Genomic DNA, 47,248 nt, shown 5'->3' with positions numbered 1-47,248 from the left:
GGCCTCTAAAAGCCATCCTCTGCCCTGAACGCGGGGCTCGCCTGATCCGGACTGTCAGCACGTGCACCACGGATCGCGGGTGCGCCCGGTGATGCGACGTCACCCTCCGCCACGCATGAGCCCACGAGTCGTCCCCAACCGAGGCAGGAACCATGTCCATACCCGCGATGCCTGAATCGACGCAGCCGGCCGCCCAGCAAACGCCCCTGTCCGACGACCCGGTGGTGATCGTGGGGATGGCCTGCCACCTGCCGGGAGACGTGCACTCACCTGAAGATCTGTGGGAACTGGTGCTCGCAGAGCGCGACGTCATCGGCCCGGTGCCGACCGATCGGAACTGGGACCTGGACAAGATCTATGATCCCGAGGGCCGTGCCGGCACGCTGTATCTGCGTGAAGGAGGGTTCCTACCTGACGCTGCGATGTTCGACGCGGACTTCTTCGGAATCGGGCCGCGTAACGCCGCTGGCACCCACCCGCAACAACGACTGCTGCTTCAGACCGCGTGGGAGGCTTTGGAGCGGTCGAGAATCGATCCGACTTCGCTGAAGTCATCGGTGACCGGAGTGTTCGTGGGGGCTTTCCACCAGGACTACGGGCTGCGCGTCGGGGAATGGGAGCCCAGTGCCGAGGGTCTGGATGAACCGCCCAGTTTGACCGGTGGGCTCACGTCGGGGATCAGTGGTCGCTTTTCCTTCTTCCTCGACCTGAAGGGCCCGTCCATCACTGTCGACACAGCCTGTTCCTCCTCGCTGACGGCAGTACACCTGACGGCGGAATCGCTGAGGGCCGGAGAGTGCTCATTGGCACTCGCGGGCGGTGTCACGGTATTGGCAGAACCCGGATATCTCGTCGACTTCTGTCGTCATGGCGGACTGGCGCACGATGGTCGTACCAAGGCGTTCTCCGCGGACGCCGACGGGTTCGGCCCCGGCGAAGGCGTCGGCGTGCTCGTCATGGCTCGCGCCTCGCATGCCCGGCGACTCGGAGCGCCGGTGCTGGCGATACTTCGCGGATCGGCGGTGAACCAGGACGGCACCAGCAACGTCTTCTCGGCACCGCATGGGCCCGCACAAGAGTCCGTGATTCGCCAGACGCTCGCCTCGTGCGGGCTGGCCAGCAGCGATGTCGATCTGATCGAAGCGCACGGGACCGGCACCAGGGTCGGCGATCCGACCGAGGCGACGGCATTGCTCAACACCTATGGCCAGGGCCGCTCAGCCGACCGTCCGATCTACCTGGGATCGGTGAAATCCAATATCGGGCATGCCCTGGCGGCGGCGGGCGTCGCCGGGATCATCAAGAGCGTTATGGCGGTCCGGCACGGTGTGATGCCTCGGTCCCTGCACCTGGATCAGCCGTCCACTGCGGTGGACTGGTCATCAGGGCATCTGCGGCTGTTGACCGAGCGCAGACCCTGGCCAACCGTGAACCGGCCGAGGCGGGCGGGCGTCCTGTCCTACGGGGTCACCGGCTCGAACGCACACGCGATCATCGAACAGGTGCCCGATAGCGCTGACGGAGGCGAGCACCGACCTGGAGGTGAACACAGCTTGCCCTGGGTGCTGTCGGGCCGCACCCCTCAGGCGCTGAAGGGCCAAGCGGAGCGTCTGCTGGATCGGCTGCGTGAGAACCCCGACGCCCACCCCTCGGATGTCGGGCTGTCGCTGGCGACCACGCGGGCCCGGTTCGTCCACCGCGGTATCACGATGGGCAAGGACTCGAACACGCTCATCGGCGGACTGCGGGCGATCGCCAACGGAGACCCGGCCCCGCAGGCGGTCAGTGCCCAGGCGCTGAGTTCGCCCAAGACGGTGTTCGTCTTCCCCGGACAGGGCTCCCAGTGGCCGCAAATGGCAGTCGGCCTCCTCAAGGACTCGCCGGCCTTCGCGGCCCGTGCCAGAGAGTGCGCCGACGCACTCGACCCGCACACCGGATGGTCGCTGCTGGAAGTGCTGAAAGGCGAGCCCGGCGCCCCGAGTCTGGACCGCGACGAAATAGTTCAACCCGTACTGTTCGCGATGCTGGTCTGCCTGGCAGGCCTGTGGCGCGATCACGGAGTGATCCCGGACGCGGTCGTCGGCCACTCCCAAGGCGAGATCGCGGCGGCCTGCGTAGCCGGGGCACTGTCACTGAACGATGCCGCAAGGCTTATCGCCCTGCGCGCCAAAGCGCTTCCCTCACTGGCAGGGCGTGGCGGAATGCTGGCCCTGGCCCTGCCCGCCCGTGCAGTGCCGAGGCGGATCGAGCCCTGGGGTCAGCGGTTGTCCCTCGCGGTCATCAACGGGCCCACCAGCACCGTCGTCTCCGGCGACACAGCGGCGCTGGAGGAATTGGCGGCCGGCTGCGAACGCGACGGGGTATGGGCACGGTCGATCGCGGTCGACTACGCATCCCACTCCTCGCACGTGGAGGACGTCCGCGAACAGTTCGTTCACGACCTGGCCTTTCTCACCGCGCAGCCCGCGACGATTCCGTTCTACTCCACCGTGACCGCCGCGCTCGCCGCAGGCCCTGACGGAGAGGACACCCCGCTCGACGCCGACTACTGGTATCGCAACCTGCGGCAAACCGTCCGCTTTGAGGACACCGTCCGGCTTCTCCTCGCTGATGGGCACCAGACGTTCATCGAGATCAGCCCACATCCAGTCCTGCGAACCGGTACGCAGGAGACGATCGAGGACACCGGCGCCCACGCAGCCGTCCTGGCCACCCTGCGTCGCGACGAGGGCGGCCACGACGGCATGTTGACCGCTCTGGCAGCCGCGCACGTCCATGGCGTCGAGGTCGACTGGACACCACTGTTCACCGGCGCTCGCCAGATCGACCTTCCGACCTACGCCTTCCAACGTGATCGGTACTGGATCAACGCGCGTGCAGGGGGAACCACCGACCTCGCATCTGCCGGTCTCGCCGACGGCGAGCATCCGATCCTCACCTCCCAGATCGAGGTCGCGGCCTCCGACAGCCTCCTGCTGACCGGTCGGCTCTCGCATCGGACCCATTCTTGGATAGCCGACCACACCGTCAAGGGAACGGTCCTGCTGCCGGGCACCGCGTTCCTGGACATGGCCCTGCACGCGGCCGCACGCCTGGACTGCGACCAGGTCGAGGAACTCATCCTTGAAATGCCCCTTGCCCTGTCCGCCAAGAGGGAGGTCACCGTTCAGGTCTCGGTCGGCGAGCCCGACCATCATGGCCGCCGTGACCTGGCGATCCACTCGCGTACCGACGAAGCAGACTGGGTGCGCAACGCAACTGGCACAGTGTCCCTCAGTACCGATGAGGTTGCCGACGACGCTGGACTCAGCCATTGGCCACCGGTTGGCGCGAAGGCCGTCGAGGTCTCCGGCCTGTACTCGACGGCCGCCGCCCTGGGATATGCCTACGGTTCCAGCTTCAGGAACGTGCGGGCGGCCTGGCGCTGCGGCTCCGACATCTTCGCCGAGATCACCCTCGACGCCGATGCCGCCCGTGATGCGAGAGATTTCGGTATCCACCCCGCGCTGTTCGACTCCGCCCTCCACCCCTGGCTCATCGTGGATGACGAAGAGCCCGATGACGCGGACGCAACAACCCAGCAGATGCGGCTGCCCTTCGCGTGGAGAGGTGTGAAGCTGCACGCCACCGGAGCAACCAACCTTCGCGTGCGGCTGGCCCTGAACGGTACCCGCAGCATGGCCGTCCACCTCGCCGATCACAGCGGTGCTCCGGTCCTTGAAGCGGCGGAGCTCGCCCTGCGCCCGATCTCCTCCGAACGGCTGCGGCGCGCTACTCGGACGGTAGGGACCGAGGCATTGTGGCGCCTGGATTGGAAAATCGGATCTCCTGTCGTCGCGCCCCCTGTCGGCGGCCACGGAACGTGGGCGCTCATCGATACCGATGACGCAGTGCACCGTGCCTTGACCGCCGCGGGCCTATCGACTCGCACCTACCCCGATCTGACCGTCCTCGCCGCACAGGTCGTGGCCGGAACGCCCCTGCCCTCGACCGTTGTGATCAGTTACGCAGCCGAAGCCCCTACAGCCCTCAAGTTGTCCCAGGTGAGCTCGAGCGTCGTCCGCCATGCGCTGCACCGCGCACTGGAAGTGGTGCAGCAATGGCTGGGAGAGCAGGCCTTCGCATCCTCCAAGCTGGTGGTGCTCACCCGCGAAGCGGTGGCATTGCGGGCAGGCCAGGACGTACACGACCCAGTCCACGCACCGGTGTGGGGACTGATCAGGACGGCGCAGACCGAGAACCCCGGGCAGTTCGTCCTCATCGACACCGACGGCAGCGACGCCTCCTGTGCAGCCCTGCCTCAGGCGATCGCCAGCGGAGAACCCGAGCAGGCCCTTCGCAACGGTCAGTCCCACCTGCCCCGTTTCGCTCCGATCACCAGCAGCGAAGCTTTGAGAATTCCTGTCGACACGCACGCCTGGCGGTTGGACACCGGTGTCTCCGGTTCCCTGGAAGATCTGACGCTGCTGGCCTCACCCGAATCAGAGGCGCCACTACAACGCGGTCAGGTCCGTGTCGCCATCCACCGCGCGGGGATGAACTTCCGCGACGTGCTCAAGGCACTGAACATGGTCGGACTGCCCAGCGACGCCATACCGGGCATCGACGGCGCGGGCGTGGTGACCGAGGTCGGTGAGGGTGTCGCCGCCTTTTCACGCGGCGACCGCGTCGCGGGCCTGTCGCTCGACCACACCACCTTCGCCACATCGGCGACGATCGACGCGCGGCTGCTGGTCACCGTCCCTGATCGGTGGAGCCTCACCGATGCCGCCGCATTCCCGACCGCCTTCGGAACCGCCTACCTCGGTCTGGTCGATCTCGCCGACCTCCAGCCCGGTCAACGGATCCTGATCCATGCCGGAACGGGAGGCGTCGGCATCGCGGCGATCCAGCTCGCCGCCTACCTGGGCGCCGAAGTCTTCGCCACTGCCAGCACTACAAAATGGCAGACACTCCGCAACCTCGGCCTCGATGACGCTCACATCGCCAATTCCCGCACCCTGGACTTCGAGAAGGCCTTCCGTGCGGTCGTGGGTGACAACGGCATCGATGTGGTGCTGAATTGCCTGGCAGGAGAATTCGTCGACGCCTCCTTGCGCTTGTTGAAACCCGGTGGCCGATTCCTGGAAATGGGCAAAACCGACATTCGCCAGCCCGACACGGTGGCATCCGACCATCAGGTCCACTACCGGGCCTTTGACTTCCGCGACACCAGCCCAGGCCGGGTCCACGAAATCTTCACCACCCTGCTCGAACTCTTCGAACAGGACGCCCTGGTGCCATTGCCGACCACGGTCTGGGACATCCGCCGCGCACCCGAGGCGTTCCGCCACTTCCGCGACGCCAGACATATCGGCAAGAACATCCTGTCAATCCCGCAGCAGGCTGACCTGGAAGGCACCTTCCTGATCACCGGCGGCACCGGAACACTCGGTGCCGCACTGGCCCGGCACCTGGTCTCCACCGGTCAAGCCCGCCACCTGCTGCTGACCAGCCGCCACGGCCTCGACGCCCCAGGAGCCGAGGAACTCCACCGAGACCTGACCGACCTAGGCGCCACCGTCACCATCGCCGCCAATGACATCACAGACCGCAGAACTCTGGCGGAACTGCTGGCGCGGATCCCCGCCCACCACCCATTGACCGCGGTCATCCACACCGCCGGTGTCCTGGACGACGCCATCATCACCGCGCTCACCCCCCGCCAACTCGACCATACGATGCGTCCCAAAGTCGACGGCGCAGTCAACCTGCACGACCTGACCCTCGGCATGCCGCTGGCCCGTTTCGTGCTCTACTCCTCGATGGCCGGCCAGATCGGCGGAGCAGGCCAAGCCGGCTACGCCGCAGGCAACGTCTTCCTCGACGCGCTGGCCCACCACCGCCGGGCCGAAGGGCTGCCGGCTCAGTCGATCGCTTGGGGCCTGTGGGAAGAGGCCAGCTTGATGACTGGGCATCTCAGTGACACTGACATGATTCGCCTGAGCCGGTTCGGCCGCCGTCTGAGCACACCCGATGGCATGGCCCTGTTCGACACCGCCGAGGCATTCGACGACGCGCTCATCGCCGCTGCCCCTCTGCCCCCCACGGCGCTTCAGGAGACGGCGGCGTCCGGGCCCTTGCCGGTGCTGTTCCGCAACCTGGTACGCTGTGCGGTCCGACGTACCGCAGCCTCCGGGCAAAGCGCTGTCATCGCTCCGCCTGCGCTCGATTTGGCCGGTCTCAGCGTGGGCCAGCGCCGCCGTCTTCTGCTCGATGTGGTCTGCGGCCATGCAGCGGCCGTGCTGGGCTACTCCTCGCCCGATCTCGTCGATCCCCACCGGCCCTTCCGCGAGGCAGGATTCGATTCGCTGTCCTCCGTGGAGCTCCGCAACAAGATCAATCTCGATGTCGGGGTGCGCCTGGCCACCACCACGACCTACGACCACCCGACCCCGGCGGCCCTGGCGGCTGAGATCAGCAGGATCCTCGGCGAACCCGATGAAGGGGAAGAACCCGAGGCCCCACCGGCCGCAGGCGGCCGACAGTGAAGACCTCAGCCCCGAAAAGGGAGTGAAATGGCCGTACTTGTCACTGGAGCCACCGGCTCCCTCGGCGGCTGGCTCTGCGCCGAACTGCTCAGATCCACCCAGGCCACGGTCCGCTGCCTCGTTCGGGCAGGCAGCCAAGAGGACGCTGATCAGCGGCTGGCTGCACGCATGCAGATCTTCTCTCCACCGTCTGGGCGGCTGATCGCCCTGCTCGCCGACATCCGGAGGCCAGATCTCGGTCTGCGCCCCGCGGAACGCGATCGGCTCGCCGAGGACAGCGACCGGATCATCCACTGCGCGGCTCACGTCAACCTGGCCGCCGACTACGACCAACTTGTCCACACAAACGTCGGCGGCACCCAGAACATGATCGACTTCGCTCAGCGCAGGGTGGCGCTTACCGGAGAACCGGCCGACCTGCACTACATCTCAACCACGGCCGTATTCCTCAACCATCACGCCGCCGGCCTTTCCCACGCTGACGAGTCCTCCGTCCCCACCCTGGCGACCGCCGGTTCTCTCGGCTATCCCCGTAGCAAGGTCCTCGCCGAGACCATGCTCCGCCAGGCCGCCGATCGCGGCATCATCCGGCTGACCATCCATCGGCCTGGCCTCGTCACCGCCGATCACGCGACCGGCCGAACTTCGGCAACCTCCGACCTGCTCGTCCCGGTCCTGCGCGCCTGCGTCGCCTTGGGGGCGATACCGACCAGTGCCGCCGAAGCCAGCGGTGTCGACTGCATCGACAGCGTTGCGCGAGGAATCATCCATCTCGCGCTGGTGGCCGACTCCGTCGACCGGGTCTTCCATCACATCCAACCCGCGCCCTTCAAGATCATGGACGCCTTGCAGGCCCTGAGCAGGGCCGGATACCGGCTGAAGCCGACGCCTAACGACCAGTGGTGGGGTCAAGTCCAAGGCAACCTCGACAACCCTGCTGTGCGGCCGATCGGCATAATGAGCGAGATTGCTCGTTACCTCCTATACGCAGATGTCGACCACCCACCTCCCAGTTACCGTGCCGACTTCACCACAGCGGCATTAACAGCTGTGGGCATTGCCAGGCCATCTCTCGACGCGCCTTTTCTCGACCGCTTGATAAAAGGCCTTCAAGAAGCCCGTGTTCTACCATCTCTGGCTCGACACGCCGCTTCGGCTCGAACACATGGCGCGACCGGATAGGAGGAACTGGATTTGTCTCGCTCATTCGTCCATCGATCAAGTGTCGCCGCCCTCTTTCCTGGACAGGGAAGCCACGGCCCCGCCATGGGAGTGAGCTGGCGGAACCACGAGGCGTGGAGTTTGGTCGAACAAGCCGAAGCGATCTCAGGACATCAATTGCAGCAACTTCTCCTGGATCCGCAGCTATACCCCCGTCAGCCACCGCAGACCCACCTCGCCGTCGTCACATGCTCCCTCATGGCCTGGTCTGCCCTGACCTCGCACCTCAGTCCCGCCGTGGTCGCCGGCCATTCCCTCGGCCTTATCTCGGCGCTGCATGCGGCCGGTGCGTTACCTGCATCGGAGGCACTGCGTATCGTCTGCCTACGTGCAGAAATCACCCGGAAGGCGATACGTTCGACGGCTGGCGGCATGGCCGCTCTCCTGGCTCCGCTCGATGTTGCCCATGCTAGCTGCGCCGGTGAGCAATGCTGGGTCGCTAATGATAATAGCCCTGTACAGAGTGTCCTTTCCGGCAGCGCTTCGGGACTGCAGGCCGCGATACAAAGAGCGTGGCGACTCGACGCATGGGACGTTATCCCTCTCGATATCGAAGGTCCTTACCATACTCCGCTCATGCGGCAAGCGGCCGCTGAATTCGCAGAACAGCTAAAAGAGGTCGATTTTCGTCCAACGCATTTACCGGTAATGCACAATGCGCACCTTTATCCTGCGGGGGAAGACGCCCCTTGGGGACATTTGCTCGCCGATGACCTGCAGTGCCCTGTTCTCTGGAGAGAAAACCAGCTACACCTCGCGTCAAACGGAATCGACACTGTCATGGAGGTAGGATATGGCGACATTCTCATCGGCCTGGCTCGACGGACCTTGCCCAGAGTGACTCTGATTAGCGCTGATTCTCCCGAGATCACACGAATTTCGTAGGAAATTGCCTGGTTAAGGGCTGTCCGTATCGGACTCGTCGCCGCAACCCGTGGTCATTCCGGTGGCGATCGAGGCGTAAGACCGCCGAGTCCCAGTACCTGCTTCCGAGCTGGGGTGGGCAAGGGGCTTTGGTGCAGGTATGGGGAACTCCTGGTAGATCGGACGGTGTTTATGCGCCGTTCCACCAGGAGTTCCGTTGCTATCGTGCCCGATCCCCGCAGGTGGTGTCACACGGTTCAGCTGTGTTGTCGCATCCGGATCAGCAGTGAACGTGGGAACCACCCCGGCGGTCGCCGACCCGCACCGCAGCCGGTGGTGTGGTGGGAAGGCTCGTCGTCAGCCGATGCCGCCGGGGTGGGACGGAGGACCTGTAGTAGTCCCCGTTCTTCCTCATGGTCGCGTGGGAACGGGTGCGGGGTACCAAAGGCGCACGCACCGGCGGGGGCGACGGGATCGCTCCGCGGTCTGTCGGCTTCGGCGCCGGGAAACTGCTGTCGCGCTTACGAGCGCAACTCAAGGCCGAGTGGTTCGTTCCCCAGCGAATGCGGGAGAAAACAATTCCGAAGACGTCGGGCAAAATCGGGCGTCTCGGGATCCCGATGACCGCCGACCGGGTCGTGCAGGCCGTGCTGAAGTTTGTGCTCGAGCCGATCTTCGAGGCGGACTTCCAGCCATGTTCCCATGGTTTCCGTCCGAGGCGTCGGGGTCCAGGACGCGATCGCCGAGGTCCATTACCTCGCCTGGCCGACTCGGAACTACGAGTGGATGTTCGAGGCCGATGCTGCGGCTGGTACCGGTAGCGGCGGTGCTGACCGGGCACCTACCCAGCGGCGGGTTCCAGGGTGGGCGTGGTGGCAGTTCGCCGGGGTGAGAGCTCGTCATGTCGTGGCGCACGATCCGCATCCGCATTCTTGTGGATATAGTTCGTTCGGGCGCAGAATCGCGCACCAGTGTTCGATGACCTGGCGTGATACTCCAGTTCGGTCAACAGTTCCAGCGCCGTCGCCGGGTCACCACCGACCAGCCGGACGGAAGCCTGGAAACGACCCGGTGTTCATCACCCGGCCAGGTGGTGTCCGCCGCCGGAGGAGCGGTCCGGCCGCGGACACCGGAAACTCGTCGTCATGTTGCTGAATGCCCTTCCCGTGCCAGCCCCGGTACCGGCACGGCGCTGGATCGTGCTCGCGATCGCCGGCTTCGCCGTCGCCGCGCTGATCTACGTACTGGCCGTGTGGACGATCACGGGCCAGTCGCTGGAGAACGCGGCGCTGCGGGGGGCCGACCAGGTGGACCGGAGCGAGTCCGACAACGCCTGGCGGGCACTGGGACAGATCACCGTCTACTCGTTGGCCGTGGCCTCCGTTGTGGTGGCGCTGGTCGGCGTCCTGCGCAGGCGGTGGGACTTGGCGGTCGCCGCGGTCGGTGTCATCGTCGGCGGGCAACTCGTCGTGCAGGTGCTCAAGCGGTTCGTGCTCGTCCGGCCACACCTCGTGGAGGTCACCGGGGACTATGCGGGCAACAGCCTGCCCAGCGGACACACCACGATCGCGATGACGGTGCTGTTCGCCGCGCTGATCGTCACACCGTACCGGTGGCGCGGCGTGGTGCTCTTCTTCCTGCTGCCATGGGCCGTCGGCATCGGGCAGTACACGCTCACGGCGAAGTGGCACCGGCTCAGCGACACGCTCGCGGCGGAAGCGATCGCCATGGCGATGGCAGCGCTGGCGTCTTGGTGGCTGGCCCGCCGAGGAACGCTGCACCGGTACACCGGACAGCGAAAGGTCGGTCGTACCGTCCTCGTGGTGTTCTGGACACTCTCCGGCGTACTTGCCCTGGCGCTGGGTGCGATCCTCTGGGGCGCACCACTGCTTCGCGAGGAGCCTGTTGCGACCACCGGGGAGTACGACTGGGTGATCTACCTGGGGGCCACGTCGTTCGCGTCAGCCGGGTCGGTCATCACGGCGTTGGTGTTCCTCGTGCACTGGCGACGGGTCGACACCATTCCCGCGGCCTCGGACCTCATCACCGAGTCGCACGCACTGGCAGCCTCGTAGAGCTAGGTAGATCGTGGATCTTTTTCCAGCGTTTGCGAGTGGTCTGTTCGTGCACGCCGCGTGGGCGAGGCAGGTTGACGGTGGCCCAGCATCCGGCGTGCGCGCGGACATCGAGCAGAACCTTGTCGCAGAGATTCCGCCACAGGTGCCATTGGTCACTGACCTGCACCGCGTCGGGCAGGGCGCGACGGACAGCCTCGGCGTAGGTGGCTGAGCCGTCGCGGCAGGTGCCGCTCGAAAAACACCTTGGGCTCCCAGGTGTGGTTAGGCGTGAGCTGGAGAAATGGTGCTGTGGCCGGCTGGACGTCGTTCGGCGGGCGAAGGCCGGGGCCGGTGTCGTGTCCGGGGTTAGTTGTCGGTGTTCGTAGGTATTTGCCAGGCGGTGAGGCGACTTCGCGTCGAGTCGAAGTCGGCAGGTCCGGGCCGCACGGCGGTGCCGACGAACGGCCCGGCGTTTGTGTGTAGTCGGCCGTTTGGTCCTGTCATGCTGCGTCTGAATGGAGTCACCATTGGCGCCTGGTGTGTGCTCGCGCTCACACGGGGTGCCGAGTACTACCCGGAAGGAGAACGATGATGATCAAGTCACTACGCACCGCCGCGGCCGTGCTGACGACGGCCGTCTCCGCCCTCGCGCTAACTGCGCTGGGCCCGACCGGGACGGCATCGGCCGTGGTGCAGGACGTCACCTGTACCCCGCCCAGCAGCAACACGGCCACCTACAACCCGCCGCTGACCATGACCCCGCGAGACGGCACCCTCACTGGCACGGCGCAGTATGGGCCGTGCGTGTCGGTGAGCAACCCGGCCATCACTTCCGGCTCTTCAGGCGGCACCACCACCGTATCGGGGCGGACCTGTCTCGACTTGCTGCAGAGTGGGACCTCCGCCTTCACCATCACGTGGAACACCGGTCAGACCTCGACCATCTCCGCTAACCGCACCTCTACCATCGCGGGGGGCCTGCTGGTGGTCACCAATACCGGCACGGTCACCTCAGGGGTGTTCGCCGGCAGCACCGTCGTGCGAGTGATCACCAGTCCGGCCACTGACATAACGCTGTGCACCCTCGGACTGGGTACGGTCTCCAGTGTCTACTCCCTCATCACCCTGAAGATCATCTCGCTCTGAACCGCCGTCACCACGGCCGTCTCGTCATCGATCCCGAGGCCGGTCGGCGAGGACGAGATCGCGCAATCCGGTGAAGCCGCACCCGCCACGTAGGTCCGGACACTCCAGGTCAGCCACCGCTCAGACCTGCGTGACGGGAAGCGGTTCAGGGGCCCGCCCCATCGCCTTCGCGCAGAACGGACACGGGCTGGCCGCCGGGGTCTTGGCCATCGTCCCCGCCGGGTGGCTCCCGCTGCCGAATCCGCCAGGTAGGTTCGAACGACTCGGCCGCCGGGAGGTGCGCTCCGCCGACGTCGAGCGTGGAGTGCGACCAGGGTCGTCGCCGTCGAGCAGCAGCCAGGCTCGGACGCCGTGGGCGAAGCCGGGTGGCAGCGCGGCGCTGCGCCGCTCGATCCAGGCGTGCATCGGGTCGCCGCGATCGTCGTGGAGCAGGTCGAGGTCAGCCAGGGCCTCGACCAGGGGCTTGGCCGAGCACGACGGTGAAGACAGCTGCTGGACCCGCGAGTGGGCGATCGACGCGTCCGTGGGCTGCTGGTGCAACAGCTTGCGCAGCCGCGATCGCGGCGTCGCTCCAGCGGCGGGGCTCGCCGTAAGCACGGGCTCGGCGGCCTGATCAACGAGTGCGAACCTGCGGCAGTGTGATGCACAGGTCAGGCCTGTTGGGCCATGTTTTGGTACTTACAGGCAGCCAGCGCGACGGTGTCACCGCCGCAGTGGAGGCCTGCACCGAGATCTTGTTCCGCAGCAAGGAGGTGGACGTCCTGCAACCGGGACGAGGAATACCTGATGTGGTTCATCGCCGGTCTCATCGCGCCTCCTGCGAGTGTCGCCGCTACAACAGGTCGAAGGCTGGGCGGGAGTCAGGAGACAGCCGATTGAGCCCGGACAGCCGAGTTATGATGGCCCGCATGGAGTTGCGGTCGGCGACAGACCAGGCGAACCGTGTCGCGGGGCATTTCGGAACCTGATCCGGCTCGAACGCGATCGGATGCCCGGCCGCACCCAAGAGATCGATCTCGGTGGCCGAGTTGCCGATGGCGATCGTACTGTGCAAACCGGACGGCGCCGACCGGGCGGCGGGAGCTTCAGCGCTGGCAAATTTCCATGGGAAGGTTCATCGGAATTGCTGTTGTCCCCGCGGTGGTCCTTATCGCGTGTTGGGTGCTGTGCCTGAGTTTCCATGTGGAAGCGAGTGTCCCAAGGATGATAGCGGCTTCGATCAGGGCGAATTCGTCTCCGATGCATTTCCGGTTGCCTGCGCCGAAAGGCAGGTAGGTCGCATCGCGGGAACTTTGGGCAGAGTTGCGATCCCAGCGCGAGGGGATGAACCGGTCGGGTTCGGGATAAGTGGTGGAGTCGTGGTGTAGGGCGTGCATGTTGATCCACACCTGTGCGCCGGAAGGAATCGTGAAGCCGGCCAGTCGGGTGCCGATGGCAGCCTTCCGGGTGATGACCAGCAAAGTCGGGTGCAGCCGCAGCGTCTCGCGTATGACCGAAGTCAGCACCGGCAGCTGCGGCAGGTCCTCGTGGCGCACCACATTCGAGGGCACCAGAGCGTCAAGTTCAGCGTGCAGTTCGGCTTCGACGTGGGGGTTGGCCGCGAGCAGGTGGAACGCCCAGGAGAGGGTCGCGGCGGTCGTTTCGGTTCCGCCGACGATGAGCGTAACGATCTCGTCGTGGATTTGCTTGTCGGTCATCCTGTGCTGGGTCTGCTCGTCACGGGCTGCCAGCAGACTCGAGAGAATGTCACGCTGGTCCGTCCCAGAAGCACGGTAGGCGGCGATGACGCTGGTTGTCGCGGCCTTCAGCCGTTTCGTGGCGGATGAGATCCTGTTGTTGCGGGAGGTGGGGACCGCGCCGGGAATCGGTATGAGGCTGGTGATCCGGTGCTGCACGTCCTTGATCAGGGTGGGCAGGCACTGTCGGAACTCGTCAATCACGTGATCGCCAAGCCCGGTGGCGAACAGAGTGCGTCCGAGAATCTCAATGGCCATGTCGTACATTTGTTCATACACCCGTACCCGGTCACCAGGGCGCCATTCGCTGGCCTTGGCTTGCACCACGTCCCGCATCACCACGGAATACCTGGCCAGTCGTGCGCGATGAAACGCCGGCTGGAGCATTCTGCGCTGCACGAGATGAGCGGCGCCGCCGGGGGCGGTAGCCAGACCATGGCCGAAGTAGCGGGCGGCGATCTCGAACTGGGCACCCTTTACGTAGCTGCGCGCATCACCGACCAGGACCTGATGGGCAAGCTCGGGGCTGTTCACCACGTACACCGTGCGCCAGCCCACCCGGATCCTGACCATGTCGCCGGCCTCGGGTAACCGCCGCAGCAACGAGCCGGCATCATCGCGCAACTGCGCCAGATGACCAGAAACAAGGTGGCCGCCACCCAGCCTCGGCGATGAAGTCACAGCTGTCATCAAACTCCCGCCCTTCGCCCTCCATCGTTCTCCGAGAGCACGACAAAGTGACCGGAGTGTCGAGTTTTGATAATACATACATTCTCATCGCTCATATTTTGGGCTGCGCGTGACAGGTCGGCCGGTCCCAGCGAGATAAACACGGCTACCTCCGACCGCATCGCCATGTCAAGTGAACCTATTGGCACGGCTCCAGAGAAGTCATGTCATCGAGTAGTTTGTTGAATCTGTTGTACGGTTACCGGTTTCAGATCGACCACATCCCGACGTGGGAGGGCTCGTTGGGATCGAACCTGATGATCTGGCCTCGGATTGTCGGGGGGCGGTTGCGGGTATTGCCGCGCGGCGTTCAACGTTTTCAACACACCCACTCTTTTCGACGTCTTGCCACTGTCGGCCGTCAGAGCTTTGCTGGAGTGGTTCACTCGTGGGCTTCGTAGCTGTGCGGGCCCTGTTTTCGGGCGCCAGGATCGGCGTGAGAGCGAGTGACGCACTGTGGCCACGCTGCTGGTGTCGAACGGACAGGGGCGTCGTGGCAGGTCGAACAGGCGGGGTCGGCTGCGCTCACCCCGCGCGTCGAGCAGAGGACCAGGCAACGGCTCTGGAACGGGGCAGGGTCGCACAGTCGTGGCTTAGGGGAGCGACATGACTACGGCAATGAAAAATGGTCTGGCCGGACAATGCGAGAGAGTTCTCGTGAAGGCGCTGGGATCACCATTGCCGATCGGTTTGCGGATGTGGGACGGAAGCCACGCGGGGCCGTCCGACGCACCGATCCTGTCAGTGCGCTCGAACCGCGCCCTGCGACATCTGTTGTGGTGCCCCGGCGAGCTCGGCTTGGCCAGGGCGTACGTCATGGGAGAAATAGACGTCGACGGCGACTTCCGGCAAGCGCTGGGACAGTGCCGAAGGTTCGTTCGCTCACTTCGCGCGGCTGGCCGGGTGTCGTTGCCCCGGTTGTCGATGCTCGGTGCTCTGGCGCTGCGGCTCGGCGCGGTCGGGAGCCCGCCACCGGTTCCGGCCGAGGAAGCCAGGCTCACTGGACGGTTGCACTCGAGAAGACGTGACGGCGACGCGATCGCGCACCACTACGATCTCGGCAACGAGTTCTACCAGGCGATCCTGGATCCTTCCATGGCGTACTCGTGCGCCTGCTGGTCCTCGGGTACCCACCGGCTGGCCGACGCCCAGCGGGAGAAGCTCGACCTGGTCTGCCGGAAACTCGCCCTGGGCCCCGGGAAGCGGCTGCTGGACATCGGCTGCGGGTGGGGATCGCTCGTGCTGCACGCCGCCAGGAACTACGGGGTGCGGGCGACGGGTGTCACGATCTCAGCCCAGCAACACCAGTTCGTCCAGTCCCGGATCCGCGCGGACGTGATCGGTGACGCGGTGGATGTCCGGCTGCAGGACTACCGCGATGCGACTGGCGGGCCGTTCGACGCGGTCGCATCGATCGAAATGGGCGAGCACGTGGGCGAAGTGAACTACGCGCGCTACGCCGAGACGTTGCGAACATCGGTACGGCCGGGTGGTCGCGTGCTGATCCAGCAGATGTCTCGCGGTTCGGTGGCGCCTGGCGGGGGAGCGTTCATCAAGGCCTACATCGCTCCCGACATGTTCATGTGCCCGTTGCACCGCACGCTCGGCTACCTCGAGGATGCCGGTCTGGAGATCAGGGAAGTGGTGTCGCTGCGGGAACAGTACGTGCGCACGATCGACGCGTGGTCAACGCAGTTGGACGAGGTCTGGGACGACATCGTCCGCCGGCACGGCGTGCGCCAGGCCCGGATCTGGCGGCTCTATCTCGCCGGCAGCGCGCTGGCGTTCGAGGAGAACCGCATGAGTGTCCACCAGATCCTGGCGGTGCGACCGACCAGTGACGGACTCAGTGGGATGCCGATCGGTGACGGAGCGGCCGACCGATGAGGGAACGTGTGATCGTGATCGGCGCCGGGGTGTCCGGCCTGACAGCGGCATACCTCTTGCAGCGCAAGTACGACGTCGCGCTGTTCGACACGTTGCCCAGGTTGGGTGGGCACGCTCATACCCACGACATCGCAACATCAGATGCCACAACAGTACGGGTGGATACCGGTTTCATCGTCCACAACGAGAGAACCTATCCGCATTTGCTCAAGTTGTTCCGGGAACTGGGCGTTCGAACGCAGGACGCCGAGATGTCGATGAGCGTGCGGTGCCAGGGCTGCGGCCTCGAATACGCGGGCGGCAGACAACTCGCGGGTCTCTTCCCGTGCGTCGGCCAGGTGCTTCGGGCGAGGTATCTGCGGACGTTGATGGAAGTCGTCCGGTTCCACCGGTATGCCAAGAACCTGTTGTCCACAGGGGATGACGAGACCACTCTCGGTGCGTTCCTCGAAAGGGGCGGCTACTCCCGATACTTCGTGGACCACTTCGCTTTGCCGCTGGTCTCCGCGGTGTGGTCGGCGGACGAGCGGATCGGTCTGGACTACCCGGCCGGGTACCTGTTCAGGTTCCTGTACAACCATGGACTGCTCAGCATCACAGGTTCATCGCAGTGGAAGACCGTGGTCGGCGGCTCGCGCACCTATGTGGAGCGTATCGCCGACCGAGTTCCCACGGTGCACACCGCCACGCCCGTTCGCCTTGTGCGAAGGCACTTCGACGGTGTGGAGATCATCGACGCAGCCGGCGTCGTGCACACCGCCGACCGCGTCGTCATCGCCACCCATGCGGATGAAGCAGTCGCCCTGCTGGCCGACACGACCGTAGCCGAGAAGCAGGTGCTAGGCGCGTTCGACTACTCGGACAACAACACTTGGCTGCACACAGATCCGTCGTTGCTGCCGCGTGCCCGCGGCGCCAGAGCCTCGTGGAATTACCTCAAGCCCGCCTGTCGCAGCAACGGACGCGTGCTCGTCAGCTATCACATGAACCGGCTGATGCAGCTGAGCGAGCCACTCGACTACGTGGTCACGCTGAACGGGGACGGTCTGGTCGACCCGGCGACGGTGATCGGGAAGATGACTTACCGGCATCCGATCTACACACCGGAATCCGTTGCATCCCAGCGCAAGCTTGCCGGGTTGACCAGCTCGCAGGTCGCCTATGCGGGTGCCTACCACGGTTGGGGCTTCCACGAGGACGGATGTGCTTCCGGAGTCCGCGCTGCTGAGGCTTTCGGGGTGACGTGGTCATGACCGTTCCCGCGCTTTACGACGGCAGCGTGGTGCACGTGCGACGAGAACACCTGGCACGCGTCTTCCAGCACAGGTTGTACATGTGGTTGGTCGATCTGGACGAGTTGCCGTCGCTGCCGTGGTGGGTACGTCCATTCTCGGGATTCCGTGCCAGTGACCACACGGGACTTCCGGACCGCTCGATCCGGCAGAACATCGACGCGTGGCTGCTGACCCGAGGTGTCCGGCTGGACGGCGGACGGATTCTGATGTTGTCGTCGGCACGAGTGCTCGGCCATGTGTTCAACCCGCTGAGCATCTTCTGGTGCCACCGGGCGGATGGAGCACTCGAATGTGCGGTCGCCGAGGTGCACAACACGTATGGCGGGCGGCATCTCTACCTGGTGCGCCTGGATGATCTGGCGCGAGGTCGCGCAAAAAAGGAGTTCTACGTCTCTCCGTTCCTCCGGCTGGGCGGCGACTACCACATGCGGCTGCCCTTACCGGGCGAACGTCTGTCGTTGACCGTCTCATTGCACCAGCACGGGCGCACGACCTTCACGGCCGTGCTCACGGGCCGCCGCGTGCCCGCCGATCCGGGAACCGTGGCGCGGATGGGGTTAACACGCCCGCTCATTCCGCAGCGAGTGAGCCTCCTGATCCGATGGCACGGACTGGCGTTGTGGCTTCGAGGCTTACCCATCACGCCACGGCACAGAAGGAGGTCGTCATGACCACGTACCCGGCGGACAGCAGGGAGAGCTTGGCGCATCCCACGCGTTTGCCCGTTCGGGCGTGGATCGCGGAGCGCCTGTTCCGCTCGATGGCCGGCCCACTCGCGATCCGAGTGGTCTTTCCAGGGGGCGGCTGGATCGGCCGGGGCGGCCCGGATTCACCGGTGATGAGGATCGTCCGTCCGGCGGATCTCTTCCGCCGGATTGCCGCGCACGGGTCGATCGGGTTCGGTGAGGCGTACATGGCCGGTGACTGGACGACCACGGACCTGGTCGCCGTGCTGGCGGTCTTCACAGCGAGGCTGCGAAGGTCTGTCAATCCTCCGGCGCGTGCCCTTCGCCGGTGGATCGGTCCACACCGGCCACGCGGCGAGAGCAACACCGTCGCCGGTGCGAGGTCCAACATCCACCGGCACTACGACTTGTCCAACGAACTCTTCGAGGCCTTCCTGGACGAGTCGATGACCTACTCGTCCGCGTGGTTCGGACCGGACGACGATCTGCACGCCGCTCAGCTGCGGAAGATCGACGGCATCCTCGACTACGCCTGCGTGCGGCCGGGGAGCACTGTCCTGGAGATCGGAACCGGTTGGGGCTCGCTGGCGATCCGGGCCGCCGAGCGTGGGGCCCGTGTCACGACCATGACGATCTCGCAGGAACAGCACCTGCTGGCCCGGCAACGTGTCCGCGACGCCGGTGCCGCGGACAGCGTGCGACTGCTCTTGCAGGACTACCGGTCCGCGACCGGGTGCTATGACGCGGTCGTGTCGGTCGAGATGGTCGAGGCCGTCGGCGCCGAGTACTGGCCCGAGTACTTCCAGGCGCTCCATCGGCTGGTGCGGCCCGGCGGGCGGGTCGCTCTTCAGGCGATCACCATGCCGCACGACCGAATGCTGATCATGAAGGACACCTACACGTGGATCCAGAAGTACATCTTCCCCGGCGGGCAACTGCTGTCCCTGCGGGAGATCCACCGTCAGGCGACCCTGGCCGGACTGCGCGTCACCGCGGGCCGGAGCCTGGGCGGTGACTACGCGCGCACGTTGCGGGAATGGCGCCATCGGTTCACCGCCCAGGCAGACCGGGTCTCCGCCCTCGGCTTCGACGAGGCCTTCCGGCTGACCTGGGATTTCTACCTCGCTTACTCCGAAGGAGGTTTCCGGGTCGGTTATCTCGACGTCTGGCAGCTCCAACTGGAGCGACACCAGCGACTGACGCCGTATCGGCCCGATATGGCCGTTGGGGAGCGATCATGAAGATCTGTGTTGTCGGATCAGGCATTTCCGGACTCGCCGCCGCGCACTACCTGACGGACCACCCCGGTCATTCGGTGACGGTTCTCGAGGCCGCCAGCCAGTTCGGCGGACGGGCGAACGTCACACCGGACGGCGAGCACGGTCCCCGGATCTTCCTCGCGGACTACCATTATCTGCTCGGACTCTTGCGGGAGATCCCCGCCGGTGGGCGATCGGTACGGGACGCCCTGCGCAAGTGCCGCCGGTTCGCCGGCCGCAGCGACGGGACATGGGTGGAGATCGACCACATCCACGCATTCCTGGCGCGGACCCGCGGGCTTTCGGCACGGGACAGGTTCTCGATCGCCAAATCCGACTGGCACGCAAAGCTCGTCGCCAGGCGGAATGCCCAGTCGAGCAACATCTTCGGCTTGATCTGGAACCGGTCCGACGCGTCCCCGTACCGCGCGATGGCCAGTTCCCGGCGGGAGACGCGGTCCTACGCGCTGCCCGGATCGACCGAGGAGTTCCTGCTCGACCCGTGGATCGCGTTCCTGCGGTCCCGCGGTGTGCAACTGCGCAGCGGATGCCGTGTCAAGCTGGTCCGCCCACGGATAGACGACGTTCAGATCGTGACGAACTCGGGACAGGAACAGTTCGACGCGGTCATCTTCACCGGATTCGTGCACGACGCCTACGACCTCCTCGACCGATCGGGGATCGCGCGCCCGCTGGACTGCCGCAGACACACACATCGCAAGGCGTTCACCATCGATCTCGACCCGCGAGAAAAGGTGCTGGCGAGCGGTGACGTGCAGATCTACGCGGGGGCCGGGATCACCACCGTCGTCCAGCCGGACGAGAACCGGTGTGTGACGTTGGCCGCGATCCCGCGCTCCACGGGCAACGAGTTCGTCCTCGAGCACGTGCGCGGTCAGCTCGAACTGGCGCACGAACCGCGCCGGGTGCGTACGAGGACGAACTGGTTGCCTGGAGAAGCGGTCTTCACCGGCGAGTACGTCGATCCGCTCAGGATCGAGCAACCGCTCCAGCACCGGGTGTACTTCGCGGGCAGCTACACCGACAACAGCTACCCACTGGACTCCGCGGAGGGTGCTTGCCGGTCCGCGTACTACGCCGTGGCACGGCTGGCGAAAGACCATGACGGCGTCACTCTGCGTTCAGGCCTCGGGCTTCCGTCCGCAGTCCAAGTCCGCCGTGCGTCACCGTCGCCGCGGGCTCATCCGAACGCGCCGGCCCACACCCGGCTGGACAGCGCTCTGCGTGCGATGGTGAGCCAGGCCGCGGTCAGGCTGGTGCCGCTGGTGTCCGATGTCGTCTTCGAGGAGATGAGTGGTTGCTCCTGGCCACTGGCCCAGGCGGCGGTCTACGTGGCCAACCACCGGTCGGTCTTCGACGTTCTCGCGGGCGTCCTGGCGTTTCGCCACTTGCGGGTGTCACCACGCCTTGTCGTCGCGCGGAAGTACTTCGACAAGGGTGTGTCCGCCAAGATCTTGTACGCGATCGGCGCGTTGCCGGCGTTGCGCGGATCGGACGCCACCGTGAACGCCGGAATCGCGGCGATCCGTGCCGGAGACTCCGTCGCGATCATGCCGGAGGGCAGGATCACCGCTGTCGACGACGTTCCCGGGGCAGGGTACGGGCGTGGGGCGGCGATGATGGCCATCGAAACGGGTGCGCCCATCGTGCCCATCGGGTCCAGCGGCACGCACCTGGTGTGGAAGAACTCGCGGCCGTGGCCACTCGTCAACCGCGACCGCCCACGGGTGACCATCGTCATCGGGCGGCCGATCGACCCGACTGGCCTGTCCTGTCAGGAGCTGACAGACCGGATCCGCCAGGCCGTCTGTGAACTCGAAGTCCATGCGGAGCGCGGTGTTCCAGCCGGACCGCACGTGGCCACCGCATGATCACCACACAGCTTCGATCTCGAACCGCACGGCGGCCGCACCATCGACGGCGTCACTGCCCGCATCGCCCAACGCGTCCTCGCCCTGACCTCGCGATCTGGCACAACCGCGCCACCGACCAGCCCGTCACCCGATCCCTGACCGCCTACGACCACTGATCAGTCAGGACTTGCTCGTCTAGGGGGCCGCCTACTCGTGGCCCCCAGGGGAGCACGTCGACCAAGGTTGCGGCGATCGAGTCGAAGACCGGGTCTTCCAACGGTTTGGTGGCAGGGTACCGCGCGGTACATCATCAGCATGGCCGCCACCGGTATTGGCGACGGAAGCGCGGCGCTGAGACCGCTCGTCCACCCCGTGCCAGCCGACCCACCTTTCGGACTGCGAATTCCGGCTCAACGTGCTGCAGCCGGTGACCACGCTGCCGCACACCGCCAAGCCGATGCTGATCCGCACGAGCACGGCCGGTCGTGCCTTCACCGCCCAACAGGTGTTGCTCGAGCCTGCCGAGGGCGAGGGCGTGGCCGCGTACGTGCCGGTCGCCGTGCGCGGTGATCGGCTGGGCGTGCTGATGGTGACCCTGCCCGAGGCTCCCGGCGAGAGCGCCAGGCAGGCGCTGACGGACCTGGCCACGGTGCTGGGCTATGAACTGGTGGTGGTAGAACGCGACACCGACCTCTACCTGCAGGCACGGCGCCGCGAACGGCTCACCCTGGCGGCCGAGATGCAGTGGCAACTGCTGCCGAGGCGTGGCTGCGCGCGCGAGGAGTCATCCTTGGGCGGCCAGCTCGAACCCGCCTACACCATCGGCGGCGACAACTTCGACTGGAGCGCCTCCACAGATCACCTGACCATCACCGTTTCCAACGGCATGGGCAGCGGTATCCGGGCGGCGTTGCTGACCAACCTCGCCATCAGCGCACGGCGCAACGCCCGACGCGCGGGTCTCGGCTTGGTCGATCAGGCGTGCCTGGCCGACCAGGCCCTCTACGCCGAGTACGGCGGCGCGGAGCACGTGGCGACCCTGCTGCTGCGCTTTGAACTGTCCACCGGGCGGGTGGCAGTCGTCGATGCCGGGTCACCGCACCTGCTGCGCTTGCGAGATGACCGGGTGGACCTCATCCCGTTCGAGGCCCAGCTGCCCCTGGGCATGTTCGACAGGACCGACTACCACGAGCAGGACTTCCACGTGGAGGCCGGAGACCGCTTGGGCGTGGTCAGCGACGGCGTGCGCACCGCACTCTCGCCCGGCGGCGTCGAGTACGGCGCGACGAACCTGGACCGGATCATCCGAGACTCGCGTAACCTGCCTGCCCCCGAGGCCGCCAGGGCGATCAGCACCGAGCTGCTCGACTACCACGAGGGCACCGATCTGATCGACGACGCGGTCGTGGTCTGCCTCGACTGGACAGGCACCCGCCACTGATGTGGCGACCGATGCTGTGTCCTGCCACAAAGGCGGCGGACGGACGACTACCAGGTGAGCGGCCCTCCAGCGCGACGGTTATGGCTGATCGCGACCGCGCCGATCGGCGCTTTGGTGGCCAAGTTGACCGAGACCGTCACGGGTCACGCACTGGCTTGCCTGTACGCCGCCGACCGACACCACCACGTCGAGACGGAAATCCTGCCCGCCCTCGACGACGGTCGGCTCGTCATCTCCGATCGCTACCTCGCATCCGGGTTGGTCGTCCAGCGCTTCGACGCGGTCGACCCGATATTCCTTCGGAACCTCAACGAAAAGGTCCACCGACCGGAACTTGCTGTGATCCTCGACGCCGACCCCGACGTGATCGCCGAACGGCTGCACGACCGCGGACCGCACAACCGGTTCCAGCACGCACCCGGCAGTAGTCACATCGAGGTCGAGTTCTATCGCCACGCCGCAGATGCGATGACATCGGCGGGTTTCGACGTGGTGCGCGTGGACTGCAGCAGTCGATCAGCGGCGCAGTCTGCCGCCTTCATCGCCAGGCGACTCATGCCGTTGTCGAGGCCGAGCAGGGCGGCGAGTTGATGAACGAGCCTGTCACCGAGCAGCAGGCGTTGCACCTCTACCCGGAACTGGGTGTGCTCCTCGCCGTGCGACAAGCCGGATGGATCTTCCGGGAACTTCGCCAAGACGGAGAAACGGTGGGGATAGCGGGAAGCTTCAGCCGACGGCAGTACTCGGACGCGATCTTCATCTTCGACCGTCACAACGTCGCTGCGGCCCGTGTGCTCGACGACTCCTACGGCGGCGGGTGCGTCTGGTCGCGGGAAAGCGCCGATCTGGAGGAAGTCGTCACCGACCTACTCGGTTTGCCGGAACCCGGCCTGCGTGGGGCACCTACGTTGATCAAGCACTCAAGCCCGCTGTGGACGCCGTGAAGCGACGTCATGGCCGTCGACGTGGTGGGACCACTCGATCGTGAAGGTCGAGGCTTGGGAGGGTGGTTCGGTGAGCACATCGCGGGAGCGGGTCCAGTCGCCGGACGCTGATTTCGTCGAGTCGCTGTGTTCGGCGATGGTCGAACACATGACAGAGCAGGGTTGGCTTCGGTCGGACGAGGTGGCGACGGCGTTGCTGCGGGTCCCTCGCGAGAAGTTCGCGCCGGGCTCGCCGCTGGAGACCGTGTACGCCGCGGAAGCGGTCGTGATCACCAGACGGGACGAGCACGGGGCACCGATGAGCTCGGTGTCGGCGCCCCGTATCCAGGCCATGATGCTCCAGCAGGCAGACCTGCGACCTGGCATGACGGTGTTGGAGATCGGCTCCGGCGGCTACAACGCCGCCTTGATCGCCGAACTCGTCGGCGCGGGCGGGGAGGTGACCACGGTCGACATCGACGCCGAGGTGGTCGATCGAGCCCGCGAGTGCTTGACCGCGGCTGGGTACGAACAGGTCCGGGTGGTGATTGCCGACGCCGAGCACGGTGTGCCCGAGTTCGCGCCCTACGACCGGATCATCGTCACCGCGGGTGCGTGGGACATCCCGCCCGCGTGGATTGACCAGCTCGCCGAGGACGGGGTGATCGTGGTGCCGCTGCGGATGCGCGGTTTGGCTCCACCGGCTCATCGACCACATAGTCCACGACGAACTCGGCCGCGAGCGCGGAGTCGTTGCGGGTACTGGCATAGCGACCACACATGGGTCCAGTCTCACGGTCCCTGGCCGACTTCACGACCCACGAGCCGACGCGTGGCGGCAGAAGCCCGACTGATGGTCGGGAAACGATGAAGCAGCGGTGTAGGACTACTTATCGAAAAAGTCCTCTCGGACTTGCATGAAGCCGTAGTGATGCGCCATCTCGACCAGCGCTGATCGAGCCTGACTCCGTCGGGATGCGGGGTCCAACCTCGAAGTGGAGGGCAGCGAGACGAATAGTTCACAGGGCTCGCCGCGGCGACCGCTAGGGCCGAAGGAATCTAGGTTGAGGACATCATCCAATAGCAGTGGCGGTCCCGGCAGTGACAGCGGGTCCGGCTGGTTGTGCCGCTCGTTGATGCTGACCAACAACTCGACCTTGGGCACATCGCTCCATAAGTGTCGCGTCGCAGGGTCCTGCGCGGCCAGCCGGGGCAGAAGTTCAGTCGCCGTCTCCCAAGCAGCCAGGAAGAACTCGAACAAATCGTCCACCGACCACCGAAGGTCTGACGTCGGATCAACTCCCAGAGCGCTGCTCCAGACGTCGAAGTTCTCGATCCGCACTTCAGCGCAGGTGACGACCGCGGAAGATGTCGCGGATGGCAAGGCCATCATCACCTCCGCGGCCAGCGCACGCCGGCCGTCCGGCGCACTGATCTCACTGGAGTAGCTGAATCCGTCTTTCGTGGTGTCGTGAGGGCCCGCCTCCCAGACAGCCGCGGGCAGTTCCCGGCCGCGCCGTAGCGACAAGGTCGTGGTGAAACTCGCCAAGTGGCTCAACGGCAACTGCTGGCAGACCATGTCCAAACGGTCTGGGGTGATCTTCATGTCGCTGATATCTGCCCAGGGCAAAATCGCCAGCACTCGCGCCCGCAGCAACGGCACTGTCCTGGGCGTCCAATTTCGGGTCCACGCGGACATTATTGTGTTGGCAACCGGGTCCGGTTCCCATCGCCAGTGCTGACCTTGCTGATCGGTGTCGCGGAGCAGTCGACCGCGGCCCCAACGACCTCCCGCCAAGGCCACAACCGTGGCATTCCGATCGACCGGACGGGTCTTGGTTGGGTCCTCAGCGGGAAAGCCCAGTGCACCCAGTGGCTCCCCGTCCGGCGAACCGCTGCCCTGTTCAAGCAACGCCTGCCAGATCTCCTCGGCAACCAAGACCGGTCTCTGATTCGACTGGCCACCCAGGACCCAGCCCAACGACTGACCTGGCGCCTCGAAGTGCTGCGCAACCCCCGGGCCGACCGAGGAGACATCGGAGACAGGATTGCCCAGCGTCACATCCTCCTCGGCGAGGACTTCTTGTGCGTGCTGGAAAGCGCCGATCCAGCCGGGCTCGCCACCGCCGATGATGTATTTCGGCTCTCCGTTGCGCTGCGGCGCTTGGGCGCCGGAACTTGCCCAACCCATCCTGGCATAGCGCTGGATGTCGTGCGGATGTAGCCAGACTGTGGCGTCCCCAGTCCGGATTGGGAACCCGACAGCGGTCTTGCTGACCTCGACGGTTCCGGTTGGCGCCGGCACGGCGAACGGTTGGCTGGCTTCAGGTTGGGCGGGGATGTCGATGACCAGCACACCCATCCCCGTCTCGCGCTCGATCCAGTCGACCGAGACCTGGCGCAAAGCGGGAATCACCCGTGTCGCGATGATCTGGCGGTACTTGTCGAGGTTGATCAGTTTCCGGGGCACCAACTTGAGGGCGTCGACGATCTCTTCGCCGTGTTCCTTCCGGGTGGAGAACCCCACCAGGATCAGTCCTCCGTCTGGAGTGTTCGCGAAGGCGGCCACGTCCTTCGCAAGTTCTTCCGGCCCCTTGGGCTGGTCCAGCGGGTAGACGCCCCGCTTGACGTCAAGCCAGATGCTCTCCCGTACGCCCAGTAGTGCGCTGAGATCACCATCGAGCAGGGCTTGTCGTGCACGTTCGAGGCCAGAAGTCGCCATGCTCGCATTATCCCCGGTCGTAGTCGGGTGTCCTCCCCGCGTAGAGCATCCGCTGTGTGGGCGTCAGCGCCTACACCGACGTCTTGGTGTGGACAGCGCAGTCACACGTGAAGGATTGGCATTTGGACTGGCACGCATGGCGCGACATGCCAGAAGCGCGGGTTCGCCCGACACGATCGAGTGGCACGGCAACACGCAATGTCGCTCGGGAACCTGCCTCACGATGGTGCGAGGCCTCGCAGTGTCGATCGTTCGCCGGGATTCCCGGATCGCAACACGACGACGCCAACGCCGATCTCACGCGCATGCTCGTGCGCACCGGTGTCGCGCTCGTCCCGTGATTCGCGGTGATGATCAATCGTCGTACAGCAGCACACCACACGTCGGCGTCGATCTGGTGCACGCGGTCGAGTCGACGAGCTGCACCTGATCACGGCCTGCAGTTACGGCAGGGTAGGGCACGCGGTCAACGATCTGTTCCACTTTCAGCCGGTGTGCTGCCCAGGCGGCGGTGACTCAGATTGTCGGTCATGACGGAGAGCAACGACACGTCGGAACCGGCCGAGTCGCCGACGGCACTGGACGCCGTGACTGGCGGGGTACCCAGGTTCCAACCGGCGCTGATCGATCGGGTCACGGGCTAGGTGGGCTGGCGGAAGCTGGCCGCGGAAATCGACATCAGCGACTCGACGCTGCGCGGGTGGCTGCACGAGCAGCGGCTGATCAGCGAGAGGACCCTGCGGACCCTGCTTGAGGCGAAGGGACTGGCAGAGGAGGAGATCCAACGGTGGACTCAACTACGGGAGCTGGCCTGTCCGCAACTGGGCCTCGCCACCCCGGCCGACGCCGACGACACGGTCCCCGGCGCGGAGAACGCCTCCCAGCACGACTGGCCGCAGGAAAGCAGCCATTCGTCTCACACTCCCGCAGAGTGCGGCTCCGGCCGCGACACTGATCGCGGTGGGCCTGGGGACGGGCTGGTTGATCAGGGTCCTTTTCGGCAGCGGCGCGACCTCGGGCACGACCATCTCCGGCACGCCCACCTCGGGTGCGGCCGCTGGCCGGCCCACAAGCGCAAGCGCGATACGGGCAGCATCAACACGCCGCCCAGTGGAGCACTGCGAGTCGCAGAGACCGGAGGTCCGCTCGGTTGGCGCGACCGCAGCCACCGCTCCTCGGCCGACGTGACCTTGCATTGCAGCTCAGTGACCAAATGATCAGCCCGGCAGCGCTCTCGGGTGGCCTCGCGATCACCCAAGATCACCTCGACCGTACCGACCTGGTCGTGCTGGTCGGCCACGACGGCCTCGTTGAATGGTCCTCCCACCGCGACCACGACGCGCCAACGCGCCCGACGCCTGAACAGCACTTACACGATCACTTGGCAGGCTTCTCGCATACCCAGGTAGCTCTTGCCATGCCGACAGAACCGGAAGCGGTGCCGCTTCGGCGCCAATGGAGGCCGTGACACGCTCCTTAACGACAGGCCCAGCTGCGGCAAAGCTCCTGCGCATACACCAGCGGCAAACCCTGTGACCAGTCGTCCACCGGCTCGCGCTCGGGCCACCGCGCCCGTCGCAACCGTGCACGCAGATCCGCGATCTCGGCTTCGGTGATGCTGACCTCGAATGGCTCGGCGGACATGGCAAGGCTCCTTACTGGTCAAGGCGTCCTGGCCTTCTGGCTTGGTTGAAAGCGGGGGAGGTGGGCCGCAGCCACGTCCGTGCCCGCTCGCCGGTTCGGGCTCTCCGACCGGAGTCGCATCGCCGCTGGGCACGCGCGGGTCTCCTTCTGGCACAAGGAGACCCGACGAAGAACATCAGCGACTCCCTATCCATCAAGGACGTGTGGCGCGGCGGCATCCGTCACGCCGGGCTCTGAGAGTGACCGGCGGTGACGAACCCTACCGGGTTCCTCACCGCGACACCGCTCGCACGCGGTTGAAGCCGTTCAGTTCGCTGCCGCCACGCGAAGGATCGCCGCGGCCGAGCGCTCGACGTCCGACTCGGTGGTCGACCAGTTGGAGACCGAGATGCGCATGTAGCGGCGACCGCGCCAAGTGGTGCCGCCAAGCCAGCAGGTGCCGTCGCGCTGAATGGCGTCGATGATCGCGTCCGTCCGATCATCGTCGCCGAACCCGACCAGCACCTGGTTCAGGACAACGTCGTTGGCGATCTCGGCACCACCTTCGGCGAGGATAGCGGCGAACAGGCGCGCAAGGCGACAGCTGCGGTCGACGAGGTCAGCCACACCATCGCGCCCCAGCTCCCGCAAAGCCGCCCACACCGCGAACACGCGTGCGCGACGCGATGCCTCGAGCGTGAGGTCGCCCATTCGGGACAACTCGGCAGAGCCGGCGAGGTAGGGAGCGCGATAGGCGATGGCCTTGGCGTGCAGTGCCGGGTCAGCGCAGAACGCGAAGCCGGAGTCGTAGGGGACGTTCAGCCACTTGTGGCCGTCGCACGCCCAGGAGTCGGCCAGTTCCAGGCCGTCGACCAGTGCTGCTGTCGCAGGGTTGGCGCCGGCCCAGAGTCCGAAAGCACCGTCGACGTGCACCCAGGCTCCGTGCCCCTTCGCGAGCGTGCAGGCGGCGCGCAGGTCGTCGCAGGCACCGGTGTTCACGTTTCCCGCCTGCAGGCAGACGATCGTAGGTCCCTCGCCCGCGGCCAGAACCCTGGCCAGATCCTCGACGTCGATCGCGCCCTGCGGACCCGCGGCCACCACCTCTATCGCCCTGGTTCCGATCCCGAGCAACCTCAGCGAACGGTCGATGGTCGCGTGCCGCTCGGCACTTGCGACAACTCGGAGAGAGGGCGCCCCAGCCATACCGTCCAGTTCGACGTCCCACCCGGCTTGAGCGAGGACGTGGTGACGCGCCACCGCGAGTCCGACCGTGTTGGCCGCCTGGCCACCGGTGACGAACCCGGTCGACGCGGTGGCCGGAATGCCCAGGAGATCCCTGAGCCACCTGCCGGCGACGTCCTCCGCGCTGGCCGCGGCCGGCGAGAGAGCAGGGTTGAAGCTGTTCTGATCCCACCCCGCCGCAAGGATGTCCGCCGCGACCGCAGACCTCAAAGCGCCACCGATGACCAACCCGAAGTACCGCGGCCCTGCCGTTGCCACGAGTCCTGTCTCGGCGACGCGAGCTAGTTCCTCGATGACGATGTCAGGAGAGCTGGAGCCACGCGGAAGTTCTTCTCCGAAAGCCTTCCGAAGGACCGCTAGATCCACGGGCTGCGCGACAGGTCGATCACCCAGGCCAGCCACGTACTCGGCAGCCAACTCCGCTGCTCGCGAAAAGAGAGAGTGCTCTTCGTGCATGACCGTCCTTCCAGGATGCCACGAGTAGATGGTTTCGTCAGACTCTCATACGCCACGCCGACGATTGGGTGAACGACGCTGCCACTTGCCTCATCTCGGTGCCGTCGCAGATTCCAGGCGAGTTCCGCGACGCCACACGACACGGGTGTGGCGTTCGGTGGCCAGGGCAGTACCCGTGACCAGCGTGAGCAGGTCGGCGACGGTCACGCCCGAAGCGCGACCTCGGTGATCGGCGAACCACCCAGCACCTCACACACCGCCCGGTAGCGGTACTCAACCACCGCCGGCTGATCCACATCCCGCCCGTTCTGACAGCCACCACGTGCGCGCAAGCCAAGATCACGAACAGCATCCGGACGTCAAGCATCTCCTGAGAACAAACGGTCAAGGATGTCCTGAGCCCTCACAGCGACACGCTGGACAAGATGATCGACTAACTCAACAGTCACAGGGAAGCGAGGACGCCGTCGCGAGCACTCGCTTCCCTGCGGCCCCGGTCACCCTGGCCCCGTCTGGGTGGCTCTCCGACCTGCGCTGCACAGGAGCCGTAGACCCCCAGTCCGGTTAATCGAAGGTCAGTTTGATTCCGTACGGAGAGCTCGGTGGCTGCCTTGCCCTCCGCGACGTCGGCCGCGCCGATCACCGGTCTTCACCGGCCCCGGTCCACGGCTGCGGCGAGTGTGAGGCGGAGCGGGGATCATGACGCGAAGCCGTCACAGCAGGCCGCTCATGGCAGCCCGGTGTGACGGCTTCGCGTCATTGTCGCGTGCGACGTCGCCAGGCCGTGGTGCGGCAGGCCGGAGAGCGGTAACGAGCATCGGCGCGCCGCCGGACGCCGGCCCAGACCACCGCGCCGCACACCGGGCAGACCGCCCGGCCCATGATCGAACTGGCGAGGTCCCGGGTTGCCTCGTCGTAGGAGCACCACCGCTCGTACGCCTCACGGTTCCGGTATGGCGGTGGCGGGCCGGTGATGGCCATCGCCTTGATCAGGCCACGCTGCCGGAAGTCAGCGAGCCGGGCACGACGCCGAGCCCGGTAGGCCCGAGCGACGCACGCAGGCGAGCAGGCGACTACACCCATGCCCTCACCTCCTGGGCCGACCGTGACCGGCTCGTGGTCACCGAAAACGGCCAGGACGCCACCGCGGCGATGCTCGCCACGTGGATGGACCAGCGCCACGGCGCACCCGATCCCATCACCGAGATGCGCGGCCTGCTCATGGTCGCCTCCACCAACCAACAAGTCGACCGCCTCAACGCCGGAGCCCAAGCCATCCGCGCCGCACGCAACGAACTCGGACGCGGCCGCACCTACGACTTGCCCGGATCCCGATCCCTTCACCTGCGCACCGGCGACTACGTCATGATCCGTATCAACCAACGCGAAGAAGGCATGCCTGACGCCTACAACGGCTACCGCGGCTACATCTCCCGCATCCACGCGACGGCCGCGTCGACGTCCGCTGGGAACGCGGCACCACTCATGGGAAGCGGCTGGTGGAGAAGGCGACCTTCACCGCCGACTACGTCGCCAAGGGCGGACTCACCCTCGGCTACGCCATCACCATCCACAAGAGCCAAGGTCTGACCGTCGGCTCGGACAAGGCGACCTGGGTCGGGGAGGACGACCAGATCCGCGGCGGAACGGTCCTGTTCTACGCCGCCGGATCCGACAACCCCGGTTCCTTGGTCGCCGCCACCCGCCACAAATCGGCCATGTGGATGTTCCTCGCCCGCACCGACGTCGAAGGCGCCCAGGACGAGTACCTGCTCGGTATCCCCAAGCGGACGTTCGACCGGACCCGACGCGTCATCACCAAGCTCGTCGACCGCGCGAAAGCCACCGAGGTCAACGCCAACGACCGACCCGTGCTGGTCGACCTCGGCCTGCTCGACGACCCCGGCCACACCGTCGGCGAACGTGGTGTCGGCGGCCGGACCGTCGAACAGCAACAAGCCCGCGACAACCGCGACCGCAAACGCGCCCGCCGTGCCAAACGTGACGCCGTCGACACTGCTCGCCGCGCCACAGCCACCGTGCTGCTCACCGACGCGTGGGGCGAACACCCGGCCGTCGGAAAGGTCACCGCCGGGCCCGCGTTCGGCACGGTCGCCCGCTGGCTTGACCTGATCGTCACCGCCGGGGGAGACCCTCACGCCACCCTCGCCACCATCGACCCCGACGAAGTCACTGCGCCCAAAGTCCACGACCCGAGCAAGCTCGTCGCCTCATTGGTCAAGCGCTCCGCCAACACCGACCTCAACGGCGACGAGGCCACTACAAGCGGTGCCCGGACCCCCAAAACCAAAGCCCAACGGCGCGAAGAACGGCTCGCCGACGAGAAGGCACTGCTCGACCAGGTCGCCGACCTGCTGCGTGAGGAATGGGGTGGACACCCCACCGCCGAACTCGTCATCACCGGACCCGCGTTCACCGCTGTGACCCGCAACCTCGCCGGCGCCGCCGCCACCGGGCACGACGCGCCCTGCTGCGCACCATCGACCCGGCCACCGTCGGCACCAAGAACGACCCCAGCGCGTTCACCGCCTGGAAGATCCGCTCCACCGCCACCAGCCACCCGGCCTCACCCCGACCGGCACGACCCCACTCGGTCAAACACCGGCCCCCGCACCCAGCCTGCTCGACGACGGCGTCACGCTCGACGTCCTGGTGCCCTCCTACGAACGAGCCCTCGCCCTCCTGCGACCGCTCACACCTGCAGACCCAGTCCCCGCCCTGCCACATCCGCCGACCGCACCCGCAGCATCCGAGCAACTCCCCGCACGCCCCTCGGCGGCATCAGACAGGCCCCCGCGGTCGCCGGCGTCGGCGACCAGGACCGACGCGATCTGGCCACCCTGGTTGCCGACCGCGCCGGACCCGCACTCGTTGCATGGTCGCGCCCTAGCCGTCGCCACCGCGGCGAGCACCGACGCCCACCGCATCCGCGACCGAGTCATCGAACTCGGCCGCGACGCCGCACGCGAACGACCAGACTGGGTCCGACAACTCGGCCCCACACCCACCAACGCCGCTGACCACATCCGCTACCTCGCCGCCATCACCACCATCGCCGCCTACCGCGAACAGCACGCCATCACCGGCCCCGACCCGCTGGGGACACCGCCGACGAACTCCTCGAACCCCGCCTACGACGCCGCGCGCCGAGCCCGCGAACTGCTCACCCGCAAAGCCACTGCACCCTCCGAGCACCTTCAGGAAAAGCCACCACCAGAATCCGCCCCCACCCACACGACCTCTGCGGAACGCACGCGCCCATCCACCAGGCCCACACCCGAGGAAGCTCTCGAGCGGGTCCGGCGTCGTCTCGACCAGCAGAAGCAACGCGAACACGCACAGCCTGGGCAGGACCCCCCGCAGCCGGGGCCGCGCCAAGGGCCACACCCCGGTTACTGACTCCGCAGCGGGGGCCGGCTCAATGCGGTCGTAAATGCGTCGCGCGTCGTCGCGGATGCCGGGAACACTGCGCCGGTGACCGGTTCCGCAGGGCGAAAGCTGGTTCGCCCCCGTGCCCTCAGACCCGGGGTTCTGGTTGTCATCGCGTCGCTGTCCGGGCCGCTGCACGCCGCCTACGAACCCGACCTCCAACGAGCGGTGCTCGTGCTGGAGCGGATGGGATTTCGCGTGCGTCGAGCACCGCTGATCGAGGCGGGGCGGCACCGCTGGTGGAGCGCTGCCACGCCTGCGGAGATCGCCCAGGAGTTCAACTCCCTGCTGCGCGACCCCGAGGTGCGCGCGATCATCGCGCACGACGGCGGCCAGACGGTGCTCGGCTACCTCGACCTGATCGACGTTGACGCCGTCGTCGCCGACCCCAAGCCGATTCTCGGCTACAGCGACATCTCGTGGTGCTTCACGCGCGCACGGGCCTGGTGGGGTTTCACGCCGATCTGGCCACTTCTGGGCTTGGCGGGCACTGGCAGGCCGTCCCCGCGGCGCGTCAGGCGGAACTTGAGACGCTCTACGCGAGGTTGCTGACCGGTACTGAGCCGATCGGTGCACTGCCCACCAGTCCGTCGTGGGAGTGCTGGCGCGCGGGCTGTGCCGAAGGCCCGTTGATCGGCGGGGTGATCAACCGCATCGTGCTGGCACAGGCAACGCCCTACGCGCTCCCGCTCGAAAGGTTCGACGGCGCGGTGCTGTTCTGGGAGGAGATGGGCGGCCTGGCGTCCTACGTGTGGAGCTACCTGCACGTGTTGCGGCACTGCGGCATCCTCGATCGGATCTCCGGGATGGTCGTGGGCGTTCCCCACGCGATCGACGGACTCGAGACGCCCGACGCGTCCCCGAGCCTCGCCGAGATCGTCCTCGACGTCCTCGGCGACCGCGACATCCCGGTCCTGGGCAACGTCGAGTTCGGCCACGCGGGCCCGAACCTGCCGATGCCGGTCGGCATCCGCGTCGCACTCGACGCGGGGCAGCGGACACTGGCGCTGCTCGAACCCGCGGTACGGCCGCACGCGACAGCATGACCGGCGGGCGCACCCCGGTTGTCGTCGCCGCAGACGCTGTCACCGCGGTGACACCGGGATGCTCAGCGCCCCCCGGATGTTGCGCGACCGGCGCCGCACCACGGGCCCGCTGATTCGCAGGTCTGGGTACCTCTCGAACAGCATCCGCATCCCCACGGCGGCTTCCAGGCGCGCGAGTCCCGCGCCGACGCAGTAGTGGATCCCGGAGGAGAACGACAGGTGGTCACGGCTGTTGGGGCGGTCGAGGTCGAGGACGTCCGGGTGGGGGAAGACGTCGGGGTCGCGGTTGGCGCCCGCGAGTAGCAGCACGACGAGGGAGCCGGTGGGCAGGTCGACGCCCTCCAGCGTCACGGGTTCGACCGCGGCGCGCACGGTGTACTGGACCGAGGAGTCCCACCGCAGCACCTCCTCGACGGCGTTGTCCGCCGACGAGGGCGACGCGATCACCCGCTCGCGCGCCTCGCGGTGGGTGAGCAGGGCCAGCCCGGCGTTGCCGATCAGGTTCAGCGTCGTCTCGTACCCGGCCATCATCAGCAGTTCGCAGGTGGCCAGCAGGTCCTCGCGGAGGAACTCGTCGGACCCGGACTGCGCCCTGATCACGCTGCTGACCAGGTCGTCGCCCAGGTTGCGCCGCCGACCGTCGAGCAGGTCGACGAAGAACGCCTCCAGGTCGACCAGCGCGGCGCGGACGCGGGCCAGTTCGGCGGCCGAGCGGATGCCGTCCAGGGTCGCGCCGAGCACGGTGCCCCAGCGGATGAACCGGGCGTAGTCGATCTCGGGGATGCCGAACATCTCGCAGATGATCCGGATGGGGATGCGGGCGGCGAAGTCGTCCATCAGCTCCCACTGGTCGCGGCCCTCGACCTCGTCGAGGAACTCCCCGACGACCTTCTCCACCAGCGGCGTCAGGTCGCGCAGCGCGCGCGGGGTGAACCACGGCGCCACGGTGCGGCGCAGCCGGGTGTGCCGGGGCGGGTCCAGGGCGATGAACGAGTCGTCGACCGGGTGGATCGGCCGCCTGCCCTTGCTGTCGAGCAGCATCTTCTTCATGTCCATCAGCGACGCCCGCGTGTCCACGCCGAACCGCGGGTCGCGCAGCACGGAGTCGCTGACCCGGTGCGACGCCGACACGTACAAACCCAGCCCGCTGCGGCTGAGGTCCCCGAGCGCCCTGGCGTCCTCGTAGAACGGGTAGGGGTCGGTGTCGCGGCCCGCGGTGAGGATCCGCGCCATCGGGTCACCGCGCCACGCCAGCGGCCTGGTCACGGCCTTGAACCCCAGCAGCATGGTGCGCAGGCGCAGGGACTGCGCGAACGACGTGGTCATCGGTGGCCTCCGGGGGACGCGGCTTTGGCGAACACGAGGTCGAGCAGTGAATCGGGCAGCAGCCGGTACAGCACGGCGCCCGCGCGGGCGTCCGGGCCGACCTGGTAGCGGGACTTCGGCCGCCGTGCCGCCAACGCGCGCGCCACGGTCCTGGCGAAGTCGTCGGGCACGGTCCCGCTCCGCCGGGCGCGCTCGTCGTTGGCGGCCAGGAAGTGCCGGAACGGTGCGCGGTAGAGGTCGGCGACGCCCGCGTCGGCGGTGTCCAGCAGGTCGTCGCCCTGGGCGGCGAGCTTGGTCCAGATGGGCGTCATGATCGCGCCGGGCTGCACGACCGCCACCGCCACGCCGAACGGCCGCAGTTCACGCCGCAGGGCGTCGCTGAGCCCTTCCTTCGCGAACTGCGACGCCGCGTACGCGCCGAGGAAGGGCGAGGCGATCCGGCCGAGGCCGGAGCTGACGTTGACGATCCGCCCGCGAGCTTCGCGCAGCAGCGGCAGGAACGCGCTCGTCACGGTCGCCGCGCCCACCACGTTGGTCTCCAACTGGTCGCGCAGCCGTTGCGGCGACAGGCATTCCAGCGGTCCGGGCACGCACACGCCCGCGTTGTTGACCAGCCCCCACAGCCCGCCGCCGACGGTCTTCACCGCCGCCTGCACGGCCGCCGGGTCGGTCACGTCCAGCACGAGCGGCCTGAGCCCGCCGGAGGTCGAGGCGGCGACCAGCGCGTCGCCGTCGGTGTCCCGGCGCACGCCGGCGAACACCCGGTAGCCGAGCCGGTCCAGGTGCAGGGCGCACGCCTTGCCGAGCCCGGACGACGCTCCGGTGACGACGACCGTCCGGTCGTCCGGTGAGATCCTCATGACGCCTTCCCGATGGCCGCGAGCAGGACGTCGACGCTGTCGGTGGCGATCCGCTCCGCGCGGTCGGTCGGCACGGCGTCGTCGACGTAGGAGAAGTTCCACGAGAGCTGGTCGTGGCTGGTGTTGACGGTCCCCACGAGGTACCCGCTGAGGGAGGGGCCCGCCACGAACTGCGCTTCCGACAGCCGCCACGGCCCGATCACGTCGGGGAAGTGGTGGAGGCCGATGTTGGACAGGCACAGGTTTCCCGGTCCCTGCGCCTCGACCAGCCCGCGGAACGAGGCGCTCCCGGCGAGGTCGTGCGGGCAGACCCAGCGCAGCAGGTTGATGACCGCGAAGTGGTCCCCGCGCCGCTTGCGCCGGGCCACGTCCTCGCTGACGGTCTTGGCCATGGGCCAGAACGGGGCTCCCGGTCGGAAGTCGACGAAGGAGGGCACGGTCGCGATGTACGCGCCGACGTCGCGGTCCGACACCGGCCGCGCCAGCTCGTCGCGGAAGTCGACGGGGGAGCCGATCGCGAACTCGCACCGCTCGGCCACCTCCGCGTCCCGCGCGACCGCGGTGATCATCGCCGCGGCCAGCGCGCCTTGCACCGTCGCGCCCTCCCGCTTGCACGACCGCGACAGCGCGTCGAGCTGGGCGAAGTCCAGCGCCCGGTGGACGAACCGCGACCGCCGCCGCTCGTCGGGCACCGCCGCGCTGGGCACCAGGCGGCGCAGCGCGGCGCGCCTCAGCTTCCGCTGGTCAGGCAGCACGCGCTGGGCGATGCCCAGCGCACCGCCCAGCGCCCGGTGCCGGGCGGGGAACAGGTCCTCCGGCGCGGGCAGCGGGTCCAGCGGGACCGCGGACCCCGGCCGTGCGGCGAACTCCAGCAGTTCCCGCAGCAGCGACAGCGCGGTGACCGCGTCGGAGATGGTGTGCGACACGGTGAGCAGCACGTCCTGCACGTCGTCGCCGTGGCGCAGCACGACCGCGCGGCACAGCGGACCGGCGACCGCGTCCACGCGGTCGACCAGCTCGTGCTCGTCGACCTCGTGCTCCCAGCTCGTGTCGCGGTCGACGACCCGCAGCGGGATCGGGATCCCCGTAGTGGCGACGAACTCCGGGTTCGCGTCGGCCGCGTCGGCGACGATCGTGGTGCGCAGCAACGGATGCCTGCTTTGCAGCGCGTCGAGTCCTATTCGGACCGCCCGCGGGTCGAGACTTCCCCGCACCCGGACGCGGGCGACGACGTTGAGGGGCGAGAACCGGTCGGCGAGCCAGTACCACCGCTCGACCGGGCTCAGCGGCCGGTTGACCTCGGTCACGTGTTCCTCGTTCCTGTCGTGGCGGGAAAGGTCAGGGCGGACTCGTTCAGCCTGCGCAGCAGCGGTTCCGGCATCCACCGGAACGACGTGTCGCGCACGAGCCGCGCCCCCGGCGGCCCGGCCTGCTCGAACCGGCTCAGCGCGCGGGAGGCCCTGACCACCTGCCGGGTGCGCGCCCGCCGCTCGTCCTCGTAGCGGCGCAGCGCCCGCCGCGGGTCCGCGGTCCCGGCGAGGCAGCGCGCGAGTACGACGCCGTCCTCGACGGCCATGCCGGCGCCCTGGCCGAGGCTGGTCAGCATCGGGTGCGCGGCGTCGCCGAGCAGGGTCACCGGCCCGTCGCCCCACCTGCGCAGGAACGGCCGGTCGCGCGCGGCCAGCCCGACGATCGCGTCGGCGGGCGTGGCCGCGATGGCGGCCCGCACCTCCTCCGCCCACCCGTCGTAGGCGCGCAGGACCTGCTCCTTGCCGCCGTCCCACACGGGGACGTCGCTGGTGCCCCACCAGTAGACGCGGCCGTGCCCGATGTCGACGAGCCCGAACCGGCTGCCGCGCCCCCAGTAGTGCCCCACGTGCCCGGCGGGCAGCGCTCGGTGCCGGAACGGGACGGTGGCCAGCCAGCACAGGTACCCGGCGTCCCGCGGGGTCTCCGGCCCGACGAGTTGCCCGCGCACCGCCGAGTGGAACCCGTCCGCCCCGATCAGCACGTCGCCGCGGGCCGTCCGGCCGTCGGCGAAGTCCACCCGCACCCCGTCGCCGTCGGCGGTGTAGCCGGTCGCCTCGGCCCCGACCTCGATCGGGCAGTCGCCTGCGGCCTCCAGCAGCGCGGCCTGGAGATCGGCCCGGTGCACGCACACGCTCGGCGCGCCGAGCCGCTCACCGATCGACTTCACCGGCACCGCCCTGATCGGACGGCCGTCGAAGGTGTTGAGGTGGAACGTCTCGATGGCCCGGCCGCGGTCCTCCAGCGCCAGCTCGATGCCGTGCCCGCGCAGCGCCGCGACGGCGTTGCTCATGATCGACAGCCCGGTGCCCGAAACCCGCGGTTCGCTCGCCCGCTCGTACACCTCGACCTCGACGCCGACGCGGCGCAGGGCGACGGCGGTGACCAGTCCGCCGATGCCCGCGCCGACGACGATCGCCTTGGTCACCGGTCCTCGCCATCGAGGAGTTCGGACAGCGCGTTCGCGACTGCGCGCACGTGGGGTTCCTCCATCATCTCCAGGTGGTCACCGGGCACGTCTACGACGTCCAGGCGGCCGCCGACCAGTCCGCCCCACCCGTTTGCCGGGTCGCGGTGCAGGCTGCGGGCGGCGTCGTGCGCCGGTTCGAGCAGGCCGGGCAGGGGAGCGGTGGCGCGGATCAGCGCGACGTCCTCGGTCAGCACGTCCGGCCGGTAGTCCAGCACCGCGCGCCAGTTCGCCGCGAACACCCCGAACAGCCGCCGCACCACGGCCGCGGGGCTGCCCGGCGGCAGCACCCCGGCGTCGATCGCCAGCCGGGCGGCGTGCTCGAACCGGTCGCCGCCGGGCAGCCGGGGGACCTCGTCGCCGCGCAGCAGCTCCCACAGGAACCAGGTCAGCAGCACGTCGTCGGACACCTCGTCGCGCGGTCCCGCGGCCAGGGCGATGGTGTCGATCAGCACCAGCCGTTCGACCTCGTCGCCCTCCTCGCGGATCAGCCGGGCCATCTCCACGGCCACGAACCCGCCGAACGACCAGCCCGCGATCAGGTACGGCCCGGTGGGGCGCACGCGGCGCACCGCGTCGAGGTAGGAGCGGGCGAGGTCCCGGACGACGCGCAGCGGCTCGGTGCCGGGCTCGCTCCCGGCCGCCTGCAACGCGTAGAGCGGTCGGTCACCGGGCAGGTGCCGGGCCAGCGGCAGGTAGCACAGGACGTTCCCGCCGATCGGGTGCACGAGGAACACCGGCGGCCGGGTCCCGTGCTCGCGGATCGGCACCAGCGGGTCGAAGCGCGCGGTGGCGTGGTCGGACCGCAAGCGCCTGGCCAACTCCGCGACCGTCGGGGCAGCGACGAAAGCCGACAGCGGGATGTGCACGCCGTAGCGCTTCTCCAGCACCACGACCAGCCGCATCGCCGTCAGCGACGTGCCGCCCAGCGCGAAGAAGTCGTCGTGCACGCCCAGCCCCGGCACCCCGATCAGCTCGGCCAGCACCTCGACCAGCGCCCGTTCGTGCTCGTCGCGCGGTGGCGCGGACACGGTGGCGACCGCCGCCGTCGGCGCGATCCGCCGCAGCGCCGCGTCGTCGCGCTTCCCGCTCGGCGTCCACGGCAGGCTCGGCAGCCACTGGAAGCGCGTCGGCACCAGGTGTTCCGGCAGCACCGCGCGCACCGCGGCCCGGAGCTCCTCGGCGTCGCCCGGTTCGCCGACGAGGAACGCCACCAGCCGCGCCTCGCCGTTCTCCTGCCGCGCCACCACGGCCACCTCGTGGAACCCGAGCGCGCAGATCGCCAGCTCCACCTCGGCGGGCTCGACCCGGTAGCCGCGGATCTTGAGCTGGGCGTCCCGGCGCCCGAGGCAGACCAGGTCGCCGTCGGGCAGCCGCACCCCGAGGTCGCCGGTGCGGTACAGGCGTTCGCCGTCGACGTGCGCGAACCGGTCGGCCGTCAGCTCCGGCCGGTCGTGGTAGCCGGTGGCCAGGCCCGCGCCGCCGATGTGGATCTCCCCGCGCACGCCGACCGGGACCGGCCTCGACAGCTCGTCCAGCAGTCGCACCCGCAGCCCGTCGAACGGCCTGCCGATCGGGGGCAGCGCCGGGAAGTCCGCGGGGTCGCCGGACATGGTGTACGTGGTCGCGACGTGCGTCTCGGTCGGCCCGTACTGGTTCTCCAGCAGCAGACCCGGCACGGACGCGCAGAACCGCCGGATCTCGTCGGTTACCCGCAACTGCTCGCCGGAGGAGATCACCGCCCGCAGCGCGCGCGGTGCCCGCCCGAGCGCGTCCGCGGCCTCGGCGAGCTGCTGGAGCGCCACGTACGGCAGGAAGATCCGCTCGACCCCCGCGCCGTCCACCAGCCGCAGCAACGACACCGGGTCGCGTCGATCCACATCGGACACCAGCACCAGCGTGCCGCCGCCGCAGAGCGTGGAGAAGATCTCCTGGAACGACACGTCGAACCCGATCGGCGCGTACTGGAGCGTCCGGCCGCCGACGACCCCGGTCGCGGAGCGGTTCTGGCCCGCCACCAGGTTCGCCAGCGCCCGGTGCGGCATCACCACCCCGTTCGGCGTGCCGGTCGACCCCGAGGTGAAGAGCACGTAGGCGGCGTCCTCCGGTGACACCCCCAGTGCCACCGGCTCCCCGTCACCCGTCAGCAACTCCTCGGGGTCGAGCACGACCGCGGTGTCGGCGACCAGGCCGGTGTGTCCTTCGTGGACGATCACCCGGAACGGCCGGACGTCCTCCAGCACCGCGGCGATCCGGGCCGCGGGGTAGCCGGTGTCGAGCGGCACGCACGCGCCGCCGGACTTCGCGATCCCCAGCAGCACGGCGATCATCTCGAACGACCGGTCCATCGCCACGCCGATCCGCGCCCCGCGCGGGGCGCCCAGCGCCGCCAGGTGGCGCGCCACCCGGTTCGCCGCCCGGTCCAGCTCGCGGTAGGTCCAGGTGTCGTCGCCGAAGGACAGCGCGGTCGTGTCGGGTGCCAGCGCCACCCGCCGTTCGAACTCGCGCACGACGTCCGGCGGCTCCTCGGTGGACAGAAAGCCGAAGTCGACCGGCTCGTCCGGCCGGTCGACGACCCTGGTGAGCAGGTCGGTGTACGCGCGGAGCAGCAGTTCGGCCTGGTCGGGGGTGAACCGCGGCGCCTCGCAGTCGACCCGCACCCGGACGCGGGCGTTAATGGGGTCGACGAACGCGGTGACCACCAGCGCGAAGTTCGTCTCCTCCCACACCTCGAACCCGAGCAGCTCCACCTCCGGCAGCGCCAGCACCGGCTCGACGACGTGCAGGTGCACGTGGTTGAACGCGGTCTCCAGCACCGGCCCGCCGTGGTCGCGCCGGATCTCGCTGATCGGGAAGTGCCGGTGCGGGTGCCCCGAGACCTCCTGCCCGCGCACCTCGCGCACGACGTCCAGCCACGTGCCGGGCGTGCCGTCGACGCGCACCGGGAGCGTGTTGAGGAACAGGCCCGCGGCGCGGTCCGAGCCCGCCTCCTCCGGCCGGGTGTGGGTGACCAACCCGGTCACCAGGGCGTCCTGCCCGCAGAACATCCGCAGCACCAGGCAGTGCGCGGCGAACAGCACCGACTTCACCGGGACGGCGTGCTCGCGGGCGAACCCGCGCAGCCGGGCGTCGAGACCGGTGGGCAGCGCGGTCGAGCGCACGACGAGGTCGCGGCCACCGGGCGCCGCGTGCGGGCCGAACCCGGTCGGCAGCGCGGGCGTGGTGCCCTCCAGCAGCCGCCGCCAGTGCCGCCGCGACTCCTCCGAGCCGAGCGCCCGGCGTTCGTCGAGGACGTGCCGCGCGGCCGTCGACGGCGGGACGTCGGTCACCGGCCCGATGCCCGCCCCGGTGGCGTGCAGGTGGTCCTGGAGCAGTTCGCGCACCAGGCTCGCCACGCTCCAGCCGTCCAGGACAGCGTGGTGGAAGCTCAGCACCAGGTCCACCCGGCCGTCGGTGAGCACGTGCGCGCGGAACAGGTACAGCGGCGGCCGGTCGAACTCGTAGTCGTGGTACCGCCGGTCCTCGATGTGCTTGCGCACCTCCACCTCGGCCTCGGCGGGGTCGACCGCCCGCAGGTCCACGACGTCCAGCCCGCCGTCGACCTCGGCGCGGACGACCTGCAACGGCGTCCCGGTCAGGTCGAACGACGACCGCAGCACCGGGTGCCTGCCGACCAGCGCGGCGAACGCCCGGCGGAACTCCGCCTCGTGCCAGCGGATTCCCAGCGTGTACCGGAAGACGTCGTGGTACACGGCGGACTTCTCGTGCGCGCGGCTGTGGTAGAGCAGGCCGAGCTGCAACGCCGTGACGGGATGGGCGTCCACGGCCTCGGCCAGCCCGGCCCGGTCCACGGCGGGGACGAGGTCGAACGGCGCGAGCGCGACGACGTCCTCGCCCGCGGTGACCTTCGTGGCCAGCGCGGCCACGGTCGGATGTCCGACCAGGTCGGACAGGCTGAAGTGCAGACCCCGCGCGGCGGCCTCGGCGCGGATCCGCAGGGACAGGATCGAGTCGCCGCCGAGCGCGGCGTAGTCGGTGTGCACGCCCACCGTCGGCACGCCGAGCACCTCCGCCCACACCGCCGCGAGCGCCGCCTCCACCGCCGTGGTCGGCGGGGCGTCCACGTACTGGCGGGTCGGATCGGGCAGCGCCGCCCGATCGGCCTTCCCGTTCGGCGTCAACGGGATCCGGTCGATCCGCACCAGGTGCGCCGGGACCATGAAGTCCGGCAGCGCCTTCGCGAGGTGCTCACGGACGCCGTCGACCTCCCGGTCGGCCACGTAGTACCCGACCAGCCGCACGCCGTGGGCCGCGGGCCGGTCCACGACGACCGCGTCGCGCACGCCGGGGCAGGACGCGAGCCGGTCGCGCACCTCGCCGAGTTCGACCCGGTTGCCGCGGACCTTCACCTGGCCGTCCTCGCGGCCGAGGTACTCCAGGCTCCCGTCCGCCAGCCACCGGGCGACGTCGCCGGTCCGGTACATCCGCCGTCCCGGCGCGAACGGGTCGGGCACGAACCTCGCCGCGGTCAGCTCCGGCCGGTCCAGGTAGCCCCTCGCCACCCCGACACCGGACACGCACAGCTCACCCGGCGCGCCCGCGGGCTGCGGGGAGCCGTGCCGGTCCAGCACGTACAGCCGCATGTTGTCGATCGCCCTGCCGATCGGGACGCGCGGACCGGGGACGCAGTCGTGGAACGACACGTCGACCGTCGCCTCGGTCGGGCCGTACAGGTTGACGAGCTGCGCGCCGTCGAGCACCCGGTAGAACCGTTCGACCAGCGCGGGCGACAGCGCCTCGCCGCTGGAGAACACCCGCCGCAGCGAGGCCGCCAGCTCCGGCCGGGCCTCGACCTCGTCCAGGAACGGCCCGAGCATCGACGGCACGAAGTGCGCCACGGTGACCCCGTGCCGCCCGATCGCCCGCAGCACCTCGGCCGGGTCCTTCTCCGCGCCCGCGGCGGGCAGTGCCAGCCTGGCCCCGGTGAGGGCCCACCAGAACAGCTCCCACACCGACACGTCGAACGACACCGGCGTCTTCTGGAGCAGCACGTCCCGCTCGTCGATCGGGTACCGCCGCTGCATCCACTCCAGCCGGTTCACCACCGACCGGTGCTCGACGGCAACGCCCTTCGGCCGCCCGGTCGACCCGGAGGTGTAGATGACGTAGGCCAGCCCGTCGGGGTCGGTCGCGACGGCGTCCGAGTGGCCGGTGAGGTCGTCCACCTGCCGCACCAGCGGCCCTTCGAGCGAGGTGGGGCCGTCCACCAGCAGGACCTTCGCCCCGCTGTCGGCCAGCATGAACCGCAGCCGGTCCTCCGGGTACCCGCGGTCCAGCGGCACGTAGGCCGCGCCCGCCTTGAGGATGCCCAGCAGCGCCACGAGCAGCGGCCGCCCCCGGCGCAGCAGCACGGCCACCCGGTCGTCCGGCCCGACCCCGTTGGCGCGCAACCCGGCCGCGACCCGGTCGGCCCGCACGTCCAGCTCCGCGTAGGTCATGGGGGAGTCGCCGACGACCGCGACCCGACCCGGTTCCCGCGCGACCTGCTCGGCGATCAGCTCGTGCAGGGTGCGGTCGCTGACCGGCACGGTCGGCGCGTCCGCGGAGACGAGCCGCGCGTGCTCGGCCGCGGTGAGCATCGGCAGCGCGGCCAACCGGGGCTCGGGGTCGGTGAGCCCGTTGTCCAGCAGCGCGTACACGTGCCGCGCCATCGCCTCGATCGGGAAGTCCGCGTCGAACACGTCGCACGCGTAGTCCAGGTCCACCACCACGTCGGCGGTGTCGTCGAACTCGGTCAGCACGACCGCCAGCGCGTCCTGGTCGTGCGAGTGCCCGACGCCCGCCATGTCGCGGGCCACGCCGGGGATGGCGGCGCGTCCGGGGTAGCGCATGTACGAGACGGTCACGTCGAACAGCCCGCGGGGCGACCCGGCGGGCAGAGCCCGCAGCAGGTCGCCCATCGACAGCCGGTCGCGCCTCTTGAGGCCGTACGTCCTGGTTCGGACCTCCGTAGCCAAATCCCGCAGCGTCCGGTCGCCCGGCACGGGCAGGCGCAGCGGCATCGTGCTCGCGAACTGGCCCACGGTCTGCTTGTCGGCGAAGGTCCGCCGGTTCAGCGACGGCACGCCGAGCACGACCTCGTCGGCCCCGTGCACCCGTGCCAGGTAAGCCGCGAAAGCCGCCGTGACCGCGGTGAACGGCGAGTGCCCGCCCGCGCGGATCCGGTCGATCAGCTCACCCGGCAGGACGAACCGGTGCCGCGCGGTGGCGCGCGCGCCGCTCATCGCCTTGCGGGGGAACAGGACCGGGTCGACGCCCGCGAGGAAACCCCGGTAGAAGTCGCGGTCGGCCTCGAAGTCCGCCGACTCCCGGTACCGGCACTCGCGGTCGACGAACGGCAGGTAGGAGCGCACGGGGAGGTCGAGCGGCTCCCCGGTGCGCACGACGTGCGCGTAGTCGTCGACCACCTGCGTGAGCGCTTGGTGCAGGGCCCAGCCGTCGGCCACGACGTGGTGCGCGGCGATGCACACGTGCACCGCGGCCGTGCCCTCGACGAGCAGCGCCGCCCGCACCACCGGCCCCCCGCGCAGGGGGAACGGCCGGTGGAACACGGCGTCGATCCACGCGTCGCAGGTCTCCCGGTCGGCCAGTTCCACGACCTCCGCGGGCGCGGGCTCGGGGTCCGGCCACTGGTACGGCACCCCGTCGTGCTCGTCGAAGCGCAGCCGGAGGGCGTCGTTGCGGTCCAGCGCCCGCGCCAGGCACGTCCGCAGCACGGCGACGTCGACGTCCCCGGTGAGCCGGTCGAGGGCCACCGAGTTGTGCTGCGCGAGGTGCGGGAGGCGCGAGGCCGCCGCCCAGATGTCGCGCTGGGCCGCTGTCAGCGGAAAACGTGCGGAACGGGTCACGGTGCGTCCCCTGTTTCGTTGCCCTGTGTCCTGCCGCTTTGTCTAGTGCCGATTCGTTGTTCGATGTCGGTGCCTGGACGCTGTACGACAACGTCTGGACAATGGGCGCGAAATCTGGGGATGGTGCACATGCCACGTCGTGAACGCCCATTGGATGTGGGCGACAGCCCGTTGTTGAGATTCGCCGCCGATTTGCGCGAGGTCCGGGAGAAAGCCGGGAGCCCGCCTTATCGGGAATTGGCCGTGGTCGCGCACTACTCGGCCGCGACCCTGTCCGACGCCGCCGGGGGCCGGAAGCTGCCCGTGCTCGCGGTGACGCTCGCCTACGTCCGCGCGTGCGGCGGCGACCCCGTCGAGTGGGAGGCCCGCTGGCACGCCCTCGCCGCCCGGCTGAGCGCCGAGGAGGAGCCGGGCGACGGCGACGCGGCCTCGCCGTACGTGGGGCTGGCGGCGTTCCAGCCCGAGGACAGCGCCCGCTTCTTCGGCCGCGAACGGCTCGTCGAGGAGGTGCGCGCCCGGCTGGCCGACCACCGGTTCGTGGGCGTGCTCGGCGTGTCCGGCGCGGGCAAGTCGTCGCTGCTGCGGGCCGGGCTGCTGCCGGGGCTGCGGGCCGTCCTGTTCACGCCCGGCGCCCGGCCCCTGCGCGAGCTGGCGCGGCTGCTCGACGAACACCCGCCCGGCGACGAACTCGTGGTGGTGGTCGACCAGTTCGAGGAGGTGTTCACCCTCTGCCGCGACGAGTCCGAGCGCACCCGGTTCATCGACGCGCTGCTGGCCGAGGCGGAGTCCGACATCGGGTCGCGCCGGGTCGTGGTGGGCATCCGGGCCGACTTCTACCACCGCTGCGCCGCCCACGCGGGCCTGGCTCGCGCGTTGGCCGAAGCGCAGGTCGCGGTCGGTCCGATGAGCAGCGACGAGCTGCCGCGGGCGATCATCAAACCCGCCGTCCAGGCCGGGTGCACCGTCGAGGGGCCGCTGCTGGCCAAGCTCGTCGCCGACGCGACCGGTCAGGCCGGGATGCTGCCGCTGGTGTCGCACGCCCTGCTGGAGACCTGGCGGCGGCGGCGCGGCAACGCCCTGACCGTGGCCGGCTACGAGGCGTCCGGCGGCATCCACGGCGCCATCGCCCAGACCGCCGAGCACGTCTACACGGCGCTCGATCCCGGCAGGCAGCGGCGTGCCCGGCAGATCCTGCTGCGCCTGATCACCCTCGGCGAGGGCAACGAGGACACCCGCCGCCGGGTGCCGTGCGGCGAGCTGGACGACGACCCGGACACCGCCGCCGTGCTGGACGCGCTGGCCGGTGCCCGGCTCGTGGTGCTGGACAAGGACTCCGTCGAGATCGCGCACGAGGCCCTGATCCGCTCGTGGCCGCGGCTGCGCGACTGGCTGGCCGAGGACCGCGCCGACATCCGCGTCCACCGGGGCCTCACCGAGGCCACCGCAGCCTGGGAGGCCGTGCGGCGCGACCCC

At 68.5% G+C, this 47,248-nt stretch carries 30 protein-coding genes and 3 pseudogenes (1 of these 33 running past the window's edge); 22 read left to right on the top strand and 11 right to left on the bottom strand.

Annotated elements, in window-relative coordinates; all coding sequences use genetic code 11:
* Window positions 1-167: 167 nt before the first annotated feature.
* The 4 genes from NZH93_RS18020 (at window position 168) to NZH93_RS18010 (ending at window position 10,690) form a co-directional block, all read left to right on the top strand.
* Window positions 168-6,530: a type I polyketide synthase gene (locus tag NZH93_RS18020; protein WP_259624260.1), complete on the top strand. Its 6,363-nt coding sequence runs from the start codon at window positions 168-170 to the stop codon at window positions 6,528-6,530.
* A gap of 27 nt (window positions 6,531-6,557) precedes the next feature.
* The gene (locus NZH93_RS18015; RefSeq protein ID WP_259624259.1) at window positions 6,558-7,712 is read left to right on the top strand and encodes an SDR family oxidoreductase; all 1,155 of its coding nucleotides are present in this window, start codon (window positions 6,558-6,560) and stop codon (window positions 7,710-7,712) included.
* A gap of 12 nt (window positions 7,713-7,724) precedes the next feature.
* Window positions 7,725-8,636, top strand: a complete 912-nt coding sequence (locus NZH93_RS51250) for an ACP S-malonyltransferase (protein ID WP_372506668.1) — start codon at window positions 7,725-7,727, stop codon at window positions 8,634-8,636.
* A gap of 1,178 nt (window positions 8,637-9,814) precedes the next feature.
* Window positions 9,815-10,690 (top strand): phosphatase PAP2 family protein, encoded by an 876-nt coding sequence (locus tag NZH93_RS18010; protein ID WP_259624258.1) that lies wholly within the window; start codon window positions 9,815-9,817, stop codon window positions 10,688-10,690.
* Window positions 10,691-10,697: 7 nt separating this feature from the next.
* Here the strand turns inward: NZH93_RS18010 and NZH93_RS18005 are convergent.
* Window positions 10,698-10,916: pseudogene (locus NZH93_RS18005) on the bottom strand (transposase); the annotation flags it as partial.
* A 347-nt stretch (window positions 10,917-11,263) separates the two neighbouring features.
* Between NZH93_RS18005 and NZH93_RS18000 the strand changes: the two are divergent.
* Window positions 11,264-11,818, top strand: coding sequence for a hypothetical protein (locus NZH93_RS18000; protein ID WP_259624257.1), 555 nt, complete (start codon window positions 11,264-11,266; stop codon window positions 11,816-11,818).
* Between the two features lie 120 nt (window positions 11,819-11,938).
* Here the strand turns inward: NZH93_RS18000 and NZH93_RS17995 are convergent, their stop codons facing one another.
* Entirely contained in the window at window positions 11,939-12,415 is a 477-nt protein-coding gene (locus NZH93_RS17995; RefSeq protein ID WP_259624256.1) for a hypothetical protein, read from the bottom strand.
* 488 nt (window positions 12,416-12,903) lie between these two features.
* Window positions 12,904-14,244, bottom strand: coding sequence for a cytochrome P450 (locus NZH93_RS17990; RefSeq protein ID WP_259624255.1), 1,341 nt, complete (start codon window positions 14,242-14,244; stop codon window positions 12,904-12,906).
* Window positions 14,245-14,889: 645 nt separating this feature from the next.
* Here NZH93_RS17990 and NZH93_RS17985 point away from each other — a divergent pair.
* The 10 genes and pseudogenes from NZH93_RS17985 to NZH93_RS17940 all read left to right on the top strand — a co-directional run bounded on the left by NZH93_RS17985 (window position 14,890) and on the right by NZH93_RS17940 (window position 24,519).
* Window positions 14,890-16,170, top strand: coding sequence for a class I SAM-dependent methyltransferase (locus tag NZH93_RS17985; protein WP_259624254.1), 1,281 nt, complete (start codon window positions 14,890-14,892; stop codon window positions 16,168-16,170).
* The gene (locus tag NZH93_RS17980) at window positions 16,167-17,423 is read left to right on the top strand and encodes an NAD(P)/FAD-dependent oxidoreductase (protein ID WP_259624253.1); all 1,257 of its coding nucleotides are present in this window, start codon (window positions 16,167-16,169) and stop codon (window positions 17,421-17,423) included. The genes NZH93_RS17985 and NZH93_RS17980 overlap by 4 nt, the downstream gene beginning before the upstream one ends.
* Entirely contained in the window at window positions 17,420-18,136 is a 717-nt protein-coding gene (locus NZH93_RS17975) for a DUF1365 domain-containing protein (protein ID WP_259624252.1), read from the top strand. The genes NZH93_RS17980 and NZH93_RS17975 overlap by 4 nt, the downstream gene beginning before the upstream one ends.
* Window positions 18,133-19,392 (top strand): SAM-dependent methyltransferase, encoded by a 1,260-nt coding sequence (locus NZH93_RS17970; RefSeq protein WP_259624251.1) that lies wholly within the window; start codon window positions 18,133-18,135, stop codon window positions 19,390-19,392. Before NZH93_RS17975 ends, NZH93_RS17970 begins: the two co-directional genes overlap by 4 nt.
* The gene (locus tag NZH93_RS17965; RefSeq protein ID WP_259624250.1) at window positions 19,389-21,302 is read left to right on the top strand and encodes an FAD-dependent oxidoreductase; all 1,914 of its coding nucleotides are present in this window, start codon (window positions 19,389-19,391) and stop codon (window positions 21,300-21,302) included. The genes NZH93_RS17970 and NZH93_RS17965 overlap by 4 nt, the downstream gene beginning before the upstream one ends.
* Before the next feature lie 15 nt (window positions 21,303-21,317).
* Window positions 21,318-21,460 (top strand): annotated as a pseudogene (locus tag NZH93_RS51420) (IS982 family transposase); the annotation flags it as partial.
* A gap of 251 nt (window positions 21,461-21,711) precedes the next feature.
* Window positions 21,712-22,725, top strand: a complete 1,014-nt coding sequence (locus tag NZH93_RS17955) for a PP2C family protein-serine/threonine phosphatase (protein ID WP_259624249.1) — start codon at window positions 21,712-21,714, stop codon at window positions 22,723-22,725.
* A gap of 123 nt (window positions 22,726-22,848) precedes the next feature.
* The gene (locus NZH93_RS17950) at window positions 22,849-23,316 is read left to right on the top strand and encodes a dTMP kinase (RefSeq protein WP_259624248.1); all 468 of its coding nucleotides are present in this window, start codon (window positions 22,849-22,851) and stop codon (window positions 23,314-23,316) included.
* The gene (locus NZH93_RS17945) at window positions 23,316-23,669 is read left to right on the top strand and encodes a hypothetical protein (RefSeq protein WP_259624247.1); all 354 of its coding nucleotides are present in this window, start codon (window positions 23,316-23,318) and stop codon (window positions 23,667-23,669) included. Before NZH93_RS17950 ends, NZH93_RS17945 begins: the two co-directional genes overlap by 1 nt.
* A 40-nt stretch (window positions 23,670-23,709) precedes the next feature.
* Complete coding sequence (locus NZH93_RS17940) at window positions 23,710-24,519, top strand: methyltransferase domain-containing protein (RefSeq protein WP_259624246.1); 810 nt, start codon at window positions 23,710-23,712, stop codon at window positions 24,517-24,519.
* Between the two features lie 15 nt (window positions 24,520-24,534).
* Here NZH93_RS17940 and NZH93_RS17935 read toward each other — a convergent pair whose 3' ends face one another.
* On the bottom strand, window positions 24,535-26,370 hold the full coding sequence (locus NZH93_RS17935; RefSeq protein WP_259624245.1) for an ATP-binding protein: 1,836 nt from the start codon (window positions 26,368-26,370) through the stop codon (window positions 24,535-24,537).
* A gap of 644 nt (window positions 26,371-27,014) precedes the next feature.
* Here NZH93_RS17935 and NZH93_RS17930 point away from each other — a divergent pair.
* Window positions 27,015-27,587 (top strand): hypothetical protein, encoded by a 573-nt coding sequence (locus NZH93_RS17930; RefSeq protein ID WP_259624244.1) that lies wholly within the window; start codon window positions 27,015-27,017, stop codon window positions 27,585-27,587.
* Window positions 27,584-27,838, top strand: coding sequence for a hypothetical protein (locus NZH93_RS17925; protein WP_259624243.1), 255 nt, complete (start codon window positions 27,584-27,586; stop codon window positions 27,836-27,838). The genes NZH93_RS17930 and NZH93_RS17925 overlap by 4 nt, the downstream gene beginning before the upstream one ends.
* Before the next feature lie 17 nt (window positions 27,839-27,855).
* On the opposite strand, the pseudogene NZH93_RS17920 reads toward NZH93_RS17925, so the two are convergent.
* Window positions 27,856-28,014: pseudogene (locus NZH93_RS17920) on the bottom strand (epoxide hydrolase N-terminal domain-containing protein); the annotation flags it as partial.
* Between the two features lie 306 nt (window positions 28,015-28,320).
* Window positions 28,321-29,691 carry a pyridoxal phosphate-dependent decarboxylase family protein gene (locus NZH93_RS17915; RefSeq protein WP_259624242.1) on the bottom strand — a complete coding sequence of 457 codons (1,371 nt, stop codon included), beginning with the start codon at window positions 29,689-29,691 and terminating at the stop codon, window positions 28,321-28,323.
* A gap of 1,116 nt (window positions 29,692-30,807) precedes the next feature.
* Here NZH93_RS17915 and NZH93_RS17910 point away from each other — a divergent pair.
* The 4 genes from NZH93_RS17910 (at window position 30,808) to NZH93_RS17895 (ending at window position 34,187) form a co-directional block, all read left to right on the top strand.
* Window positions 30,808-31,281 carry a hypothetical protein gene (locus tag NZH93_RS17910; RefSeq protein WP_259624241.1) on the top strand — a complete coding sequence of 158 codons (474 nt, stop codon included), beginning with the start codon at window positions 30,808-30,810 and terminating at the stop codon, window positions 31,279-31,281.
* Entirely contained in the window at window positions 31,191-32,732 is a 1,542-nt protein-coding gene (locus NZH93_RS17905) for a P-loop NTPase family protein (RefSeq protein ID WP_259624240.1), read from the top strand. The genes NZH93_RS17910 and NZH93_RS17905 overlap by 91 nt, the downstream gene beginning before the upstream one ends.
* Before the next feature lie 454 nt (window positions 32,733-33,186).
* On the top strand, window positions 33,187-33,693 hold the full coding sequence (locus NZH93_RS17900) for an LD-carboxypeptidase (protein ID WP_259624239.1): 507 nt from the start codon (window positions 33,187-33,189) through the stop codon (window positions 33,691-33,693).
* Complete coding sequence (locus tag NZH93_RS17895; protein WP_259624238.1) at window positions 33,687-34,187, top strand: S66 peptidase family protein; 501 nt, start codon at window positions 33,687-33,689, stop codon at window positions 34,185-34,187. Before NZH93_RS17900 ends, NZH93_RS17895 begins: the two co-directional genes overlap by 7 nt.
* 39 nt (window positions 34,188-34,226) lie before the next feature.
* Here NZH93_RS17895 and NZH93_RS17890 read toward each other — a convergent pair whose 3' ends face one another.
* From NZH93_RS17890 to NZH93_RS17870, 5 genes are read right to left on the bottom strand one after another with little or no spacing between them, the layout of a single operon-like run.
* Window positions 34,227-35,513 carry a cytochrome P450 gene (locus tag NZH93_RS17890; protein WP_259624237.1) on the bottom strand — a complete coding sequence of 429 codons (1,287 nt, stop codon included), beginning with the start codon at window positions 35,511-35,513 and terminating at the stop codon, window positions 34,227-34,229.
* Complete coding sequence (locus NZH93_RS17885; RefSeq protein WP_259624236.1) at window positions 35,510-36,373, bottom strand: SDR family oxidoreductase; 864 nt, start codon at window positions 36,371-36,373, stop codon at window positions 35,510-35,512. Before NZH93_RS17885 ends, NZH93_RS17890 begins: the two co-directional genes overlap by 4 nt.
* A complete protein-coding gene (locus NZH93_RS17880; protein WP_259624235.1) occupies window positions 36,370-37,680 on the bottom strand; it encodes a condensation domain-containing protein in 1,311 nt (436 codons plus the stop codon). The genes NZH93_RS17885 and NZH93_RS17880 overlap by 4 nt, the downstream gene beginning before the upstream one ends.
* A complete protein-coding gene (locus tag NZH93_RS17875; protein WP_259624234.1) occupies window positions 37,677-38,828 on the bottom strand; it encodes an FAD-dependent monooxygenase in 1,152 nt (383 codons plus the stop codon). The genes NZH93_RS17880 and NZH93_RS17875 overlap by 4 nt, the downstream gene beginning before the upstream one ends.
* On the bottom strand, window positions 38,825-45,775 hold the full coding sequence (locus tag NZH93_RS17870; RefSeq protein WP_259624233.1) for a non-ribosomal peptide synthetase: 6,951 nt from the start codon (window positions 45,773-45,775) through the stop codon (window positions 38,825-38,827). Before NZH93_RS17870 ends, NZH93_RS17875 begins: the two co-directional genes overlap by 4 nt.
* A gap of 243 nt (window positions 45,776-46,018) precedes the next feature.
* Between NZH93_RS17870 and NZH93_RS50705 the strand changes: the two genes are divergently transcribed.
* Window positions 46,019-47,248: the 5' portion of a WD40 repeat domain-containing protein gene (locus tag NZH93_RS50705; protein ID WP_259624232.1), read on the top strand. Its footprint extends 2,232 nt past the window's final position; the window shows 1,230 of its 3,462 coding nt (coding positions 1-1,230); it begins with the start codon at window positions 46,019-46,021; its stop codon lies beyond the right edge, outside the window.

It is taken from the genome of Umezawaea endophytica (assembly GCF_025061645.1).
GTDB classification, from domain to species: domain Bacteria; phylum Actinomycetota; class Actinomycetes; order Mycobacteriales; family Pseudonocardiaceae; genus Umezawaea; species Umezawaea endophytica.
This window is presented reverse-complemented; position numbering and strand designations above follow the sequence as displayed.

Coding starts and splice junctions, on each gene's coding strand:
- NZH93_RS18020 (WP_259624260.1), top strand. CDS start 168: ATGCCTGAATCGACGCAGCCGGCCGCCCAGCAAACGCCCCTGTCCGAC.
- NZH93_RS18015 (WP_259624259.1), top strand. CDS start 6,558: ATGGCCGTACTTGTCACTGGAGCCACCGGCTCCCTCGGCGGCTGGCTC.
- NZH93_RS18000 (WP_259624257.1), top strand. CDS start 11,264: ATGATCAAGTCACTACGCACCGCCGCGGCCGTGCTGACGACGGCCGTC.
- NZH93_RS17990 (WP_259624255.1), bottom strand. CDS start 14,244: ATGACAGCTGTGACTTCATCGCCGAGGCTGGGTGGCGGCCACCTTGTT.
- NZH93_RS17985 (WP_259624254.1), top strand. CDS start 14,890: ATGACTACGGCAATGAAAAATGGTCTGGCCGGACAATGCGAGAGAGTT.
- NZH93_RS17980 (WP_259624253.1), top strand. CDS start 16,167: ATGAGGGAACGTGTGATCGTGATCGGCGCCGGGGTGTCCGGCCTGACA.
- NZH93_RS17975 (WP_259624252.1), top strand. CDS start 17,420: ATGACCGTTCCCGCGCTTTACGACGGCAGCGTGGTGCACGTGCGACGA.
- NZH93_RS17970 (WP_259624251.1), top strand. CDS start 18,133: ATGACCACGTACCCGGCGGACAGCAGGGAGAGCTTGGCGCATCCCACG.
- NZH93_RS17965 (WP_259624250.1), top strand. CDS start 19,389: ATGAAGATCTGTGTTGTCGGATCAGGCATTTCCGGACTCGCCGCCGCG.
- NZH93_RS17945 (WP_259624247.1), top strand. CDS start 23,316: ATGAACGAGCCTGTCACCGAGCAGCAGGCGTTGCACCTCTACCCGGAA.
- NZH93_RS17935 (WP_259624245.1), bottom strand. CDS start 26,370: ATGGCGACTTCTGGCCTCGAACGTGCACGACAAGCCCTGCTCGATGGT.
- NZH93_RS17925 (WP_259624243.1), top strand. CDS start 27,584: ATGATCAGCCCGGCAGCGCTCTCGGGTGGCCTCGCGATCACCCAAGAT.
- NZH93_RS17915 (WP_259624242.1), bottom strand. CDS start 29,691: ATGCACGAAGAGCACTCTCTCTTTTCGCGAGCAGCGGAGTTGGCTGCC.
- NZH93_RS17890 (WP_259624237.1), bottom strand. CDS start 35,513: ATGACCACGTCGTTCGCGCAGTCCCTGCGCCTGCGCACCATGCTGCTG.
- NZH93_RS17885 (WP_259624236.1), bottom strand. CDS start 36,373: ATGAGGATCTCACCGGACGACCGGACGGTCGTCGTCACCGGAGCGTCG.